The sequence below is a fragment of the Micromonospora sp. NPDC005710 genome (genome assembly GCF_040630995.1).
Taxonomy (GTDB): domain Bacteria; phylum Actinomycetota; class Actinomycetes; order Mycobacteriales; family Micromonosporaceae; genus Micromonospora.
The window spans coordinates 185410-243080 of record NZ_JBEXYP010000009.1 but is presented as its reverse complement, the minus strand read 5'-3'; the positions used below and the strand labels follow the sequence as shown (position 1 = coordinate 243080).

Annotated in this window: 41 protein-coding genes and 1 pseudogene (1 of these 42 running past the window's edge); 26 read left to right on the top strand and 16 right to left on the bottom strand. The window is 70.8% G+C overall.

Features of this window, described 5'->3' with window-relative positions:
* Positions 1 to 34: 34 nt before the first annotated feature.
* The 3 genes from ABZ406_RS15460 to ABZ406_RS15450 are packed head-to-tail and all read left to right on the top strand — an operon-like array spanning position 35 to position 4537.
* Positions 35 to 2857 carry an AAA family ATPase gene (locus tag ABZ406_RS15460; protein WP_357761111.1) on the top strand — a complete coding sequence of 941 codons (2823 nt, stop codon included), beginning with the start codon at positions 35 to 37 and terminating at the stop codon, positions 2855 to 2857.
* A 46-nt stretch (positions 2858 to 2903) separates the two neighbouring features.
* Positions 2904 to 4052, top strand: coding sequence for an acyl-CoA dehydrogenase family protein (locus tag ABZ406_RS15455; RefSeq protein WP_357761107.1), 1149 nt, complete (start codon positions 2904 to 2906; stop codon positions 4050 to 4052).
* A gap of 20 nt (positions 4053 to 4072) precedes the next feature.
* Positions 4073 to 4537, top strand: coding sequence for a MaoC family dehydratase (locus ABZ406_RS15450; RefSeq protein ID WP_357761105.1), 465 nt, complete (start codon positions 4073 to 4075; stop codon positions 4535 to 4537).
* Between the two features lie 260 nt (positions 4538 to 4797).
* Here ABZ406_RS15450 and ABZ406_RS15445 read toward each other — a convergent pair whose 3' ends face one another.
* The 3 genes from ABZ406_RS15445 to ABZ406_RS15435 form a co-directional block, all read right to left on the bottom strand.
* A complete protein-coding gene (locus ABZ406_RS15445; RefSeq protein WP_357761198.1) occupies positions 4798 to 5838 on the bottom strand; it encodes a cellulose binding domain-containing protein in 1041 nt (346 codons plus the stop codon).
* 397 nt (positions 5839 to 6235) lie between these two features.
* Positions 6236 to 7234: an acetylxylan esterase gene (locus ABZ406_RS15440; protein ID WP_357761102.1), complete on the bottom strand. Its 999-nt coding sequence runs from the start codon at positions 7232 to 7234 to the stop codon at positions 6236 to 6238.
* A gap of 19 nt (positions 7235 to 7253) precedes the next feature.
* Positions 7254 to 8291 carry a LacI family DNA-binding transcriptional regulator gene (locus ABZ406_RS15435; protein ID WP_357761099.1) on the bottom strand — a complete coding sequence of 346 codons (1038 nt, stop codon included), beginning with the start codon at positions 8289 to 8291 and terminating at the stop codon, positions 7254 to 7256.
* A 319-nt stretch (positions 8292 to 8610) separates the two neighbouring features.
* Here ABZ406_RS15435 and ABZ406_RS15430 point away from each other — a divergent pair, with 319 nt between their 5' ends.
* The 12 genes from ABZ406_RS15430 to ABZ406_RS15375 all read left to right on the top strand — a co-directional run bounded on the left by ABZ406_RS15430 (position 8611) and on the right by ABZ406_RS15375 (position 26273).
* On the top strand, positions 8611 to 10974 hold the full coding sequence (locus tag ABZ406_RS15430) for a glycoside hydrolase family 3 N-terminal domain-containing protein (protein WP_357761097.1): 2364 nt from the start codon (positions 8611 to 8613) through the stop codon (positions 10972 to 10974).
* Positions 10975 to 10984: 10 nt separating this feature from the next.
* On the top strand, positions 10985 to 11974 hold the full coding sequence (locus ABZ406_RS15425) for an ABC transporter permease subunit (RefSeq protein ID WP_357761094.1): 990 nt from the start codon (positions 10985 to 10987) through the stop codon (positions 11972 to 11974).
* Positions 11971 to 12879, top strand: coding sequence for a carbohydrate ABC transporter permease (locus ABZ406_RS15420; protein ID WP_357761091.1), 909 nt, complete (start codon positions 11971 to 11973; stop codon positions 12877 to 12879). The genes ABZ406_RS15425 and ABZ406_RS15420 overlap by 4 nt, the downstream gene beginning before the upstream one ends.
* A 45-nt stretch (positions 12880 to 12924) precedes the next feature.
* A complete protein-coding gene (locus tag ABZ406_RS15415) occupies positions 12925 to 14562 on the top strand; it encodes an extracellular solute-binding protein (protein WP_357761088.1) in 1638 nt (545 codons plus the stop codon).
* 69 nt (positions 14563 to 14631) lie between these two features.
* Positions 14632 to 15321 carry a DUF624 domain-containing protein gene (locus ABZ406_RS15410; protein WP_357761085.1) on the top strand — a complete coding sequence of 230 codons (690 nt, stop codon included), beginning with the start codon at positions 14632 to 14634 and terminating at the stop codon, positions 15319 to 15321.
* A complete protein-coding gene (locus ABZ406_RS15405; RefSeq protein WP_357761082.1) occupies positions 15318 to 17354 on the top strand; it encodes a beta-galactosidase in 2037 nt (678 codons plus the stop codon). The genes ABZ406_RS15410 and ABZ406_RS15405 overlap by 4 nt, the downstream gene beginning before the upstream one ends.
* Entirely contained in the window at positions 17351 to 19489 is a 2139-nt protein-coding gene (locus ABZ406_RS15400; RefSeq protein ID WP_357761079.1) for an alpha-glucuronidase, read from the top strand. The genes ABZ406_RS15405 and ABZ406_RS15400 overlap by 4 nt, the downstream gene beginning before the upstream one ends.
* A 297-nt stretch (positions 19490 to 19786) precedes the next feature.
* Positions 19787 to 21112: a PHB depolymerase family esterase gene (locus tag ABZ406_RS15395; protein ID WP_357761076.1), complete on the top strand. Its 1326-nt coding sequence runs from the start codon at positions 19787 to 19789 to the stop codon at positions 21110 to 21112.
* Between the two features lie 108 nt (positions 21113 to 21220).
* Positions 21221 to 22528: an endo-1,4-beta-xylanase gene (locus ABZ406_RS15390; RefSeq protein WP_357761196.1), complete on the top strand. Its 1308-nt coding sequence runs from the start codon at positions 21221 to 21223 to the stop codon at positions 22526 to 22528.
* Between the two features lie 420 nt (positions 22529 to 22948).
* The gene (locus ABZ406_RS15385) at positions 22949 to 24058 is read left to right on the top strand and encodes a fatty acid desaturase (protein ID WP_357761193.1); all 1110 of its coding nucleotides are present in this window, start codon (positions 22949 to 22951) and stop codon (positions 24056 to 24058) included.
* Entirely contained in the window at positions 24039 to 25292 is a 1254-nt protein-coding gene (locus tag ABZ406_RS15380; protein ID WP_357761074.1) for a hypothetical protein, read from the top strand. The genes ABZ406_RS15385 and ABZ406_RS15380 overlap by 20 nt, the downstream gene beginning before the upstream one ends.
* Positions 25293 to 25322: 30 nt before the next feature.
* Complete coding sequence (locus tag ABZ406_RS15375) at positions 25323 to 26273, top strand: patatin-like phospholipase family protein (RefSeq protein WP_357761071.1); 951 nt, start codon at positions 25323 to 25325, stop codon at positions 26271 to 26273.
* 11 nt (positions 26274 to 26284) lie between these two features.
* Here the strand turns inward: ABZ406_RS15375 and sthA are convergent, their stop codons facing one another.
* From sthA to ABZ406_RS15355, 4 genes are all read right to left on the bottom strand, one after another.
* Complete coding sequence (sthA, locus tag ABZ406_RS15370; protein WP_357761068.1) at positions 26285 to 27688, bottom strand: Si-specific NAD(P)(+) transhydrogenase; 1404 nt, start codon at positions 27686 to 27688, stop codon at positions 26285 to 26287.
* A gap of 53 nt (positions 27689 to 27741) precedes the next feature.
* Entirely contained in the window at positions 27742 to 28767 is a 1026-nt protein-coding gene (locus ABZ406_RS15365; RefSeq protein WP_357761065.1) for a fibronectin type III domain-containing protein, read from the bottom strand.
* Between the two features lie 88 nt (positions 28768 to 28855).
* Positions 28856 to 29494: a response regulator transcription factor gene (locus ABZ406_RS15360; RefSeq protein WP_357761062.1), complete on the bottom strand. Its 639-nt coding sequence runs from the start codon at positions 29492 to 29494 to the stop codon at positions 28856 to 28858.
* Entirely contained in the window at positions 29491 to 30684 is a 1194-nt protein-coding gene (locus ABZ406_RS15355) for a histidine kinase (protein ID WP_357761059.1), read from the bottom strand. Before ABZ406_RS15355 ends, ABZ406_RS15360 begins: the two co-directional genes overlap by 4 nt.
* 146 nt (positions 30685 to 30830) lie before the next feature.
* Here ABZ406_RS15355 and ABZ406_RS15350 point away from each other — a divergent pair, with 146 nt between their 5' ends.
* Together ABZ406_RS15350 and ABZ406_RS15345 are read left to right on the top strand one after the other, a co-directional pair.
* On the top strand, positions 30831 to 31589 hold the full coding sequence (locus ABZ406_RS15350) for an ABC transporter ATP-binding protein (RefSeq protein ID WP_357761056.1): 759 nt from the start codon (positions 30831 to 30833) through the stop codon (positions 31587 to 31589).
* Entirely contained in the window at positions 31586 to 34117 is a 2532-nt protein-coding gene (locus ABZ406_RS15345) for an ABC transporter permease (protein WP_357761053.1), read from the top strand. The genes ABZ406_RS15350 and ABZ406_RS15345 overlap by 4 nt, the downstream gene beginning before the upstream one ends.
* 51 nt (positions 34118 to 34168) lie before the next feature.
* Here the strand turns inward: ABZ406_RS15345 and ABZ406_RS15340 are convergent, their stop codons facing one another.
* The 4 genes and pseudogenes from ABZ406_RS15340 to ABZ406_RS15325 form a co-directional block, all read right to left on the bottom strand.
* The gene (locus tag ABZ406_RS15340; protein WP_357761051.1) at positions 34169 to 35779 is read right to left on the bottom strand and encodes a ricin-type beta-trefoil lectin domain protein; all 1611 of its coding nucleotides are present in this window, start codon (positions 35777 to 35779) and stop codon (positions 34169 to 34171) included.
* Between the two features lie 96 nt (positions 35780 to 35875).
* A pseudogene (locus ABZ406_RS15335) lies at positions 35876 to 35998 on the bottom strand (DUF2000 family protein); the annotation flags it as partial.
* 111 nt (positions 35999 to 36109) lie between these two features.
* A complete protein-coding gene (locus tag ABZ406_RS15330; protein ID WP_357761048.1) occupies positions 36110 to 36943 on the bottom strand; it encodes a helix-turn-helix transcriptional regulator in 834 nt (277 codons plus the stop codon).
* A 249-nt stretch (positions 36944 to 37192) separates the two neighbouring features.
* Entirely contained in the window at positions 37193 to 38617 is a 1425-nt protein-coding gene (locus ABZ406_RS15325; RefSeq protein WP_357761045.1) for an aldehyde dehydrogenase family protein, read from the bottom strand.
* A gap of 298 nt (positions 38618 to 38915) precedes the next feature.
* On the opposite strand from ABZ406_RS15325, the gene ABZ406_RS15320 reads away from it, so the two are divergent.
* Positions 38916 to 40496 (top strand): DHA2 family efflux MFS transporter permease subunit, encoded by a 1581-nt coding sequence (locus tag ABZ406_RS15320; RefSeq protein WP_357761042.1) that lies wholly within the window; start codon positions 38916 to 38918, stop codon positions 40494 to 40496.
* 54 nt (positions 40497 to 40550) lie between these two features.
* Here the strand turns inward: ABZ406_RS15320 and ABZ406_RS15315 are convergent, their stop codons facing one another.
* The 3 genes from ABZ406_RS15315 to ABZ406_RS15305 all read right to left on the bottom strand — a co-directional run bounded on the left by ABZ406_RS15315 (position 40551) and on the right by ABZ406_RS15305 (position 43037).
* Positions 40551 to 41012 carry a DUF5709 domain-containing protein gene (locus tag ABZ406_RS15315; protein WP_357761039.1) on the bottom strand — a complete coding sequence of 154 codons (462 nt, stop codon included), beginning with the start codon at positions 41010 to 41012 and terminating at the stop codon, positions 40551 to 40553.
* 104 nt (positions 41013 to 41116) lie between these two features.
* Positions 41117 to 42001 carry an alpha/beta hydrolase gene (locus tag ABZ406_RS15310; RefSeq protein ID WP_357761037.1) on the bottom strand — a complete coding sequence of 295 codons (885 nt, stop codon included), beginning with the start codon at positions 41999 to 42001 and terminating at the stop codon, positions 41117 to 41119.
* 112 nt (positions 42002 to 42113) lie between these two features.
* On the bottom strand, positions 42114 to 43037 hold the full coding sequence (locus ABZ406_RS15305) for a sigma-70 family RNA polymerase sigma factor (RefSeq protein WP_357761034.1): 924 nt from the start codon (positions 43035 to 43037) through the stop codon (positions 42114 to 42116).
* Between the two features lie 192 nt (positions 43038 to 43229).
* Between ABZ406_RS15305 and ABZ406_RS15300 the strand changes: the two genes are divergently transcribed.
* The gene (locus ABZ406_RS15300) at positions 43230 to 43991 is read left to right on the top strand and encodes a DUF2071 domain-containing protein (protein ID WP_357761031.1); all 762 of its coding nucleotides are present in this window, start codon (positions 43230 to 43232) and stop codon (positions 43989 to 43991) included.
* On the opposite strand, the gene ABZ406_RS15295 is transcribed toward ABZ406_RS15300, so the two are convergent.
* Positions 43988 to 44965: an aldo/keto reductase gene (locus ABZ406_RS15295; protein ID WP_357761028.1), complete on the bottom strand. Its 978-nt coding sequence runs from the start codon at positions 44963 to 44965 to the stop codon at positions 43988 to 43990. The two genes, ABZ406_RS15300 and ABZ406_RS15295, sit on opposite strands and share 4 nt — an antisense overlap.
* A gap of 169 nt (positions 44966 to 45134) precedes the next feature.
* Here ABZ406_RS15295 and ABZ406_RS15290 point away from each other — a divergent pair, with 169 nt between their 5' ends.
* The 5 genes from ABZ406_RS15290 (at position 45135) to ABZ406_RS15270 (ending at position 52729) form a co-directional block, all read left to right on the top strand.
* The gene (locus ABZ406_RS15290; protein WP_357761026.1) at positions 45135 to 47804 is read left to right on the top strand and encodes a carboxylate--amine ligase/circularly permuted type 2 ATP-grasp protein; all 2670 of its coding nucleotides are present in this window, start codon (positions 45135 to 45137) and stop codon (positions 47802 to 47804) included.
* A gap of 89 nt (positions 47805 to 47893) precedes the next feature.
* Positions 47894 to 49672, top strand: a complete 1779-nt coding sequence (locus tag ABZ406_RS15285; protein WP_357761023.1) for an N-acetylglutaminylglutamine amidotransferase — start codon at positions 47894 to 47896, stop codon at positions 49670 to 49672.
* Positions 49673 to 51520 carry a prolyl oligopeptidase family serine peptidase gene (locus ABZ406_RS15280; protein ID WP_357761020.1) on the top strand — a complete coding sequence of 616 codons (1848 nt, stop codon included), beginning with the start codon at positions 49673 to 49675 and terminating at the stop codon, positions 51518 to 51520. It begins immediately after the preceding gene.
* Between the two features lie 17 nt (positions 51521 to 51537).
* Entirely contained in the window at positions 51538 to 52101 is a 564-nt protein-coding gene (locus tag ABZ406_RS15275) for a hypothetical protein (protein WP_357761017.1), read from the top strand.
* Positions 52102 to 52174: 73 nt separating this feature from the next.
* On the top strand, positions 52175 to 52729 hold the full coding sequence (locus ABZ406_RS15270; RefSeq protein ID WP_357761014.1) for a dihydrofolate reductase family protein: 555 nt from the start codon (positions 52175 to 52177) through the stop codon (positions 52727 to 52729).
* A 7-nt stretch (positions 52730 to 52736) separates the two neighbouring features.
* Here the strand turns inward: ABZ406_RS15270 and ABZ406_RS15265 are convergent, their stop codons facing one another.
* Positions 52737 to 55778 carry a BTAD domain-containing putative transcriptional regulator gene (locus tag ABZ406_RS15265; protein WP_357761011.1) on the bottom strand — a complete coding sequence of 1014 codons (3042 nt, stop codon included), beginning with the start codon at positions 55776 to 55778 and terminating at the stop codon, positions 52737 to 52739.
* Positions 55779 to 56014: 236 nt separating this feature from the next.
* Between ABZ406_RS15265 and ABZ406_RS15260 the strand changes: the two genes are divergently transcribed.
* Both ABZ406_RS15260 and ABZ406_RS15255 read left to right on the top strand, forming a co-directional pair.
* On the top strand, positions 56015 to 56287 hold the full coding sequence (locus ABZ406_RS15260; RefSeq protein ID WP_357761008.1) for a GlsB/YeaQ/YmgE family stress response membrane protein: 273 nt from the start codon (positions 56015 to 56017) through the stop codon (positions 56285 to 56287).
* A 322-nt stretch (positions 56288 to 56609) separates the two neighbouring features.
* Positions 56610 to 57671 carry the 5' portion of an adenylyl cyclase gene (locus ABZ406_RS15255; protein ID WP_357761005.1) on the top strand. Its footprint extends 813 nt past the window's final position, so only the first 1062 of its 1875 coding nucleotides appear in the window; its start codon is at positions 56610 to 56612; its stop codon lies beyond the right edge, outside the window.

The window sequence follows — 57671 nt, the reverse complement described above, 5'->3', positions numbered from 1 at the left end:
TCCATTTGGTTTCCGATGGGTAACACTGGCAGGCATGGTTACTGCATCAAGAGTGCAACTAACCGTGCTGCGTGGCCGGGACGACGAGTGCCGGGCTGTCCGGAGCCTGCTCGACGGCATGACCAACGCCGGCGGTGCCCTGCTGTTGCGCGGAGAGCCCGGATCGGGCCGGACGGCGCTCGTCGCACACGCTCACCGGCACGCCGAGGGTTGCACAGTGCTCACCGGCAGCGGGCTCGCCGCGGAAGCCGCCCTGCCGTACGCCGGCCTGCAACGTCTGGTCGACCCGGTGCTCGACCGGGCCGCCGCCCTGCCCGCCGAGCAGCGCCACCTGCTGCGGCGCGCGCTGGCCGGGGAGAGCTGCCCGGCCGACCGGCAGCTGACCCTGTCGATGGCGGTGCTCGGGCTGCTCGCCGCCGCCGCCCGGGACCGGCCGTTGCTCGCCACCATGGACGACATCGACAGAGGTGATCCGCAGACCGCGCAGGTGCTGGCGTTCGTGGCCCGCCGACTGCGGCACCTGCCCCTCGCCGTCCTGCTCACCGCGGACGTCACCGCCGACCTCGACGGGATACCGGCACACCGCCTGCGCGCGTTGACCGAGCGCGACAGCACAGCCCTGCTCATTGACCGGCTCGGTCAGCTCGTCGAGCGCGAGGGGGCCGAGCGGCTTCCGGACCGGCCCGCCGCGTCGGCGCTGACCGCGCTGGCCAGGATCGGTGGCGGCAACCCGCAGGCGCTGGTCGACCTCTCCGAGGTGCTGACCGCCGGGCAGTGGCGGGGGGAGGAGTCGCTGCCCGCCGCGCCACCGGCGGACGGGGCGCTGGGTCGCGCGTACCGCGCCCGGTTGGACCGGCTGCCGCCGGAGACCCGCCGGGTGCTGCTGCTCGCCGCCCTCGACGAGGACGGCGAGCCGGGCACCCTGATCCGGGCCGCGGCGGCCGCCGGCGCCGAGGTCGACACCCTCGCCCCGGCGGAGGTCGCCGGCCTGGTCCGGGTCGAGCAACACGGCGTCACCTTCCCGCAGCCACTGGTCCGCACGATGATCGCGGCGAGTGCGCCGCTCGCGGAGCGCCGCGCCGCGCATCGACTGCTCGCCGCGGTACTTGTCGCCGACGGCCAGCGGCTCCGCCGGGCGATGCACCTCGCCGCCGCCACGGCGGGTGCCGATCCGGCCCTCGCCGCCGAGCTGGAACAGGCGGCGGTCGGCGGATCCGACGGCTGGGCCGCCGCCTCGGTGGCACTACGGTGGGCCGCCGAGTTGAGCGACCAACCGAGGCTGACCGCCGCCCGCCTGCTGACCGCCGCCCGGTACGCCTGGGCCGGCGGGCAACCCGACGCGGCGCGGCTGCTGCTCGACCGCCTCCGCGCGGTCTGCGCCGACCCGGTCGTCCGAGGGCGCGCCGACCTGCTCCGCGGTGAGGTGGAGCTGCGCTGCGGCGCCGCGTCCAGCGCGCCGGGCACGCTGTTGGCATCCGCCGGGGCGGTGCAGGGCACGGACCGCGCCCTGGCGTTGGCCGGGCTGGTGCGGGCCGGCGAGGCGGTCTGCTTCACCGGCGACCAGCACCGGTACGCCGAGGTAGGCCGCCGGGCCCTGACGTTGCGGCGCCCGGACGACCCGCCGGCCCTGGAGGTCATGGGCTGTCTGGTCGCCGGGGTGGCGGCGACCCTGCGGGGTGACCACGAACGAGCCGGGCCGGAGCTGCGCCGCGCCGTGGTGCTCGCCGGTCGGCTCACCGGTTGGGCGTTGACTCCCACCGCGCTCAGCTGCGGCGCGGCGGCCGGGCTGCTGGTGGCCGTGGACGGCGCGGCCCACCGGCTCGCCGAGCGTGCCGTCGAGCTGGCCCGGGAACGCGGCGAGTTGTCCATGCTCTCGCGGGCGTTGGAGCTGCGGGCGGTCGCCGAGTACTGGCTGGGTCGACACGAGGCGGCGGCGGAGACCTCCCGCGACGGGCTGCGCGTCGCCCGGGCCACCGGCCAGGTCAACTGCGCCAACGTCCATCTGGGCATGCTCGCCGTCCTCGCCGCGATCCGGGCGGACCGGGACACCAGCCTGCGGTGGATCCGCGAGATCGGCGAGTCGCCGACGCCGGGCAGCCGCCCGCACGCGTTCGCCGCGTGGGCACTGGCGGTGCTCGACCTGGTCGACGGCCGGCACGCCGAGGCCGCGGACCGGCTGGCGTCGCTGGCCCGGATCGGCACGGGTCGAGGTCAGGTCCTCGTGCAGGTGATGGCGACCCCGTACCTGGTGGAGGCGGCGGCGCACCTGGCACACCGACCGGCGGCGACGACAGCGCTCGCCGCGTTCGACAGGTGGGCCAGCAGCACGGCCAGCCCGCTGCGTCGGGCCCTCTCCGCGCGGTGCCACGCGCTGCTCGCCACCCGTGGTGGTGCCGAGGCGGAACAGGCTTTCCAGGCGGCGCTGCGCCTGCACCCGACCGAGGCCGGCACGTTCGAGCGGGCCCGCACCGAACTGCTCTTCGGTCAGGAGTTGCGCCGCAGTCGGCGTCCTCGCGACGCGCGCACGCACCTGCACCAGGCCCGCGAGATGTTCAGCCTGCTCGGGGTGGAGCGCTGGGCCGAGCAGGCCACCACGGAGCTGCGGGCGGCCGGGGAGTCGATAGGTCCGCCGGACCTGCCGGCGGCGCGGCTGCTGACCGGGCAGCAACTGCGGATCGCGGAGCTGGTCGCCGAGGGCGCCACCAACCGGGAGGTCGCCGCCCGGTTGTTCCTCTCCACCCGTACGGTCGACCACCACCTGCGCAACGTGTTCCACCGGCTGGGCATCCGGTCACGGACCGAGTTGGCCCGCGCCTTCACCGCAGAACGGCATGCCGGCCTGGCGTCCGACAGGTGACCGTCCGGTCTGGACGCGTTAAACTATCACCGCTAGTTTGATCGGCATGGACCTCACCCTCTCCGCCGAGCAGGCGGCGGTCCGCCAGCTGGCCGCCGAGTTCGCCGACCGTGAGCTGCTGCCCCACGCGGCCGCCTGGGATCGTCGCGAATCGGTCGACCCCGCCATCGTCGGCATGCTTGGTGACCTCGGCTTCCTGGGGCTGACCATCGCCGAGACCGACGGCGGTTCCGGCGGCGACCACCTCGCGTACTGCCTGGTCCTCGAAGAGCTGGGCCGGGGCGACTCGGCGGTGCGCGGCATCGTCTCGGTCTCCCTCGGCCTGGTCGCCAAGTCGATCGCCGCGTACGGCAGTCCGGAACAGCGGGCCGAGTGGCTGCCGAGGCTCTGCGCCGGCAGCGCGCTCGGCTGCTTCGCGCTGACCGAACCGGACAGCGGCTCGGACGCGGCCGCGCTGCGGACCCGTGCGGTCCGTGACGGTGCCGACTGGCTGCTCACCGGTACGAAGATGTTCATCACCAACGGCACCACCGCCGACGTCGCGCTGGTCTTCGCCCGCACCGGGGGCCCGGGGCACCGAGGGATCAGCGCGTTCCTGGTGCCCACCGACAGCCCGGGGCTGACCCGGCGGGAGATCCACGGCAAGCTCGGCCTGCGTGGCCAGGCTACCGGCGAGCTGGGCTTCGACGAGGTACGCGTGCCCGACACGGCACGCCTCGGCGCCGAGGGTGCCGGGTTCCGGCTGGCCCTGGCCACCCTCGCCAAGGGGCGGATGTCGGTGGCGGCCGGTTGCGTCGGCATCGCCCAGGGCTGCCTCGACGCGGCGGTCGGATACGCCGGACAGCGCACGCAGTTCGGAAAGCCGATCGCCGGGCATCAGCTCGTCCAACAACTGCTCGCCGCCATCGCCGTGGACACCGCCGCCGCCCGGCTGCTGGTGTGGCAGGTGGCCGACCTGATCGACAGCGACCAGCCGTTCGCCACCGAGGCGTCGATGGCCAAGCTCTTCGCCAGCGAGGCCGCCGTCCGCGCGGCCAACAACGCGGTCCAGGTGTTCGGTGGGTACGGCTACATCGACGAGTACCCGGTCGGCAAGTATCTACGTGACGCGCGGGTGGCCACCCTCTACGAGGGCACCAGTCAGATTCAGCAACTTCTCATCGGGCGCGCGCTCACCGGCGTCAACGCCTTCTAGCAGCTGTAGGGAGACCTGGCATGAGAGTGTTCACCTCGTTCGAGGAGTTGGCCGCCGCCACCGGTGAGAGCCTCGGGCCCGGTCCGTGGCAGCGCGTCGAGCAGAGCCGCGTCGACCTCTTCGCCGACGCCACCGACGACCACCAGTGGATCCACCTCGACCCGGTCCGCGCGGCGGCGGGGCCGTTCGGCGGGACGATCGCGCACGGGTACCTCACCCTGTCGCTGTTGCCCGCGTTGGCGGGCGGGCTCTACCGGGTCGAGGGAGTGGCGATGGGGGTCAACTACGGGCTGAACCGGGTGCGGTTCCCCGCACCGCTGCGGGTCGGCACGGCCGTCCGCGCCACCGCCATCATCGCCGACGTGTCGCCGGTGACCGGCGGTGTGCAACTGGTGGTGACGGCCACCGTGGAGAGCGACAGCGGCGACAAGCCGGTCTGCGTGGCCGAGACCGTGAGCCGGCTCTACCGCGCCGCGGAGCAGTGACCGCCCCGCTCGTCGAGGACCGGTCGAGGTCTCGTGCGACATCAGGGAATTCTTGCCCGTCGATCGCCACCGCTGACATACTCCACATCCACCGAAGCCGATGATCGACGGACGGCGCCTCGTGTTCCCACGGGGTGCCGCGACGTGCACAACGGTGCCGGCCTGCGGATGGTGAGCGCCCGCCAAGGGTCGGCGATGGCGGGCGCTGACCATCCGGTTCCGCCCCGGCCGCCGATCGTCCCGCACCGGGACCGGTGGCGTCAGGCGACGGTGCAGGCGGTGCCGTTGAGGGTGAACGCGGACGGTCGGCCGGTGCCACCCGTGTGGGTGGCCTGGAAGCCGATGTCGACAGAGGTGTTCGGCGCGATCGTCGCGTTGTAGGAGACGTTGCGGGCGGTCACCGCCCCGCTCGACGGGGAGTAGGTGGCGTTCCACCCGCTGGTGATGCTCTGCCCTGCCGGCAGCGTGAACGCCAGGGCCCACCCGTTGACCGGCGCGCTGCTCGTGTTGGTCACCGAGACCGACGCGGTCAGACCGCTGTTCCAGGCGTTCACGGTGTACGTGACACGGCAGTCACCGGACGGCGGGGGCGTGGTCGGCGGGGGAGTCGTGGGCGGGGGAGTGGTCGGAGGGGGAGTGGTCGGAGGCGTGTCGCCCCCGATGCTGCCGGGCACCGTGCGCAGTGCCGCGAACCAGGCGTCGGCCATCTTGCGGTAACCCGTGGCGTTCGGGTGCACCCCGTCGGCCAGGTCGCTGAGCGTCAGGGCGCGGTACATGTCGACCAGGTGTACGCGTTTGCCGGCGGCGGCCCTGCTCTGCACGATCTGCGGGATCGCGTTGTTGTAGCCGCGAACCTGGTTGTCCGCACCGGACTTCGGGATGATCGTCGCGACGAACACGTCCGCGTTCGGGGCGGTGTTGGTGATCCGGTCGACGAGCGTGGCCAGCCGGGACGGGGCCCCGGACGTGTCGCCGTACATGTCGTTGGTGCCGATGTGCAGCAGCACGGTCCGCGGGTTCGTGGCCCGCAACCAGTTGACCACGTTGGCGTCGATCTGGGCGATCGTCCATCCGGAGTGTCCCTGGTGGTCGTGGTCCCCGAGGCTGGCGGGGCCGTTGAACTGGGAACCGACGAAGTCGATCCGATAACCACCGGACGTGAACCGCTGCCACAACTCGATCCGGTAGCCGCCGGGAACGTTGAATCCGTCGGTGATCGAGTCGCCGAGCGGCATGACGCGTACCCCGCCGTTGGACTCGGCGCTCGCGGGAGTGGTCGCGATCGGTACGGCGGCGACCATGGCGGCGACGGCGGCCAGCGCCGTCCACCACCGGCGGGCCCGGCGGGGCCGCGACGTCGTCACGCCGGCGGCAGGTGGGTGGGGGACGGGACGTTCGAGTGTTGAACCGCTCATGGGAATCCTCTGGTGGTGGGTGCACGACGACAGCGAGCATCGAAAGGACACGGTTGTCGCCATCGCGCGGTACGCGGAGGTGGGCTGCGCGCAACGACCAGAAACCCGGACGTCTTCACTGGTGGTCGTGGCGCTGCGGGTGGCACTTGTCATCGAGGGTCGGCCGCGGCGGGCCGATGAGCCGTGGCGAAGGTGTGCCCTGCACCTCGCCGAACGCACCATAGCGTGTTATCGCTAACACCAGCAACGCATCAGCCGACGCCAATGCCTGCGGGTGCAGCGCTCAGCCCCGGGTTGCCGCGAGCACCGCGCGCAGCCACCGCAGTTGACGTCGGACGTGGACGGCCTCGCCGCCCTCGTGACCGTTGAACGGGTACACGTGCATCTCCCGCTCGGGTGGGACCGGCCTCCCGTTCGCGGCACCGTAGTGGTTGTAGGCGGCGAAGGCGGTTCGCGGCGGGCAGACCGTGTCGCGCCGGCCGACCCCGAACTGCGCGGGTGCCGTCGCCCGCCGCGCGAAGCTGACCCCGTCGACATAGGACAGGGTTCGCCACACCGCCTCCTCGGCCTCCCGGTTCACGGCCAGGTACCGGGCGATCTCGCCGTACGGCGCGAGGTCGGTGAGCGCGACTGCCCGGCGCATGTCGCAGAGGAATGGTGCGGTGGTCAGCACCGCGCTGAGATCGCCGACGAGACCCGCCACCGCCAGGGCGAGGCCGCCGCCCTGGCTGTTGCCGACCACGCTGACCCGGTCGGCCGCGACACCCGGCAGTGCGCGGAGCGCCTCCACCGCCCGCACCGCGTCGGTGATGAGGCGGCGGTAGTGGTAGTTCCGCGGATCGAGGATCCCCCAGGTGGCGGGCCAGGGCCCTCCGGGCGCGCCGTACGGGTCGGGGGTGTCGCCGACGCCGTGCTGCCCCGCCTGACCACGGTTGTCCATCAGCAGGTGCGCGTACCCGGCCGTCGGCCAGGTCAGCCGTTCGTGGGGCAGGCCGCGCCCGCGCCCGTAGCCGGCGTACTCGACCACCGCCGGCAGCGGCTCCCGCACGCCGGCCGGGCGGGTGTACCAGGCGCGCACCGGGTCACCGCCGAAGCCGGCGAACGTGACGTCCCAGGAGTCGAGCAGCAGCAGGTCGGTGGGCTCGGGCCGGACGTCGACGAGCACCGGCGCGGCGGCCGACCCGGCGAGTGTGTCCCGCCAGAACTCGTCGAAGTCGTCGGGCTCGACGACCTCTGGCGCGTACCGCTGGAGGTCGTCGACGCTGGGGGCGGAGTGGGGCACGGGTCCTCGCAGGGCCGGGTCAGTGCGGATGGGCGGGTGGTGCGGTGCTCTCCCTGACGACCAGCTCGGTCACCAGGTCGATCCGGCTGGTCGCCGGCGGGTTTCCCCTGGTCAGGTCGAGCAACATCTGGGTGGCGATGCCGGCCATGTCGCGTAACGGCTGGTTGATAGTGGTGAGTGCCGGGTCGGTCCAGGCGGAGACCGGCAGGTTGTCGTAACCGATCACGGAGAGGTCCTCGGGCACGCGCAGGCCGCACTGACGGGCGGCCCGGAGCACCCCCATGGCCTGGATGTCCGACCCGGCGAAGATCGCCGTCGGGCGCTCCGGCCGCTGGAGCAGTTGGAGCCCGTGGGCGTGCCCGGCGCTGGCGGAGAAGCTGCCGTAGCGGATCAGCTCACGGTCGACAGCTATCCCGGCCTCGTCGTGGGCCGACTGGAAGCCGGCCGCGCGGGCGCGGCTGCACAGCACGTCGGGTGGCCCGGAGACGATGGCGATCCGTCGGTGCCCCAGCTCCAGCAGATGCCGGGCGGCGAGCAGGCCGCCGTTCCAGTTGTTTGACCCGACGGTGGGCACGGAGGCCGAGGTCGCGCTGTCGGTGTCGACGACGACGAACGGTATGCCCTGCCGCCGCAGGTGCTGCTGTTGGGCCTCGGCCAGGTGGGAGAGGACGAACACCACCCCCAGGGGGCGGTCGGCGAGCAACGCCTCCAGCCACCGAGCCGGCGGGCGGTGCGCGCCGTCGAGCTGAGCGATCGACAGCCCGATGCCGGCCGCTGAGGTCACCGCCTCGACCCCCCGCAGGATCTCCATCGCCCAGCCCGTGTCGAACTCGTGGAACACGAGGTCCACCCGGCCGCCGCTGGTCGCCTGTCGCCGGGCGCGGCGCTGGTACTGGTGGCGGTCGAGGCTCGCCTCCACCCGGGCCCTGGTGTCCGGGGCGACATCACCGCGTCCGTTGAGGACCTTGGACACCGTCGCGACCGATACGCCGACATCGTTGGCGATGGTCGCGATGGTGGTGGAGGCGGGTGGGTCGAGCGGGCGGTGCTCTGTCATCGCAGCCTCATACAACATCCGAAAGTTTCGGGCGACCTTAACACGATGAGACATTCACGCCAGTCGGTCTGACTGCCGGGCGCGCTATTGGCGGGTGATCGCGCGCCTCGGCGGCGACTGAGCGCCGATCGAGGAGTCACCGAATGCAGTAAACACCCCCTGGTAGTCCGATTGAGACTCTTGACAGCCATCGATGGGGCACTTAGGTTGCCGAAAAGGTTACGCAGGTTTCCGGAAAGTTTCGGATCGTGAGAAACGACCGCCATGGAACGGGTCCCACCAGGGCGCCGAGACGTGGCCGGAGCTGAGGGGTCGGGGGATGACGGATCAGTCGCTCGAGGACGGCGGCGTCGCGCCGTGGCGTGATCAGCGGCTGTCGCCGACCGATCGGGCCGAGGCGCTCCTGCCGAAGATGTCCATCGAGGAGAAGATCGCCCAACTCGTCGGGGTCTGGGTCGGCGCCGAGGCCAGCGGCGAGGGCGTCGCCCCGCACCAGTCGGACATGATCAGCGAATTGCCGGAGTGGAGCACCGTCATCCGGTACGGGTTGGGTCAGCTGACCCGCCCGTTCGGCACCGCCCCGGTCGACCCGGTGTCCGGCGCCCGGTCCCTGGCGGCCTCACAGGCGCAGATCGTGGCCGCCAGTCGGTTCGGCATTCCCGCGCAGGTGCACGAGGAGTGCCTCACCGGGTTCGCGGCGTGGCGGGCCACCGTCTATCCGACCCCGCTCAGCTGGGGCGCGTCCTTCGACCCGGAACTCGTCGAGGCGATGGCCGACCGGATCGGGCGGTCGATGCGCGCCGCAGGTGTGCACCAGGGCCTCGCCCCGGTGCTGGACGTCACGAGGGACTACCGCTGGGGCCGCACCGAGGAAACGATCGGCGAGGATCCCTACCTGGTCGGGACGACAGGTGCCGCGTACGTGCGGGGCCTGGAACGGGCCGGGGTGGTGGCCACCCTCAAGCACTTCGCCGGCTACTCGGCCTCCCGCGGCGGACGTAACCTCGCGCCGGTGCCGATGGGCCGCCGCGAACTGGCCGACGTCATCCTGCCGCCGTTCGAGATGGCGCTGCGACTCGGCGGCGCCCGCTCGGTGATGAACTCCTACGCCGAGATCGACGGCCTGCCCGTCGCTGCCGACAGAGGGCTGCTGACCGGGCTGTTGCGCGACGAGTGGGGCTTCACCGGCACCGTGGTCGCCGACTACTTCGCCGTACGGTTCCTCCAGACCCTGCACGGGGTCGCCGGGGACGCCGTCGACGCGGCCCGGCTCGCCCTGCGGGCCGGAATCGACGTCGAGCTGCCCACAGTGGACGCCTTCGGCGCACCGCTGGTCGAGGCGGCTCGCCGAGGCGAGGTCGACGAGGCGCTGATCGACCGCGCGGTGCGTCGGGTGCTCATCCAGAAGATCGAGCTCGGTCTGCTCGACGAGGGCTGGCAGGAGTTGCCCGCCGACGTGGCGTCCCTGCACTTCGACGACGAGGCCAGCCAGGACATCGCCGTACGCCTGGCCCGGGAGTCCGTCGTCCTGCTCCGCAACACGGGCGTGCTCCCGCTGCCCGGGGGAAGCCGGGTCGCCCTTGTCGGTCCGCTCGGCGACGACCCGATGGCAATGCTCGGCTGCTATTCGTTCCCGAACCACGTGGGCGTCAACCACAGCGACTTCGGGCTCGGCCTGGACATCCCCACACTGCGCGACGAGTTGGCCCGACGCGTCCCACTGCTCAGCCACGAGCCAGGGTGCACCGTGACCGGCGAGGACACCTCCGGTATCCCGGCCGCTGTCGCCGCGGCCGCCGCCGCCGACGTGTGTGTGCTGGCCGTCGGCGACCGGGCGGGAATGTTCGGCCGGGGCACCTCCGGTGAGGGCTGCGACGCCGTCGACCTGCGGCTGCCCGGCGTGCAGGCCGACCTCGTCCGCGCCGTCCTCGCCACCGGCACCCCGGTGGTCCTGGTATTGATGACCGGTCGCCCCTACGCGCTCGGCCCGGAGTTCGACGAAGCGGCGGCCGTGGTGCAGGCGTTCTTCCTCGGTCAGCTCGGTGGGCAGGCACTCGCCGAGGTGCTCACCGGCGCGGTGAACCCCTCGGGGCGGTTGCCGGTGAGCGTTCCCCGGGATGCCGGAGGGTTGCCGAGCACCTACCTCGCGCCGCCACTCGGTCGGCGCAACAAGGTCTCCTCGGTCGACCCGACCCCGACGTACCCGTTCGGCCACGGGCTGAGCTACACCACCTTCGAGTGGTCCGACGCGACGGTGGTCGAGCCGCGCGACGATCCGGCCGCCTGGCCGGTCGACGGCGAGGTGCGGGTACGGATCACCGTCGCCAACACCGGTGCACGGGCCGGCGTCGAGGTCGTGCAGCTCTACCTGCACGACCCGGTCGCGCAGACCACCCGTCCGGTGGTGCGGCTGATCGGCTACACCCGGCTGCCGATGGGGCCCGGCGAGGTGGCGCAGGTGACGTTCGGCGTACCGGCCGACGTGGCCTCGTTCACCGGGCTGACCGGCCGGCGGATCGTCGAGCCCGGCGACGTCGAGTTGCGCTTCGGCCGATCGAGCGGCGACGTGGCGGCCGTCCTACCGCTGCGGCTCGTCGGCACCGAGCGCCAGGTCGGCGACGAGCGGGAGTTGGTCACGTCGGTGCGGGTCGAGCCCCTCGTGGCCGTTTCACAGTCGGCATAGGAGGCCACGGATGACATCCACCCTGCGGCCACCACCGCCGGCGTTGCCGGGTTCTCCGCAGCAGGCGCAGAGCCCCGTCCCGCGCGCGCCTCGACGCCGCCGCGGTTGGCGGCAGGCACTGCGCCGGGACTGGCAGCTCTATTCCCTCGCCGTCCTGCCGCTGCTGTTCTTCCTGGTCTTCCGGTACCTGCCGATGATCGGCAACATCATCGCCTTCCGCCGGTTCAAGCCGGGCGGCAGCATCTTCGGTGAGTACTGGGTCGGGCTGCGCTACTTCCGGATGTTCCTCAGCGACCCGACGTTCTGGGAGGTGTTCACCAACACCCTGGTGCTCGGAACGCTGACCCTGCTGTTCTGTTTCCCGCTGCCGATCGTGCTGGCACTGCTGCTCAACGAGGTTCGGGCCCGCCGCTTCAAGCGATTCGTCCAGTCCGTGTCCTACCTGCCGCACTTCCTGTCGATCGTGATCGTGGCGGCGATGGTCATGCAGTTGACCTCGATCGAGGGCACTGCCAACCAACTCGTCAGCCTGTTCGGTGGCGAACCGGTGGCGTTCCTGCAGAAACCGGAGTGGTTCCGCACCATCTACGTCTCCTCGGAGGTCTGGCAGACCGTCGGGTGGGGCACGATCCTCTACCTGGCCGCACTCACCACTATCGACGAGGACCTGTACGAGGCCGCCCGGATCGACGGCGCCGGCCGGTTGCGGCAGACCTGGCACGTGACGTTGCCCGGCATCCGCCCGACGATGGTGACCCTGCTGATCCTCAACATCGGCAGCTTCCTGGCGGTCGGGTTCGAGAAGATCCTGCTGCTCTACAACCCGTTGACGTACCCGACCGCCGACGTGGTGTCCACCTATCTGTTCCGGATGGGCTTCCAGTCGAGCAACTTCAGCTACGCGGCAGCCATCGGTCTCTTCGAGGCGGTGATCGGGCTGATCCTCGTCCTGTCGGCGAACGTCATCTCCCGTCGCACTGTGGGGACGAGCCTGTGGTGACCCTCGGTACGAAGATCGACGCCCCGAAGACGCGCGGGCCGGACGACAGCCGCGGTTACCGGATCTTCCGGGTGGTCAACACGATCGTCCTGCTCGGCGTGGTGGTCGTGACGCTGTACCCGTTCCTCACCATCGTGGCCCGCTCGCTCAGCGAAGAGGCGTACATCATCGCCGGCGAGGTGACGGTAGTGCCGCGCGGGTTCGACCTGACCGCCTACAAGCTGCTGATGTCGGACGCGATGTTCTGGACGAACTACCGCAACACAGTGGTGTACACGGTGGTCGCCACGCTCATCTCCATCGTGCTGACCACCTGCTACGCCTACGTGCTGTCGAAGCCGCAGCTCAAGGGGCGCGGCGTGCTCATCGGGGTCGCACTGTTCACCATGTTCTTCTCCGGTGGCCTGATCCCCAACTACGTGCTGGTCACCAGCCTGGGCATGAAGAACACCATCTGGGCCGTGGTGATCCCCAACGCCATCAGCGTGTTCAACCTGCTGGTGATGAAGGCGTTCTTCGAGAGCCTGCCGAGCGACCTGGAGGAGGCCGCGGCGGTCGACGGGCTGAACACGTACGGCATCCTGCGCCGGATCGTGCTCCCGCTGTCGAAGGCGATCATCGCGACGATGGTGCTCTTCTACGCCGTCTCCTTCTGGAACTCGTGGTTCACCGCGTTCCTCTACCTGGACCGGCAGGATCTGCTGCCGGTCACCGTCTACCTCCGCAACCTCATCGCCGGCGCTACGAGCGCCGAGTCGGCCGCGGCCGACGCCGACAAGGTCCAGGCCGCAGCCACCCTCCAGGCCGTGACGATCGTGCTCACCACCCTGCCGATCCTGGCGATCTACCCCTTCGTCCAGCGGTACTTCGTCCGCGGCGTGATGCTCGGCGCGGTCAAGGGGTGATGGCACCGAATCCCCTTCGAATCCCCACCACCGAAAGGACGAGCCATGCTCCACAGGACGTGGCGCCGCGTGGCCCTTGCCACAGCGGGTCTGCTTGCGCTCTCCCTTGCCACCGCCTGTTCCGAGGACCCCGGCGAGTCGACCGACCTGTCCGAGAACCGGGTCGGCGCGATGGCCACCTACGGCGTCGGCGACCAGTTCAAGGCCACCGAGGCGCTCTCCTTCTCCACCCTCTACAACAACCACACGTTCTATCCGCTCAAGGAGGACTGGCTGTTCTGGTCCGAGCTCACCAAGCGGACCAACGTCACGATCGAGCCGATCGCCGTACCGCTGAGCGACTACGAGCAGAAGCGCAGCCTGCTGATCGGCGCCGGCGACGCGCCGCTGATCATCCCGAAGACGTACCACCCGCAGGAGAACGCGTTCGTGTCCTCCGGGGCGATCCTCCCGGTGAGCGACTACCTGGACCTGATGCCCAACCTCAAGGACAAGATCGCCAAGTGGAACCTCAAGCCGGAGATCGACAACCTGCGGCAGTCCGACGGTAAGTTCTACCTGCTGCCGGGCCTGCACGAGAAGCCCACGCAGGACTACACGGTGCTGGTGCGCACCGACATCATGCAGGAACTCAACCTGCCGACCCCGAAGACCTGGGACGACCTGTACGCCGTGCTCAAGGCGATGAAGGCGAAGTACCCGAACGTCTACCCGTACTCCGACCTGTTCAGCAAGCCGAACCCGACCGGCGCCCTGTTGAACATCCTCGGCTCCGCCCACGGCACCCAGGCCGGCTGGGACTACCAGCACGCCACCTGGGACCCGACGGCGAAGAAGTTCAGTTACACCGGCTCGTCCGAGCAGTACAAGCAGATGGTCACGTACCTGCACAAGCTCGTCGCCGAGGGCCTGCTCGACCCGGAGAGCTTCACCCAGACCGACGACCAGGCCCGCCAGAAGCTCGCCAACGGCAAGTCCTTCGTGGTCACCGGCAACGCGCAAACGCTCGTCAACAACCACCGCCCCGACCTGGCCAAGACCCTGCCGAACGCGAAGATGGCCAAGATCCCGCTGCCGATCGGCCCGGCCGGTGAGATCAACCCGTTCCCCCGGCTGGAGAACGGCATCATGATCTCCACGAAGGCCCGGGAGAGCAAGAACTTCGTCGCCATGATGCAGTTCATCGACTGGTTGTGGTATTCGGACACCGGCCTGGAGTTCGCCCGCTGGGGCGTCGAGGGCACCACCTTCACCAAGGACGCCGCCGGCAAGCGCGCTCTCGACCCCGGCATCGACTTCCTCGGCCTCCACCCGAAGGCGCCCAAGCACCTGCAGAAGGACTACGGCTTCCACAACGGCGTCTTCGCCTACGGCGGCACCCCCGACCTGGTCCGTGGGTTCTTCTCGCCGGAGGAACTGGAGTTCCAGAAGGTGATGGACGCGCGTACCCCGAGGGTGGTGCCTCCACCGGCCCCGTTGACCGACGAGGAACGCGAGCAGGTGTCGCTCTGGGAAACCCCGCTGAAGGACTTCGTCACCCAGAACACCCTGAAGTTCGCCCTGGGGCAGCGTCCGCTCAGCGAGTGGGACGCGTACGTGGCCGAGCTGAAGGCCAAGAACTCCGACCAGTACATCGACCTGGTCAACAAGGCGTACGAGCGGTTCCAGAAGAACAACGGCTGATCAGCGGAGGTCCGGTCGGGTGGCCTGTCGCCGCCCGACCGGACCCGTCCCCGAGCACAGGGAGCGACAGTGAGTGGCGCGGCCCAGACCTGGCGACAGTTCGGCGACGGACCACTGTCGCGGATCACCTCTCGCGTCTACATCCTGCTCGTGGTCGAGATGCTCCTGCTGCTCACCACAGTGCCAGCCCTGCTCCCGCTGCTGGTGCTGGGACGCGACCCCAGCAATCTTCCGCTGGCCGCGCTCCTCCTGGTACCGGTGGGCCCGGCCCTCTCCGCCGCCCTGTACGCCCTGCGCCACCAGCGGACCGACCTGACCGACCTGCACCCGGCGGCCCTGTTCTGGCGTGGCTACCGGGCCAATGCGACCGGGGTGCTGCGCATCTGGGTGCCGACTCTGCTGTGGCTGACAGTGCTCGCCGTGAACCTCGCGTACCGGGGTGCGGTCGGCCTACCCGGCTGGTGGGCGGTGCCACTGGTGCTGATCGCCGTGTTCGTGACGCTCGGCGCGGCGAACGCCCTGGTGATCACCTCGCTGTTCGACTTCCGCACCCGCGACGTCCTCCGGCTGGCCGCGCACTTCCTTGTGCGTACCCCGGGCGTCTCCGTCGGCAACGCCCTGCTGCTGGCCGCGGCGGCCGGGATCACCGCGGTCTTCTCCGAGGCGGTGCTGATGCTGCTCGCGTCGATCGCGGTGCTGGCGTACCTGCGCATCGGCGACCCGATGATCCACCTGATCCGGAAGGAGTTCACCAGATGAGCCTGCCCGTCAGCGCCAAGGTGCCCTTCGGGGGCGACTACAACCCGGAACAGTGGCCCGAGGACGTGTGGAAGCAGGACTACCGCCTCTTCGACAGCGCACGCATCGATCTGGTCACCCTCGGCGTGTTCGACTGGGCGCTCACCCAGCCCGCCGAGCACACCTACGACTTCGCGCTGCTCGACAGGATCGTCGAGCGGGCCAGCGCCGAGGGACGCGGGATCTGCCTGGCCACCGGCACCGGAGCACACCCGCCGTGGTTGGCGAAGGCGTACCCCGAGGTGACCCGCACCGACTTCGAGGGCCGCAAGCACCGGTTCGGGCAGCGACACAACTCCTGCCCCAGCTCGCCGGTCTTCCGCCGGCTCTCCACGGAGCTGGCCCGCCGGGTCGCCCGCCGCTACGCCGACACCCCGGCGGTGCTCGCCTGGCACGTCGGCAACGAGTACGGCGGCGCCTGCTACTGCGCGCTCTGCGCGGCCGGCTTCCGGGACTGGCTGCGCCACCGCTACGGCACCCTCGACGAGCTGAACCAGGCCTGGTACACCACCTGCTGGTCGCACACCTTCACGAACTGGGACGAGATCGAGCCACCGTCGGCGCTGACCGAGCACTGGCGCGGACCGGACCACACCGCGTTCCCCGGCATCACACTGGACTACCTGCGGTTCACCTCCGACGCGATGCTCACCAACTTCCGCGACGAGAAGGCCGCCATCCGGGAATCCAGCCCGACGCTGCCGGTGACCACGAACTTGATGGGCATGTACCGGCCGATCGACTACCACCGCTGGGCCCCTCACCTGGACTTCGTCTCCTGGGACAACTACCCGCCCGACGACGGGTCGGCGGCCCGGATGGCGTTCACCCACGACCTGATGCGCGGGCTCAAGGACGGCCAGCCGTTCTGGCTGATGGAACAGACCCCCAGCTTCACCGCGTGCCGCGACGTGAACCCGTTGAAGCGCCCCGGTCTGATGCGGCTGTGGAGCTGGCAGGCAGTGGCACACGGGGCCGACGCGGTGCTCTTCTTCCAGCTTCGCGCCTCCCGTGGGGCCAGCGAGAAATACCACGGAGCGGTCATCGGCCATGCCGGTCGCTCGGACACCCGGGTGTTCCGGGAGGTCGCCGAGCTGGGCGCCGAACTGGAACGGCTCGGCCCGGCGTCGCTCGGCGCGCGGACGCCGGCCCGGGTGGCGCTGCTGTTCGACTGGGACAGCTGGTGGGCGTTGGAGCTGTCCGACGGCCCGTCCCGGCTGGTCCGCTACCAGCAGGTCGTGCTCGCCTACCACCGGGCGCTCTGGGACGCCGGTGTTGATGTGGACGTCGTCGCGGTGACCGCCGACCTGTCCCGCTACGACGTGGTCGTGGCCCCGGCCCTGCACCTGCTCAAGGGCGACCTGCCGCAGCGGCTGGAGGCGGTGGCGGCGCGCGGCGGATCGGTGTTGACCACCTACCTGTCCGGGCGGGTGGACGAGAACAACCAGGCATTCCTGATGGACGTGCCCGGCCCGCTCGGGCAGCTGACGGGTGTCCGGGTCGACGAGTGGGACGCCCGCGGCCCGGAGGTGGTCAACCCGGTCCGCCTCGGCCACGGGCCGGATCAGGTCGACGTCGACGCCCAACTGCTGTTCGAGCTGGTGATCCCGCAGGGCGCCCAGGTCGTCGGCACCTACCAGGCCGACTTCTACGCGGGCACCCCGGCGGTGACACGCAACCCCTTGGGCGACGGCGACGGCTGGTACGTGGCAGCGGGCCTGGACCAGGCCGGCGTGTCCTGGGTGGTGCGGCAGGTCCTCGCCCGGCACGACCTGCTCGGGCCGTACCCGGACGTACCTGACCTGGAATCCGCCGTCCGGGTCGCGGCGGACGGATCACGGCTGCTGTTTCTGCTCAACCACCGCGCCGAGCCGGTCGAGGTGACCGCCCGGATCGGCGGCGTCGACCTGCTCACCGGCGACCGTACGGCGGCCGGCGCCGCCCTGCGGCTGCCGGCGTACGGGGTTGTCGTGCTGGAGGAGGAGGACAGATGAACGCCGAAGAGTCGGTGGAGTTGGAGCAGTTGATGTTCGTCGAGGAGCCGATGCGTGGTGACGGGCCACGCGTCCACCCGGCCTGGCTGCCCCCGGAGGCGTTCCGCTCACTTGGCGCGCGCCGCATCCTCCTGCACGGCGAAGGGCTTCTCGTCGACACGGTCCTCGACGAGGTCTCGCGCGCCTGCGCGCGCTACGGCGGGCGGATGTGGCACTCCCCGTCCTGGGACGTCGACGTCGACCTGGTGCTCGCCCTGCGCGACGCCGCCGAACTGCCGAACCCGTCGGTGGAGGCGGCGCGCGCCGCCGGCGAGGCGGCCCTCGCCGAGCTGGGCGACGGCGGGTCACTCGGTGACGAGGGTTTCGTGTTGGCGCGGGCCGGTGACGTGACAGCGGTGCTGGCCGACGCACCCGCCGGCCTGCTGTATGGGCTCTTCCACGTGGTCCGGCTCTGCGCGGCGGCCTTCGATCCGGCCCGCCCGCCGGAGCGGCACCGCCCGGCGCTGCGCCGACGCATGCTGAACCACTGGGACAACGTGGCAGTGCACCCGGTGATGGGCCAGGTCGAACGGGGGTACGCGGGCGGCTCGATCTTCTGGCGCGACGGCCGTCCGCGCGGCGACCTGGCCCGGGTACGGGAGTACGGGCGGCTGCTCGCCTCCTGCGGGGTCAACGCGATCTCGGTGAACAACGTCAACGTGGCCCGGACGGAGGCACTGCTGCTCACCGAACGGCTCGGCGACGTGGCCGAGATCGCTGACGCGCTGCGTCCGTACGGCATCCGGGTGCACCTGGCGGTCAGCTTCGCGGCGCCGGTGGTCCTCGGTGGCCTGCCGACCGCCGACCCCCGCGACGAGACCGTGCGGGCCTGGTGGGCCGCGACCACCCGGCGGGTGTACGACCGCATCCCGGACTTCGGCGGCTACCTGGTGAAGGCCGACTCGGAGGGCCAACCCGGCCCGTTCACGTACGGCCGCGACCACGCCGACGGGGCGAACCTGCTGGCCGAGGCGCTCGCCCCGCACGGGGGAGTGGTGCACTGGCGGGCGTTCGTCTACAACCATCAGCAGGACTGGCGCGACCGGTCCACCGACCGGGCTCGGGCCGCGTACGACCACTTCGTCCCGCTCGACGGGCGGTTCCGCACCAACGTCGTCGTCCAGGTGAAGTTCGGCCCGGTGGACTTCCAGACGCGCGAGCCGGTCTCACCGGTGCTCGCCGCGATGCCGGCGACCCGGCTGGCTGTCGAGTTGCAGGTCACCCAGGAGTACACGGGCCAACAGCGGCACGTCTGCCACCTGGGCCCGTGGTGGAGTGAGGTGCTGCGCTTCGCCCCGTGGGGGCCGGGTGGCCGGACGATCGCCGACGTGGTCACGGGGGAGGCGGCAGCCGGCGGCGGGTTGGTCGCCGTCGCCAACGTCGGCGACGACGTCTTCTGGACCGGGCATCCGTTGGCGCAGGCCAACCTGTACACGTTCGGCCGGCTGGCCTGGGACCCTCGGCGCGACCCGACGGCGATCCTCGACGAGTGGATCACGCTGACCTTCCCGCCGTCGGCGACCGCGGACGCCGAGCTGGTGCGGCGGACCCTGCACGAGATCATGGACGACTCGTGGCGTACCTATGAGCGCTACACCGCCCCGCTGGGCGTCGGTTTCATGGTCAACCCCGGCGACCACTACGGCCCCAACGTCGACGGGTACGAGTACACCAGGTGGGGCACCTACCACTTCGCCGACCGCGACGGCGTGGGCGTGGACCGCAGCCGCGCGTCGGGCACCGGCTTCGCCGGGCAGTATCCGCCGTACTGGGCGCAGGTGTACGAGTCACCCGAGAGCTGCCCCGACGAGCTGCTGCTGTTCTTCCACCACGTGCCCTACGGGCATGTGCTGCGCAGCGGTTCGACGGTCATCCAGCACATCTACGACACCCACTTCGCGGGGGTCGAGGAGGTGACCGCGATGCGTCGGAGGTGGCAGGCGTTGACCGGCATGATCGACCCGAGCGTGTACGAGCGCGTCGCCGAACGTCTCGACGAGCAGGTGCGCTGCGCCACCGAGTGGCGCGACCAGATCAACACGTACTTCTTCCGCGCCTCCGGGGTGCCGGACGAGCGAGGACGGGACATCCACTGAACCGGGGCGAGAGCGACCCGGCCGTCCGGTCGGGTCGCCCCTCGCACCGCGCTGGCGGGGTCCGAAAACCTCCCGATAATTTCTCACGGCCCATCGCCGCTGATGACGTTCGCCGATACCAATCGCGCCGCAGGTGACCACCGAAATCGTTGCGCCGGAAGGTTTCCGGAAACCTTGACAATCGAGTGCGATCGATCGAAGCTGGCATGGTCACGCGAGCCGCGGTCAAGGTCGGGCGAAGGGCAGTCCTCGACTTGAGTCCCCTTCCACGCGCCTTCTTCGTAAGGGATCGCGACGATGACACTGAAGACCAGAATGCTTGGCGTCGTCATGGCTGCCGTGACGCTTGCCGCCGCCGCGCTGACGTTCGCCACCCCCGCGTCGGCGGCGACGCTCACGCAGGTGACCAACTTCGGCACCAACCCCACCAACCTGCAGATGCACCTGTACGTCCCGGACCGGGTGGCGGCCCGACCGGCGATCCTCCTGGCCATGCACTACTGCACCGGGACGGGCCCCGCGTTCCACTCGGGCACCCAGTACGCCTCCCTCGCGGACCGGTACGGGTTCATCGTGATCTACCCGTCGGCCACCCGCAGCAGCAAGTGCTGGGACGTCTACTCGCCGCAGGCGTTACGCCGTGGCGGCGGCAGCGACCCGGTCGGGCTCATGTCGATGGTCGACTACGTGCGGCAGCGCTACTCCGCCGACCCCGCGCGGATCTTCGCCACCGGCACCTCGTCCGGCGCGATGATGACGAACGTCATGCTGGGCGTCTACCCGGACGTGTTCGCGGCCGGAGCGTCGTTCGCCGGGGTGCCGTTCGCCTGCTTCGCCACCGGCGGTACCTCGGAGTGGAACAGCCAGTGCGCCAACGGGCAACTCATCCGGACCGCGCAACAGTGGGGTGACCTGGTCCGGGAGGCGTACCCCGGTTACACCGGCCAGCGACCCCGGATGCAGATCTGGCACGGCACCAACGACGACACGCTTCGCTACCCGAACTTCGGCGAGCAGGTCAAGCAGTGGACGAACGTGCACGGGCTGAGCCAGACGCCGACGTACACCGACTCCCCGCAGTCCGGCTACACCCGCACCCGGTACGGCAGCAGCGGCCCGATGGCGCCGGTCGAGGCGATCAGCATGCAGGGTGTCACGCACAACGTGCCCGTCGACGCCGCGCAGGTGATCCGCTTCTTCGGGCTGGACGGCACCGCGCCGCCGACGACCCCACCGCCGACCACTCCGCCGCCGACGACGCCACCCCCGACCACCCCACCCCCGACCACCCCACCGCCGACCGAGGGCGCCTGCCGGGTCGGTTACACGGTCAACGCCTGGAACAGCGGTCTCACCGCGAGCGTGGCCATCACCAACACCGGTGCCACCGCCGTGAACGGCTGGGCGCTGACCTTCACGCTGCCCACCGGGCAGCGCATCACCAGCGGCTGGAACGCCCAGTACGCCCCGGCGAGCGGCGCGGTGACCGCCCGCAACGTCTCCTACAACACCACGATCGCCCCGAACGCGACGGTCGAGATCGGCTTCCAGGCCACGCACGAGGGAGGCACCGGCAAGCCCACGTCGTTCGCCCTCAACGGTGCCGCCTGTTCGGTGTCCTGATCCACCCCCCATCACCTGAGAAGGAGTCACCCGATGAGAAACACGAGATGGAAGGCGGCATCGAGAGCCGCCATCGCGCTGACCGGCGCGGGCGCCCTCGTCGCCGGCATGGCGCTGTTCCTGACGGCGCCGGCCGCCGCCGGGACGACGCTCGGCGCGTCCGCCGCCGAGAAGGGCCGCTACTTCGGTACGGCGGTGGCCGGGTTCAAGCTCTCCGACAGCGCGTACACCACGATCTTGAACCGTGAGTTCAACATGGTGACGGCCGAGAACGAAATGAAGATGAACGCCACCGAGCCGCAGCAGGGTCAGTTCAGCTACGGCGCGGCGGACCAGATCGTCAACCACGCACGCAGCCGCGGGATGAGCGTGCGGGGTCACACGCTGGCCTGGCACTCGCAGCAGCCGGGCTGGATGGAGAGCATGAGCGGCAGCGCGCTGCGGCAGGCGATGCTCAACCACGTGACGCAGGTGGCCACCCACTTCCGCGGTCAGGTGGTGGCCTGGGACGTGGTGAACGAGGCGTTCGCCGACGGCAGCTCCGGAGGTCGTCGCGACTCCAACCTCCAGCGCACCGGCAACGACTGGATCGAGGCGGCGTTCCGGGCGGCGCGGGCAGCGGATCCGGGCGCGAAGCTCTGCTACAACGACTACAACACCGACAACTGGACGCACGCCAAGACCCAGGGCGTCTACAACATGGTGCGCGACTTCAAGGCTCGGGGCGTGCCGATCGACTGCGTCGGCTTCCAGTCGCACTTCAACAACGACTCCCCGTACGTGAGCAACTACCGCACCACCCTGTCGAGCTTCGCGGCGCTCGGCGTGGACGTCCAGATCACCGAACTGGACATCCAGGGCGCGTCGGCCAACACCTACCGCAGCGTCGTCGAGGACTGCCTGGCAGTGGCCCGCTGCAACGGCATCACCGTCTGGGGCATCCGGGACAGCGACTCGTGGCGGTCCTCGCAGACCCCGTTGCTGTTCAACAGCAACGGCTCGAAGAAGCCCGCGTACGACGCGGTGCTCGCCGCGTTGAACAACGGCACCACGCCCACCGACCCGCCGACCGACCCGCCGACCGACCCGCCGACCGACCCGCCCACGACTCCGCCTCCGGGTGCTGGCGGCTGCACGGCGACGGTGTCACTCAACCAGTGGACGGGTGGCTTCGTGGCCACGGTGAAGGTGACGGCCGGCTCGTCCGCCATCAGCGGTTGGACCGTCACGATCGGTCTGCCGTCCGGCGCGACGGTCACCAACGCGTGGAACGCCAACCGCAGCGGTAACACGGGCACGACGAACTGGACGAACGTGGCGTACAACGGCCAGGTCGGTGCCGGACAGTCCACCGAGTACGGCTTCCAGGCCAACGGCACCGCCGGCAGCCTCAGCCCCACCTGCTCGGCCCGCTGAGCCCTGACCGGCCGGTGTGGAGGCGTGCTCGAGAGCCTCTGCACCGGCCGGTTCGGCACCGGCCGACGGTGTTGGTCAGTCGGCGGCATCCCCGGCGGAAAGGCCCGCAGCATTGGATACCACCTGACGGTGTCTTTCCTGCGACACGTGGTAAGAGTCGGATCAACGACACTCGCGGTATTCGCCTTAAGGAACGCTGTTCGGGTGCAGCCGCATCCGGTGTAGTCCCGGTACGATGCCGAATCGACCGGGAGCAACCCCTCCCCGATCATGGCTGTCTTTAGTGACGGTTGGGGCAAGAAACTCCGCGATCCAAATCACCCCGCAGCCGTCAACATCAATACTAGGGGCACTCGGACTCCAGCGCTCAGGCGGCCGGAGTCGCAGTGGGGGGCGGCGCAGACTGTGGTGGTGGAGTCGATGCGCGTCGGCGGGACGCAGCACACGGGAACACTGGACTTCCTTGAGGCGCGTCTGAGAAAGTTTCGGGCCGGCGAATTGGCTCGCCGGCAACGCCCGGCACGCCGACGCATGCTCCTTGACGCTTGTTCGCGCGTGTTGCCGCAGATCGTCGGATACGCGGGATGCTTGGTCCTGCCATTCCCGTACAACCTGCTCGCGGTGACATTGTTCGCGCTTGCCACGGTTTCGCTGCTCGGGTCCTGGTTCCATGACTCGGTCCACCGCAGCACGTGCACCCCGCGCCTCGTCGCGGTCGTACTGCAGCGCCTGGGATCGAGCCCGGTCGGATTCAGTCCCACCTGGTGGGTCTACAAGCACGTACGCCTTCATCACCGGTATCCGGGAGATCCCGAGCTTGACCCGGACATCCAATTCGGGTCCTTCGGTCGGGTGACGCCCGAGCAGAAGTGGCGAGTGCTGCACTCGAGTCAACACATTCACATGTGGTTCTTGCTGCCTTTCGCCACGCTCAACATGTTGAAGCCGACGGAACCCTGGCTCAACCGGCGATACGCACAGCGCTACGGATCGCGGGCGACGACAGCGGGCTGGCAGTTCCTGGTGGACAAGTACTGTCCGACGATCGTCGTCTGGGCGCCGGTGTTCCTTGTGCGGTCGTTCGGGTCCGCGATCAGCCTGTTCGTGACCTTCCACCTGGTGGCGGGCACGCTGGTGTCCCTGATCACGCAGGTGCAGCACAACACCAGGCTGTCGGTGGTCGACGACAACTCCTGGTCGGGGCGATGGCCGCTGTGTAACCAGCTTGTCCGGACCAGCGACGTGGGCACCCGCAGAGGTCTCTGGTGGTGGCTCTGCGGGGGAGTCAACTTCCACGTCGTCCATCACCTCGCACCCAGCCTGAGTTTCCTGGAACTGCCATCCGCGACCCGGCGATTACGCGCCGAGTTGAACGATGTGGGGCTTGAGGTCCCAACCCACAAGGGCATGCTGGCCGCAATCCGTTCGCACGCGTCGCTCATCCATGCCCTTTCGCGGCCGGAACGCCCTTCGGTCTCGACGCCGCTGGCCACTCTCGGGAGTGAGGAATATGTCCCACGATTCGACTAAGCGCGGGATGAACAAGATAATTTCACCGCGGACGCCCGCCGAAGGCGAACACGCTGTCGAGGAAGCAACGCCAGAACGAATTCCCGATCTGGAGCCGTTCGCGGTGGATCCGCTCTTCCTGGGGCGCCTGCACGCCGGGAAGGTCAGTCAGGGTTGGGCAGCGGCAATCGTCGGAGTCGTCGCCGCGCTGACCGTGATCTGGGCGGCCGGGGCCTCGGGCCTCTTCCTGCAGGCGAAGACCGCCGACCCGTTCTGGGTGGATGTCTGGAACTTCGTGATCAGGGCAGAGTCCGACAATCCGTACAACGGGATGCCCTACCTACGCGACTATCCATCGATCGTCCTCACGTTCACGATCGTGGCTTCGGTGTTGCTCGTCTACGCGCTCTATCAGGGCGCATCTCGTCTGCACTCGGACATGGAAGCAAGCGGCTGCATCAAGTACAACGAGGCCGGCAGGCGCGCTCTCACGGGCGCGGTCAATGCCGTGAACCAACGGCTGCAGCGCTGGGGCAAGTTGTCGCCGATCGCGCTCATACTGGCATTGGGTTTCACCACCCTGACGAACCTGGGCCTGCAGTCCGAGCTTTTCTCGTTTCTTGTCCCAGGTCTCTACGAAAACTGGTGGGCCAGCCTGAGCCCGTTGCGGGCTGGTGGAATTCTGTGGGTCGTCTTCGGGGCCATCGGCATCTACATGGTGTATATCGAGGCGGTGGTGGGCCTCACGTATGTCGCCTTCCTGAAACGGCTCAAGAACGACTACCAGTTTCGCGCCAACATGGTGAATCCCGACGGGTTCTTCGGTTGGCTGCGACTGCGCCAACTGATCACCAACATGCAGGCTGGCGCACTATGTACGATGCTCAGCGCGTGGGCGCTGTCGTTCTTTCTCGAGCCCGCCATGGGAACCATCGCCACTGCCGCCATCCTGGCGATCTTCATCGGGATCGTTCTCTATGTCTTTTCGGCTGTCAACGGCAATTTCCGGCGACAGGTTCGACGCGACAAGCAGGCACAGACCGAGAGTGTCGCCGAGGATATCGCCGCGTTGAGCACGAGGAGCGACACGGAGGGACTGCTGGCGCTGCTCGTTTCCTATCAGAAGCTGGAACATATCTCGAAGATACCTGCCACGCCCATACGGCAACGGTGGCTGGTTGCCGCGGCGCTCTCGATCCTGGGTCCGCTGTCCGCAATTGTGATCCAAGTCGTCAAATACTTCACATCATCGTGATCCTGCGATGTCAGGCCAAAGGAGTGCAGGGTGATCTCAGTCGCGATCCAGGGCGGAGCCATGCGATCCATCTACTGTCTCGGCGCGGTTCGCGCTCTGGTCGACAAGGGCCTGGCGCCTGAGGTGCGCTCGATCCATGCCACGAGCGCCGGTTGTGTCGCCGGAGCCGTTCTGGCTGCCAAAATCGCCACGCCCGAGGGGTTGTCGGTGGCCGAGATGGGGGACCTGCTCCTGCGGGAGTTACAGGGTAACCGATTCATCAATCTGTGGCGGCTTCGGCGCATCGTCGACGTCAATCATCTCGTGGACGTCATAGTGAAGGTGACCCACGTCGCGCCGGAAACCTTCGGTGATGGAGGGTTCACCTTCGAAGTGGCACTGACGGATGCCAAAAGCGGGACCGCGTTCTATCTCGACCTTTCCTCCGCGCGAACAGCTGACGAGGTGTACCAGGCCCTCGTCGGGACCATGGCCGTTCCAATCCTCTACCCACCCAGGGTCCGCATCGGCGGACGCCGTTACCTCGATGGCGGGATCACCGATCCACTGCCTGCGCTCCGAGCTCTTCGGAAGAATCCCCAGACGCTGATCGCCATATCGAGCGTTGCCAAGTCCAATCTCGGGCGCGAGTTGGAGGGTCGGGAGTCCCTTGTGGTGCAGCTCCTACCGGTGCTTCCTCCGCAGATCCGACACCTTCTCCTTACGCGAAATCCGCTGGGGGCGGCGGTGGAGGACCTCATGGACGCGACCCAGGTCGGGGGTGTTCGGCTCGTCAGAATCGCGCCGCTCGACCAGAGTCGGCTCGGGCACCGGTTGGAGACCGACAGGTCGAAACTGGCAGTGCTCGAGGAGATGGGCTACGCGGATGCGATGAGCGCGCTCGCCGGCCTCGGGAGTGAGGCGCAGGGTGAAGACGCGACGCACCCCACTGATCCCGACCAGGCGGCCACCACAGCGCAGGCGGTCAGCTCCGGGAGCTGAGCGCCTGCCCGCTAGCCGTCGATGCGGGTGATGTTGCGGATCTTGTTTGACGCGTCCAGGGCGGCGACCTTGTACGCCTCGGCGAGCGTCGGGTAGTTGAACACCGCGTCGATCAGGTAGTCGATGGTGCCGCCGCAGCCCATCACCGCCTGCCCGATGTGGACGATCTCGGTGGCGGCCGTGCCGAACACGTGCACCCCGAGCAGTCGGCCGTCATCGGGGGAGACGAGCAGCTTGAGCATGCCGTACGAATCACCGACGATCTGGCCCCGGGCCAGCTCCCGGTACCTGGCGACGCCCACCTCGAACGGTGTCGAGCTCTCGGTCAGCTGAGCCTCGGTCTGCCCGACGAAGCTGATCTCCGGAATCGTGTAGATGCCGATCGGTTGCAGGCCGGGCATCTCGCGGATCGGCTCACCGCAGGCGTGTTGCGCGGCCAGCCGACCCTGCTCCATCGAGGTGGACGCGAGCGCGGGAAAGCCGATCACGTCGCCGACGGCGTAGATGTTCTCCACTGTGGTGCGGTAGTTGGTGTCCACGGTGATCCGGCCACGTCGGTCCGCCTCCAGCCCGGCCGCCTCCAACGCCAGGTCGTCGGTCTGCCCCTGCCGCCCGGCCGAGTACATCACCGTGTCCGCGACGATCTTCTTGCCGCTCTTGAGGATGCACAGCGCCGCCGTCTGGTGCTTCTCCACGGCGGCGACCTCCTCACCGAAGCGGAACGCCACGGACAGGTCGCGCAGGTGGTACTTGAGTGACTCGACGACCTCGTCGTCGCAGAAATCCAACATCCGCTCGCGGCGTTCCACCACCGTCACCTTGGTGCCGAGTGCGGCGAACATCGACGCGTACTCCATGCCGATCACGCCGGCGCCGACCACGACCATGCTGCGGGGGACGGCCTGAAGGTTGATGACGCCGTCGGAGTCCACGATCGTCCGGTCGTCGAAGTCGACGCTGTCCGGGCGGGCCGGGCGGGTGCCCGCGGCAATGATGGCCTTGTCGAAGGTCACCTTCGACTCGTGGCCGGAGCCGTTGTCGACCCAGATCGAGTGCGCGTCCCCGAAACGGCCGGTGCCGGTGATCATCGAGACCCGGTTACGAGCCAGTTGGTTGCGGATGACGTCGGTCTGCCGGGTGATCACGTGCTGGGTGCGGGCCGTCAGGTCACTGACCGTGATCTCGTCCTTGACCCGGTAGCTGCTGCCGTAGAGGTCCCGCTGGCTCAGCCCGGTCAGATAGAGAACGGCCTCGCGCAGCGTCTTGGAGGGGACGGTGCCGGTGTTGATGCACACCCCACCGATCATGTCGCGGCGGTCCACGATGCCGACCCGCCTGCCGAGCTTGGCGGCAGCGATCGCGGCCTTCTGACCGCTGGGTCCGGAGCCCAGCACCAACAGGTCGTAGTCATACACAACCGATAGCGTCGCAAGATGTCGCGACTGGCGCCAGACCCCGGAGCCGAGCGTTATTCGTCCGCCACCACGCAGAGGCCACCGTTCAGCGTGACCTCCTCCGGCAGTTGCGTGCCGGAGGCGACGAGCCCCAGCGAGACGCTGCCGCCGGCCGGGATCATCGCGTTGCGAGCGGTGTCGCCCACCCGCAGGTAGCTGTTGTTGAGACGGTCGACGACCTTCGCGCCCCAGATGCCGTGGACCTGCTGGCTGGCCCAGAACCGCCACGTCATCGTCCACCCGTTGACCGCTGTGGTGCCGGTGTTCGTGATGGTCAGGCCCGCCACGAAGCCGTCCGACCACTGCCCCACGACGGACCGGACCGTGCAGCTCGGCGGTGGTGGCAGGGTGGTGACGGTGGTCGGCGCGGACAGTGGGGACAGGAGCCCGACCTCGTCGCGGGCGCGCACCACGAAGGTGTACGTGGTGTTCGGCGTCAACCCGCTGATCTGGGCACTGTTGTTGGGCGGGTACTGGGAAACGTCGCGGACCAGGGTGAGAGCGCCGCCGGCATCCACCCGGAACACCTCGTACCGTTCGACCGCCCCGTTCTCCACCGAGGGCGCCCAGCGCAGCCGGACCCCCGTGGCGGTGACGTCGCTCGCCACCGGCTGACCGGGCGCGCCCGGCGGTTGGTCGTCCCCCGGGGGCATGGTCAACCGCAGGGGTGCGGTCGACGGTGAGGTGTTGCCGGCCGCGTCCACCGCCGTCACGTAGAAGGTGTAGGTGCGCGACGGCCGCAGGCCGGTGACCCGAATGCTGTTGGTGTCGGTCGACCAGGTCAGGCCGTTGTCCTCGAACCGCGCGGAGACCGGGTAACGGACCACGCCCACGTTGTCGGTCGAGGCGGCCCAGGTCAACTCGACCCAGGTGGTGTCGACGGCGACGACAGTGATCGGGCCGGGGGCGGTGGGGCGCTCGGTGTCGTCGGCAGCGGCGTACGCCGGGGTCGTGCCCATCGCCACCAGGAGTGTGGTGAGCGTGCAGGCGGCCAGTGCGGCGGCCCTGGACCGGACGCCGCGCCTCGGATGATCGCGCATTGTTGATCGCCTCGCCTTCGGTGACCGCAGCGGACCAGTCATCGACTGATGACGATGATATGTCGGCGGTGGTCGCGGCGTTGTCCCGTCAGCCGACGAGACGGCGTTCCCAGGCCCAGGCGGCGATCTCCACCCGGTTGCGGGCGGCGAGTTTCATCTGCACGCTCGCCAGGTGCGTCTTGACAGTGCCCACGGCGATGAAGAGTCGGGTAGCGATCTCGGCGTTGGTCAGACCCCGGGCGACGAGCTTCACCACGTCGAGTTCCCGTGGCGACAGGCCTCCGTCGTCGCGCGCCGGAGCGGGCGAACTGAGGTGCGCCAACAGCCGTACCGTGATCGATGGACTGATCAGCGCGTCGCCGGACACGGCCGCGCGGACCGCCTCCACCAGCAGTGCCGGGCCGGAATCCTTGAGCAGGAAGCCGCAGGCGCCGTTGGAGAGCGCGGTGTGCACGTACTCGTCGAGGTCGAAGGTCGTCACGACGACCACCCGGATCGGGTCGGCGACGCCCGGCCCCGCGAGCAGCCGCAGTGCCTCGAGACCGTCGAGGCGGGGCATCCGGATGTCCAGCAGCACCACGTCCGGACGCAGTCGTCGCGCCAGTTCGACGGCCTGGACGCCGTCGGCGGCCTCGCCGACCACCTCCAGGTCCGACTGGGCGCCGATGATCATGCCGAAACCGGTCCGGACCATGGCCTGGTCATCGGCGATCAGCACCCGGATCACCGCGTCACCGCCACCTGGAGTGGGAACGCCGCGTCGAGCACCCAGCCACCGGCGACGCCCGGCCCGGCGGTGATCGTGCCACCGAGGGCGCGTACCCGCTCGGTGAGGCCGATCAGACCGAAACCGTGCCCGCGGGCCGACGCCGTACGCGGCGACGTGCCGTCGTCGGCGACCCGGATCAGCAACCAGTCCGGGGTACGCCGCACGGCGACGTCGACGGATCGGGCGTCCGGCGCGTGCTGGCGGGTGTTGGTGAGCCCTTCCATGACCACCCGGTACGCCGACGTGGAGACCTCCACCGGCAGTCCGTCCAGGTCGCCGTCGACGTGCAGCAGCGCCGGCGCGTTCGCCGCGCCGTTGAATCCGTTCAGCAGCGGCTCCAACTCGGTCACCCCGGCCAGTGGCGCCAGCGGGGCGTCCGGCGGGGCGTCCGGGTTGCGCAGGATCCCGACCATCCGCCGCATCGAGGCCATCGTCTCCGCGCCGGCCCGCTCGATCTGCGCCAGGGCGACGATCACCCGTTGCGGGTCCTGTTCGGCGACGAACCGGGCACCCTGTGCCTGCACCACGATGCCGGTGACATGGTGGGCGATGAAGTCGTGCAGATCCCGGGCGAACTCGGCCCGCTGCTCGGCCCGCACCAGTGCGATGGCCCGCTCCCGGCCGGCCGCCATGATGCGCAGGTAGATCCCCACTCCGGCGGCGCCGGCAGCGGCGAGCACCTGGAGCAGACCGAAGATCACCAACAGGCTCTCGGCGCCGACGCGCAGCGGCAACGCGGCCACGGCGAGCCCGGCGGCCGCCGCCGCCCACGGGGCGAGCCGCGGCGCGCCCCAGCGGGCCACCACGAAGACCACCCCGATCAGCCCGGCCGACTCGGCGAGCCCCCAACTGCCGCTGATCAGATAACTGCCGTCGAAGACGACCACGACAGCCGCCGTCACGGCCAGTGACGCGCAGGCGAGCACCAGCGCGGCCAGCGGCAGCAGCCGCGAACCCAACCGGTGCACCGGCAGCCAGAGCGGCACCGTTGCCACCGCCAGCCCCATCCGCACCAGCAGGAGCACGAGAGCGGCCAGGCTCTGCGGTGTGCCGAACCGTAGATCGAAGAGGACGAGCAGCCCCATGGCCACCAACCCGGCGGCCTGGGCCAGGCGTACCCACCAGCGTCGAAGATCCGGCGTGCTCATGGTGACCCAGCGTAGCCAGCCGGAGGGACGTGGCGGATCGGCCAAAAGGCAGACCCGGCACCGGCGACACCCGGCCCCGGGCCGATGTGCCCACCGGCCGGCGGCGGCGACGCTTCCCGGGTCACCACGCAGCCACTGGAGGAACGATGACAACCCATGCCCCGCCGCAGACCAGCCACGCCGCGGTCGCCGCGGTCGACCTGGTGAAGGTGTACGGCAGCGGCGACACCGCCGTCCGTGCCCTGGACGGGGTCTCGGTCGGCTTCGGCCGGGCCGAGTTCACCGCGATCATGGGCGCGTCCGGGTCCGGCAAGTCGACCCTGATGCACTGCCTCGCCGGCCTCGACACGGCCACCTCCGGTCGCGTCCTGCTCAGCGGCACGGACCTGACCGGCCAGTCGGACCGGACGCTGACCCGGGTTCGCCGAGAGCGGATCGGGTTCGTCTTCCAGTCGTTCAACCTGCTGCCGCAGCTCACCGCCGCGCAGAACATCACCCTGCCACTCGACCTCGCCGGTCGGCAGCCCGACGCTGAACTCCTCGCGCACCTCGTGCGGGTGCTGGGCCTCGGCGACCGCCTCAACCACCGCCCCAGCGAGCTGTCCGGCGGTCAGCAGCAGCGGGTGGCGATGGCAAGGGCGCTCGTGGCACGGCCCGAGGTCGTCTTCGCCGACGAGCCGACCGGTAACCTCGACTCCCGCTCCGGCGCGGAGGTGCTCACCATCCTGCGCGACTCGGTACGCGACCTCGGTCAGACCGTCGTGATGGTCACGCACGACCCGATCGCCGCCGCGTACGCCGACCGGGTGGTGCTGCTCGCCGACGGGCGGTTGGCCGGCGAGATCGACAAGCCGGACCAGGTGTCGGTCACCGACGCCCTGCGTGACCTGGCGGCCCGCGCATGAGAGCGACAGTGCTGCGTACCCAGACGACCGCCGCCGCCCGGCGGCCCGGCCGGCTGATCCTGACCGGCCTGGCGATCCTGGTCGCGTCGTTCGTCGTCTTCGGCACCGTGCTGGTGCTGCAGATCACCGAACGCACAGTGCGGGACAACCTCAGCGGCACCCCGGCCGTCACCGACCTGGTGATCGGGAAAGTCGACGTGCCGCCACCCACGGTGACGGACGTGCGGCAGATCCGGGCCGTGCCCGGTGTGGCCGAGGCGGTGGCCCGGGTGTCGACCGGGGTCTCCATCGGTGAGGGGTACCTCAACCTCCACGCCGATCCGGGCACCGGCCCGCTGAGCACGGTCCGGGTGATCGAGGGCAGTTACCCCGAAAGGCCCGGCGAGATCGCGATCACGCCGCGCACTGCCGAACGGCTCGGGCTGTCGGTCGGCACCACCACGACCGGCGCCGGCGGTGAACTCACCACGCCCGCGCCGCTCACCGTGACCGGCCTGGTGGAGACCGACGCCGACGCCGGCTACGACGCGTACGCCCCGGAGAGCGCCGTGATCGCCTGGGCGCGCCTGACGACAGTGGAGCGCGTCGACCTGCGGGTGACCCCCGGCGCTTCGGCCGACGCGGTACGCCAACGGGTGTCCGCGGTGGTCGCCGGCCAGCCGATCCGCTCCGGCGCCGAGGTGCGCGAGGCCGAGGCCGAGGCGGTGGCCCAGCAGGTCGGGAAACTCTTCGTCCTGGTCGGCATGTTCGTCTCCATCGCGGTCGTCGCGGCGGCGCTGGTGGTCACCTCGACCTTCCGCATCGTCTTCGCCCAGCGGATGCGGCAACTCGCGCTGCTGCGGGCGGTCGGCGCCGGTCGGGGCACACTGGTGGCGGCGATGACCGCCGAGGGAGCCCTCACCGGGCTCGTCGCCGGCGTCGTCGGGGTCGCCGGCGCTCTCACCCTCGGATACGCGCTGCCGGCGATCCTGCGCGCCACCGGCCACGAGGTCTCCTCGCCGGGCCTGCCACTGGCCACGGCGGTCACTGTGGTGATCGGCGCCGTCGTGATCACCGTGCTGGCCGTTTTGGCACCGGCGCTCTCCGCCGCCCGGGTCGCCCCGCTGGAGGCACTGCGGGCGGCGAGTGTCACCGCCGGCCGGCGCGGCATCGGGGTGTCGCGTCTGGTCATCGGGCTGCTCCTGGCCGTCGGTGCGATCCTGGCGGCCGTCGGGACTATCAGCCGGTTGCCGAAGCCGGACCACGGGAACTACGACCCGTCGATGCCGGTGCTCCTGCTGGTCGGGTCCGGCGCGCTGGCGTTCCTCGCGCTGGTGGCCCTCGGGCCGCTGCTGGTGCGTCCGGTGCTGGCGGTGGTGGGTTGGCCGCTGCGTCAGCTCGGGCCGCTCGGGCGCATGTCAGTGGGCGGAGTCGGCGGGACGCCGCGCCGGGCCGCCGCGGTCTCCGTCGTGGTCGCGCTCGGCGTGACCCTGATCTCCGGGGTGGTCATCGGCGGCGCGTCGTTGCAGATCCTCGCCGACCGCGAGATGGCGCTCTCGGCCCCGACCGACTTCGAGGTCACCACGAACGGTGGAACACTGCCGCCGGCAGTGGTGACCCGGGCCGAGGCGGCACGCGGCGCGCTCGCGAGGGTGGTGCCGTACCGGAGGGTCGACGACGCCACGCTGCTGCACGGCGCCGACAAGCTCGGTGACGTCGAGTCCGGGTACCCGACGAGCGACCTGGACCTGGCGTCGTTGCCGAGCACCGGTGACCTGGACGTGGCCCAGGGCAGCCTGACCGATCGTGGCCCCGGCCGGATCGTGCTGAACAGTTGGGTCGCGTGGGACGCGGGTCTGCGGGCCGGCGACACTGTGACACTCGCCGTCGCCACCCGCACTGTCGACGTGCGGGTCGCCGCGGTCCTGCCCGGTGACGGGCCGCTGCACGCGGGCATCCTCGCCGATCCGGCCGACCTGGACCGGCTCGGCGTGCCGGCCGCGTACACCGGTCTGCTCGCCGACGCGGCCGGGGCCGGCGAGGACGGTCGCACCGCCGGTGTGCGGGCGCTGCGGCAGGCGATCGGGGGCAGCGACGGGGTGGGTCTCGCGGTGCTCGCTGACGAACGGGACCGCAACGACGCGCTGGTGCGCGACCTGGTCCGGATCGCTGTCGGTCTGGTCGGCCTGACCGTGCTGATCGCAGTCGTCGGCGTGGGCTCCACGACCGCGCTGTCGGTGGTGGAGCGGGTCCGCGAGTCCGGGTTGCTCCGGGCGATCGGGCTGTCCCGGACGGGCCTGCGCACCATGCTGACCGTCGAGTCCGGCCTGTACGGGGTGATCGGCGCGACCATCGGCCTGGTGCTCGGCATCCCGTACGCCTGGTTGGCGGTCCAGACCCTCGGGATCGAGGCACCGCTGACCGCGCCGCTGCTGCCGCTCGCCGGGCTGTTCGTGGTGCTTGTCGGGTTGACCGCGCTGGCCGGGGTGCTTCCGGCCCGTCGGGCGTCGCGGGTCAGCCCGGTGGTGGCGCTGGGGTCCGACAACTGAGCACCGTCGTGGGGTGGCGCCGCACGTTCGCGCCGCCCCACGACGGCCTGCTCAGTTGGGGTTGCTGGCGTGGGTGAGCGTCTCCCAGGCGATGAAGAGGTTGTTGGTGCCGGCGGGGCGTTGTTGCAGCGTGAGGGTCTGCGTGTTGGTCATGATGTTGCCCAACCTGGTGCTCATCGCGTTGAACCCGACCTCGGTGATCGGGCCGAGGCCCCGGGTGAGGCTGCCGCCGCAGAGCCAGGAGGGCGGCGCCTCCCCGAGCTGGTAGCGCGAGTGGAAGCCGAGCGCCTGCCGCAGTCGCTCACCGACCTGTGGGTACAGGTCCCGCCCCTGGATTCGGGAGGTCTCCGCGACGTGCGAGATGGCGGAGATCCCGTACCCGGTGTGGACGAAGTCGCGGCAGGTCTCCTGGGCGAGGCCGGCGACGAAGGTGGACTGGCCCTGCCAGTAGCCGATGATCTCCGCGCTGGTGTCCAGACCGCTGCCGGGCATCGTGTACGGCAACGCGCCGTCGCTGGGCAGGTAGACGAAGGCCCGGGCGCGGTTGAGGAACCGGGTGGTCGCCGCGTCGTACACGGCCCGGTCCTCCAGGAAGACCGCGATGCCGACGGTGGCCTCCATCATGGTCAGTTCCCAGTTGCCGTTGCTGTTCGACCCGTTGCGCACCATCGGCAGGTAGACGTTGCGCAGCATGGTGGCGAAGCGGTTCGCGTTGGGCCAGCTCGTGTACGTGTACTTGATGATCTCTGCGGCCCGGGGCCAGACCGAGGCCGCCCAGCCGGTCTGCAACGGGGCGTTGCTGCCGGTGTGGGCGGTGATGGTGGCCGACCAGGCGTCCATGATCTGGATCGACTTCTGCGCGTACCGGGCGTCGCCGGTGAAGTACCAGGCGAGCGCGTCGGTGTACGCCGCGATGGCGTCCTCCCGCTCCTCGGTGCAGCCGTTGTTCGGGTTGGAGTAGGAACCGCACTCGACCACCGAACGGGGTGCCGGGGTACGCGACAGCGAGGCGTACCGGCTGCTCATCATCTGGCTGTAGGAGGCCGCCCAGGGCTGCGCGCCGGCCTGCACCCGACCGCGGACGAAGTCGAGCTGGCCCCGGCTGACCAGCACGCCGGGGTGGGTGAAACCTCCCGAGGGCGGCGGGGTGGTGCCGCCGGTGGGCAGCACCCAGGCCTGGTTGGCAGTGCCGGTGCAGGTCCAGATCTGCAGCGGGGTGCCGTCGGCCGAGCTGGTCCCTGTCGCGTCGACACACTTGCCCGAGGTCGGGTTGACGAGTTGCCCGGCGCTCGACGACCACTGCTGCGCCCCGGTGCCGTTGCAGTCGTAGATCTGCACCCGGGCGCCGTTGGCGGTGCTGGCGGCGGCGATGTCCAGGCACTTGCCCAGCGCCCGGATCGTGCCGTCGTCGGCCACCGTCCACTGTTGCGCGGTGGAGCCGTTGCAGGTGAAGAGTTGGACGGGGGTGTTGTTGGCCGAGCTCGCGGTGGCCACGTCGACGCACTTGCCGCCGTACCCGGTGATGGCGCCTGTTGCGGCGGCCATCACGGGCGTGGCCCCGACGACCAGGCCGGTCGGCACGGCGAGCAGGGCCGCAGCGAGCGCGGAGGTCAGTCTGATGCGGGGGAGGCGGGGCATGGGCCCGGCCGATCGTCGCGCCATGTGCGGGTCCTTCCGGGGCGGCGAAACAACTGTAAACTCTGTTAATCATTACAGTCATACACACCGATATCAATGCCTTCGTCGCCACGGATGCCGTTACGGGTGCATGCACGCGCCCTTGAGCACCTTGTCCACCACGTTGCGCGGCGCGTGCAGCGCCAGGCCGACCACGTCGAGCTTCTCCCGTTCGACAGCCCGGACGGCGGCGCGGTTGTCCCTGCGCCGGTCTGGTCGCCGCCGCCGTCGACGCCGCAGGCGCACCTGAGCCGCCACTTTCGGCGTTACCTGGGTGTCAGCCCGGCCCGCTATCCCGCCCGGAGCTGACCGCGCTCAGACGAGCTGGCCGCCGATGACGGCGAGCAGGCGCAGCTTCTCGTCGCTCGGCGACCCGGGCACTGCGGTGAAGACCAACAGCGTCTGGGACTGGTCGGGGTCGACAAGCGTCTGGCAGTGCAGCTCCAACGCGCCGACCTCCGGGTGGACGAAGTGCTTGGGCGGGCAGTAGCCGGCCGGCACCGGGTGCTCCCGCCACAGTCGGGCGAACTCCGGGCTCCTGGCCAGGAGGTCGCCGACGAGCGCGGCGGCCCGCGAGCCGCGCCCGTCACTGGTGTACGCCGCGTGCAGGTGCGCCACGAGCAGGCGACTCTGCGTCTGGTGGTCCTCCGCCGGGTGCAACTGCCGTGCCGCCGGGTCGGTGAACCAGCGGTGGTGCGCGCTGCGCGCCAACCCGGTGTACCGGGTCTCGTCCCCGAGCAGGGCGACAGCGGGGGCGGTCTGCGCCAGGGTCTCGCCGAGGTGGTTCACCACCTGGGCCGGGGTGTCGTGCATCCGGTCGAGGATGCGCATCATGCCTGGGTTCACATGGTCGGCCCGCACCGCCCGGCGCGGAACGGCGTGACCGGCGAGCTGGAAGAGGTGATCCCGCTCAGCGAGGGAGAGCCGCAGGCCACGAGCGAGGGCGGCGAGCATCTGCTCCGACGGGTGCGGCCCGCGCTGCTGCTCCAACCGGCTGTAGTAGTCGGTGGACATCCCGCTCATCGTGGCGACTTCCTCGCGCCGCAGCCCACCGGTCCGCCGGCGCGGACCCCGGGGCAGCCCGACGTCCTCGGGCTGGAGCGCCGCACGGCGGGTGCGCAGGAAGCTGGCGAGTTGAGCCCGGTCCACGGTGTCTCCGATCGGTGGGCGCCAGCGGTGAACCGGCACATCGAGTCCAACACAGCAGCCCAGGCCCGCTGTTCCACCCCCACCCCCCGCCCCCGGTCCCACCCCCCGCCCGGGGTCTCGCGATCTTGCACTTTCTGTCGGGACATAAGGGGTGTATCAGCCCATGTCGGCGACCGAAAGTGCAAGATCGGCGCGGGTCTACGGCGGGGCGGGGCGGGGGCGGGGCGGGGGCGGGGCGTGGGCGGGGGGTCAGCGCTGAATGGACTTGGTTTCCAGGAACTCTTCCAGGCCCAGCCGGCCGAACTCGCGGCCGTTGCCGGAGTGCTTGTAACCGCCGAACGGGGCGAGCGGGTTCCAGTGGCCGGCGTTCACGTCGACCTGGCCCACGCGCAGCCGCCGGGCGACCGCCATGGCGTGCTCCGGCTCACCGAAGACGCCGCTGGTCAGGCCGTACAGCGTGCCGTTGGCGATGGCCACGGCCTCCTCCTCGTCGGCGTACGGGATGATCGTCAGCACCGGGCCGAAGATCTCGTCCTGGGCGATCGCGGAGGCCGGATCGACGTCGGCGAAGATCGTCGGCTGGAGGTAGGCCCCGACGGTCAACCCCTCGGGTCGCTCTGGGCCGCCGAACACGAGCCGGGCACCGTCGGCGATGCCCCGCTCGATGTAACCGACGACCTTCTGCCGGTGGGCCTCGGACGCCATCGGGCCGATCCGGGTGGCCTCGTCGCCCGGGTCGCCGACCGTGTACTGCTTCGCGGCCTCGACGGCCAACGCCACGACCTCGTCCTGACGCGCGGTCGGCGCCAGCATCCGCGGCCACGCGCCGCAGACCTGGCCACCGTTGGCGAACGCCATCATCACGCCCTGCTGCACGGCGGTGGGCAGGTCCGCGTCGTCGAGGATGATGTTCGCGCCCTTGCCTCCCAGTTCCAGCGCGACGCGCTTGACTGTCGCCGCGGCCACCGCGGAGATCCGCTGCCCGGCTCGGGTGGACCCGGTGAACGAGATCATGTCGATGTCCGGGTGGGCGGAGATCGCCTCACCGACTGTCGCGCCCGTGCCGTAGACGACGTTGAAGACACCCGCCGGTACGCCGGCCTCGGCGGCGGCCTCGGCGAGGATGCGTGCGGTCAGCGGGGCGTTCTCGGACGGCTTGAAGACCATCGTGTTGCCGGCGAGCAGGGCCGGCGCCAGCTTGGAGACGATCTGCTGGAGCGGAAAGTTCCACGGTGTGATCGCGCCGACCACGCCGATGGGCTCGCGGACGATGAGCGAGTTGCCGACGTCTTCGGTCCAGGCGAAGTCGTCGGCCAGGCCGGCGATGGATTCGACCACCGCGGCCGGGAAGGCGACCTGGGCGGTCCGGGACATGCCGATAGGGGAGCCCATCTCGGCGGTGATCGCCTGGGCGATCTCCTCCGCACGGGCGGCCAGGCCGGCGCCGAGGCGGCGCAGCACGTCCGCCCGGTGCTGCGGCGTGGTCGCCGACCAGGCCGCGAACGCCGCCCGGGCGGCGGTGACGGCCCTGTCGACGTCGGCGGCGGTGCCGGCCGGGGTCTCGGCCACGATCTCGCCGGTGGCCGGGTTCACGACGGGAAGGGTGCCGGCGGAGCCGGTGATGGTCTCGCCACCGATCCAGTGGCCGGCGACGGTGTAGGTGGAAGGTGTCATGGACCGACCGTCACACCGTACCGGGACCCCAACCAGGTGCGGTTTATCCAGGGTTTCCTGATCCCTGGCTACTGATCGATCGGCGCGGGCGGATCGCCACCCCGACGAGCGGCTGCACCTGGACGGCCGTTCGGATACGTGGCCGGCCGGTCACGAAAACCGGCGGCGAATCGTCACAACTGGCGGTTAGTCTGCCTCGGCGCGTCGCTGCCATGGCACGTCGCGCCCCGCGCCCGGTAGGCGCGGCATCGCCGCCACCGCCCACCATCGGCCGGCTCAATCGACTTCAGGAGAGTTTGTGACACAGCAATCCATCGCGACATCGGACAAACTCGACGCTGCGGTGCTCAAGGTGGCGGGCGTCGTCGTCCTTGGCGCGATCATGTCGATCCTCGACGTAACTGTGGTCAGCGTGGCGCTGCCCAAGTTCCAGGACGAGTTCGACGCCTCCTACGCCCGCGTCGCCTGGACCATGACCGCCTACACTCTCGCTCTCGCCACAGTGATCCCGCTCAGCGGGTGGGCGGCGGACCGGTTCGGCACCAAACGGCTCTACATGGTGGCGTTGGCCCTGTTCACCATCGGGTCGGGGCTCTGCGCCATGGCCGACACGATCGGCGAGCTGATCGGCTACCGGGTCCTGCAGGGCCTCGGTGGCGGCATGCTCATGCCGCTGGGCATGACCATCATGACCCGGGCGGCCGGCCCGCAACGGATCGGCCGGTTGATGGCGGTGCTCGGCATCCCGATGCTGCTGGGGCCGATCGGCGGCCCGATCCTCGGCGGCTGGCTCATCGACACGGCGAGCTGGCACTGGATCTTCCTGATCAACCTGCCGATCGGCGTGATCGCCCTGATCTACGCGCAGTTCGCGCTGCCGAAGGACGCACCCGAGCCGTCGGAGTCGTTCGACTTCGTCGGCATGCTCATGCTCTCGCCCGGTCTTGCCCTGTTCCTCTACGGCGTGTCGTCCCTGCCGGAGGCGGGCTCCTTCGGCGAGGCCAAGGTCTGGGCACCGATGCTTGTCGGCGGCGCGCTCGTGGTGGCGTTCGTGCTCTACTCGTTCAAGCCCCGGCACCCGCTGCTCGACCTGCGGCTGTTCCGCAACCGCAGCCTGACCATCGCGTCGGTGACGATGTTCGTGTTCATCATCGCGTTCATGGGCGCCGGCCTGCTGTTCCCGAGCTACTTCCTCCAGGTGCGCGGCGAGTCGACGCTGACCGCCGGCCTGTTGATGGCCCCGCAGGGCATCGGCGCGATGATCACCATGCCGATCGCCGGGACACTCGCCGACCGGGTGCCGATCGGGCGTACCGTGCCGTTCGCGCTGGGGCTCATCGTCGTCGGGTTCTTCGGCTTCACCCAGGTCGACCCGCAGACGTCGTACTGGCTGCTCGGTGGGTCGCTGTTCGTGATGGGTCTGGGCATGGGCGGCACGATGATGCCGATCATGACGTCGGCGCTACGGACGTTGCAGGCGCAGGAGGTGGCGCGCGGCTCGACGCTCGTCAACATCCTCCAGCAGATCGGCGGATCGGTCGGCGCCGCCGTGATGTCGGTGATCCTCACCAACGAGTTGAACGGCTCCCGGCCGATCCCCGGCCTGGTCGACCAGAGTGGCAAGCCGATCACCGAGGCCGGGCTGGCCATCGCCTCCCAGCAGCGGCCGGAGCTGCTGCAGCAGATGCCGGTGGACCCGTCGCTCATCGAGCGCGGGCTCGACTTCGCCGCCAAGTCGTTCGCCACCACGTTCTGGGTCGCGTTCGCGCTCGTCGTGCTCACGTTCGTCCCGGCCGCACTGCTGCCGCGCCGACGTCAGCCGGCGCAGCTCGACGATCCGCAGGGCGAGCAGGTCAAGACGCCCGTCGTCATCCACTGACCGACCCCGCTGCGTCCGGCACCCGACGAGGTGCCGGACGCAGCGGGTACGGCGTCAGCGCAACGGGCCGTCGCCGGTCCCGTCCGGGTCCTCGACCACGTGGATGGCCGCTTCCTCGGCGCTCGCGGCACCAGCGTCGATGCCGGCGTCCCACGCCACCGACTCGGCCTCGTCGTCCTCGCGGACGCCCTCGTCGTAGGCGACGAGACGGCCGGCGCGCGCCTCCGCCTCGTACCCCCGGCGGGTCAGCTCGTCCTCGTCGTCGCCATCCTCGGCGTACGGGTCGACGTCCGGCACCTCCTGGGCGAGGTACTGGTCCAGGGACTCGCCCGCCCGCTCCTCGGCGGGCGTGGTGCCGAACCGGTTTGCCGCCGTCCAGTGGTCCTCGGCGACGATGCCGGTGTCGAGGGGGTCGCCGACCCGGTCGTCGTCGAGGGTGTCGGAGGCGTCCAGCACCCCGTCGTCCTCGGCCACGTTCCACTCGTCGACGGAATCCATCCGCTCGGTCTGGCTCACGGCGGTCTCCCTTTCGTCACGGTGCACCAAAGTGCCCCAGCCTAAGACGGTGCAACGCGACAGCACCCCGGGGTGTGCCCGCTGTGACGAACTGGCCCGGCGGATCAACGCTTCAGCAGCTCCGCGACGGCGTCGGTGAACTCCGCCGGCTGCTCGATGTGCGCGAAGTGCCCGCTTCGTTCCAAGGTCACCAGCCGGGAGTCCGGAAGCCCTCCGTGCAGCTGCTCGGCCCAGCGGGGGCCGCAGATGAAGTCGTACGCACCGACGATCACCACGACGGGCACGGTGATTTCAGTGAGGTTTCCTCGTACGTCGAAGGGTGTGGGGTCCTGGGCGCCGGCCGGCGTCGCCCAGATCCGGACGGCCGCCTGGAACGGGGCGAACTCGGACTCTCGGCCCCAGAAGTCTGCGAAGTACACCGGCAGGGCGGCGCGCAGGGCGGCCCCCAGCGACTCGTCGTCCGTCGCGCCGCCGATCTGCGCGAAGGCCGCCGGAACCGCCGCCGCCTCCGGCCGGTCCGGGTGCCGCTGTGGGTAGGCGGCGAGGCCGGCCATGGCCTCGGCCCAGAATTCGGCGCCGGTGACGGGTGAGGTGTCGTACAGGGCGAGGCCTGCGAGCCGGTCCGGATGCGCGAGCGCGTACCGCTGGACGACGAAACCTCCGTGCGAGTGCCCGAGGAGGTACACCCGGGGTTCGCCGAGTTGCTCGACGACGGCGTGCAGGAACCGGACATACGTGTCGAGACGGTAGCCGTCGGAGTTGTCGAGCTGACCCGATGCGCCCGTACCCACCGGCTCGACGTAGACCATTGTGAAATGCGCCTCAAGGCTGGGCGTCCGCAGGTACGTCCATTCGATGCCCGGGCCGCCGGAGTGCGCCACGCAGACCGGGCCGGTGCCGGCGACGTGGTAGACCTGCCGAACGCCGTCCACAGTGAACGTGTGGGCGCCCGATGCGAGGGCGCTGCCGTCGTTGCTGGTGAAACCCATGAACTATCTCCCGATCCGAGACCCGCGCGGCGTCCGCCGAAACGGCGACTGGTGCATGACGTGGACCAGATGCACGGGCCGGGGGAGAAGTTCGCTCGGACGGGGAGTTTCTTCAGACCCGCGCCGGGACGGGGTGGAAGAGGGTGAGTTGGCGCACCCGGCCCCCACGCAGAACCTGCAACCACAGCGCTGCGGGCGGGCAGTGGTCCGGGTCGTCGGGTGGGCTGATCAGGTCGGTCTCCCAGATCAGCACGTTGCCACTGGCCACCGCGTTGCGCAGCCGCTGACGTACCCCGGCGGTCAGGTCGCGGTTCATGCCGGTCACCGCCAGGTCGCGGCCGCCGCGCGGCCCACCCGCCACGATCATCTCGGCGTGCGGCCACCAGCTCTCGCGGACCACCCGGTCGAAGTCGCCGTCCATCGCGGTGGCGATCGTGTCGTGGCCCTCACGCCAGCGCGCGTCGTTCGTCGCGGTGGCGTCCGGGTGCGCCGCGTCCGTCGTCGTTCGCAGGTCGGCGGTGAGCGCGCGCCGGGCGTGGCTGAGGCGGCTGCGGACGGTGCCGACCGGCACGCCGCACACCGCCGCGATCTGCTCGTACGACGACGCGTCGCTGAAGTACCGGAGCAGGGTGACGAGTCGGTCGGTCTCGGACAGATGCCCGATGCCGTGCCACACCCAGTCGCGCATCGCGCTCTGCTCCAGCGCCTGCTCGGGTGTGGGGGCGTCGGACGGGCTGGCCAGCCACTCCGGTTCGGCGACCGGGACCGCTCGTGGCGCCCGGAGCATCGTCCGGCTGTTGTTACGCACGATGGCCCGCAACCACGGCCCGACGGCTGCCGGGTCGCGCACCTCGCCGATCCGACGCAGGGCCACCAGCATCGCGTCCTGCACCGCGTCCTCGGCGTCCGGCCCGTAGCCGAGGACGCTCAGCGCCACCGCCCGCATCGCCGCCTCGTGCCGGGCCAGCAGTGCACCGAGCGCAGCGGGGTCGCCCGCCTGGGCGAGCACGACCAGCTCTACGTCGCTCTGCGTCACGCCCAGTTCCTCCCCGAAAAGCCCGTCCTGAACGCTATTGCTCCATCAAGCGTACGGCGGACCGACGGGTCGATGCGCCCAGCCCAGCCCGGCCTTCCTACGCCGAATGCGCCGTTGAGCAACGGAATCCTCAGTTTCGGTCCGTACGCGCCCGCGACCACCCCGGTCCGTCACGTGGGCCAAAATGAGCACGTGCACCCGGAACCGGTCGACCACGCGCCCCGGCAGGCGTTCCCCTGGGCGCTCCTGCGTCAGCGCTGGGAGGATCTCACCTTCCTGCACTGGGCCGTCGCTCCGGAGGTGGTCGCGCCGTTGCTGCCCGCGGGCACCCGTCCGGACACCGTGGACGGGGTCAGCTACGTGGGTCTGATCGGTTTCCGGATGGTCGGGCTGGGCTTCGGCCGCGGCCCGGGGGTGCCCTACTTCGGCACCTTCTGGGAAACCAACGTCCGGCTCTACTCGGTCGACGAGGCCGGTCGACGAGCGGTGGTGTTCCGGTCGCTCGACGCATCCCGTCTGCTGCCGGTGCTGGTGGCGCGGGTGACGCTGCGCCTGCCGTACCTCTGGTCGTCGATGAGGTTGGATCGCGACGGCGACCGTCGCACCTACCGTTGCCGGCGGCGCTGGCCGGGGCCGGCGGGTACGACGAGCCGGATGGTGGTGCGGGTGGGGGAGCGGATCGCCGAGCCGACACCACTCGAACATTTCGTCACTGCCCGCTGGGGGCTGCACACCAGGGCGTACGGGCGCACCGTGCACCTGCCGAACTGGCATCCGAGCTGGCCGCTGCACCGGGCCGAGGTGCTGCACCTGGATGACGAGTTGGTGGCCGCCGCCGGGCTGCCGGCACCGGTCGGGCCACCGGTCAGCGTCCTCTACTCGCCCGGTGTGGGAGTCAGGTTCGGCCCGCCGGTGGCGGCCCGGCCACGTGGGGCCGGGCCGCCGGCAAACTAGTAGCGACCACCCTCCGGGGCGGGCAACGCGTCCAGGTCGGCCAGCTCCTCGGTGCCGAGCCGCACGTCAGCGGCAGCGCAGTTGTCCACCAGGTACTTCGGGGTCTTGGTGCCGGGAATCGGGATGACCTGGTCACCCTGGGCGACCACCCAGGCGAGGGCGACCTGCGCGGGGCTGAAGCCCACCCGGTCGGCGATCTCCCGGACCCGGGCGACGATGGCGAGGTTGGCGCGCAGCGCGTCCTGCTGGAAGCGGGGCAGGCCCCGCCGGAAGTCGTCTGCGGGCAGGTCGTCGAACGACGTGAACCGGCCGGCGAGGAACCCTCGGCCCAGCGGGGAGAACGGCAGGAAGGCGATGCCCTGCTCAGCGCAGTACGGCAGCACCTCGGCCAACGGGTCGCGGGTCCACAGCGACAGCTCGGACTGCACCGACGCCACCGGGTGCACCGCCTGGGCCCGGGCGATCTGGGCCACCGTCACCTCGGACAGCCCGATCTGCAGGGCCTTGCCCGCCGCCACGACCTCGGCCATCGCACCCCAGGACTCCTCGATGGGCACCTCCGGGTCGACCCGGTGCAACTGGTACAGGTCGACGTGGTCGGTGCCGAGCCGGCGCAGGCTCTCGTCGATAGCGGCGCGGATGTGCTCCGGGCGGCCGTTGTTGCCGGTCTTCGGTGAGTTGCCGGGACCACCGGTGGGGGAGGTGGCCACCAGGCCGACCTTGGTGGCCAGCACCGCCCGTTGCCGGTGACCGCCGGCCAGCGCCCGCCCGACCAGTTCCTCGTTGGTGTACGGCCCGTACACGTCGGACGTGTCGATGAGCGTCGCGCCCAGGTCCAGTGCCTGTCGGATGACGGAGATCGACGTGTCGTCGTCGCGAGGGCCGGTGATGTCGTAGCCGTGGCTCATGCCCATGCAGCCGAGGCCGATGACGCCGACCTCGGGTCCGGTGCTGCCCAGCGTGGTGGTTCGCATGCTCCCACGCTACGACCGGCACCGACCCGCCGCACCCGGCGGGCCCGCACCGTTGACCAGCCCGGACAGAACGGGCGCGTCACCTTAACGTGCCGGAAACACCCCCGGTACCAACCGTGGGAACGCTCGTCGGACAGTCGAGACCACCGACACGCGAACCGGGGTGACCATGGCCGACAACACCACGAACGCGCCGACGTACGACGAGCCGGTGGGCAGGTCCGGCAACGGCCGGATGCTGCCCACCCAGCGTACGAACCCGCTTCTGTCCCTGGACGACGGTGACCCGGCGGACCTGGCCACGCTCGGGGTGGAGGAGGAGTTCCACGTCGTCGACCTGCACACCAGGGAGTTGGTGCCCCGCGCCGGGGAGTTGCTGGACCGGTTGCCGGCGGCCTCGTTCACCGCCGAGCTGCACCGTAGCGTGGTGGAGACCAACACCGCGGTCTGCCGCACCCTGGACGAGATCCGTGCCGAGCTGACCGGGTTGCGTCAGGCGGCCGTCCAGGTCGCCGACCGGGCCGGGCTGGGCATCGTGGCGGCGGGTACGGTGCCGCTGCGCGCCGACGGCGACCCCAGCGTCACCCCCACCTCCCGCTACCGGCGGATGCTCGACGAGTACCAGATGCTCGCCCGGGAGCAGCTGATCTGCGGTGCGCAGGTGCACGTCGGTGTCACCGACCGGGACCTGGCAGTGGCGGTCACCCGTCGGGTCCAGCCGTGGCTGCCGGTGCTGCTGGCCCTCTCCACCAGCTCGCCGTACTGGATGGGTCAGGACAGCGGCTACGCCAGCGTCCGATCGCTGGTGTGGCAGCGCTGGCCCACGGCGGGTGACCCGGGCGAGGTGACGAGCGCCGCTGACCACGAGGCGCTCGTCGCCGAGCTGATCGCCTCCGAGACCATCACCGATCCCGCCATGATCTACTTCGACGTCCGGCCGTCGGCGCACGTGCCGACGGTGGAACTGCGGATCACCGACGCCAACGCCGACGTGGAGACCATCGTCCTGCTCACCGGCCTGTTCCGGGCGCTCGTCCGGCGGGAGGTCGCCGCCCTGCGCGCCGGGGTGGAGCGCACTGCCGTACGGCCACCGGTGCTGCGCGCCGCCGTGTGGCGGGCGGCCCGCTCCGGGTTGGAAGGTGACCTGCTCGACCTGCCCCGGTCGGCCCGACCGGTGCCGGCCGCCCAGGCGGTCAGTCGCCTGGTGACCGACCTGCGCCCCCAGTTGGAGGCGACCGGGGACTGGGAGCAGGTGAGCGAGCTGACCCGGTACGCGCTGGGACGCGGCAGTTCCGCCGCCCGGCAGCGGCGGGCGTACGAGCGGCGGGGCCGGTTGGCCGACGTGGTCGACCTGCTGCTCGACGAGACCCGGGGCCGGGTGCGGGGGCCGCTGCCGGGTGCGCCGACGCCGCCCGAGCTGCCCACCTACGCCGACGCCGGCGACGAGGTCTTCGGGCCGGCCGGACCGCAGCCGGCGTACGCCCCGATGCTCGCCGCCCTGCGTCAACTCGGTGCCGGCGCCCTGCGGCAACGCGAGCACGACCGGGACGAGGAGCAGCGGGCCCGCGGGGTGACCTTCAGCGTGGCCGGCGAGGCGAGCACCCGGCTCTTCCCGGTGGACCTGGTGCCCCGGGTGGTGCCCGCCGACGACTGGCGAACCCTGCGCACGGGCCTGGTGCAGCGCGCCCGCGCCCTCGACGCGTTCCTACGCGACGTGTACGCCGACCGGGCGGTGGTGGCCGACGGCGTGGTGCCGGCGTGGGTGGTGGAGTCCTCACCCGGGCTGCGCCCGACCGGGGCGCTGATGGGCCGTCGGGGCACCCGCGCCCAGGTGTCCGGCACGGACCTCGTCCGGGACCCGGACGGCGGCTGGTACGTGTTGGAGGACAACCTGCGGGTGCCCTCCGGGATCGGTTACGCGGTGCAGAACCGTCGGCTGACCCAGGCGGTGCTACCGGAGCTGCCGGTGCCGGAGGATCTGCTGCCCGCCGACGAGACGCCGGCGATGCTGTACCGGGCGTTGGTCGCCGCCGCCCCCGCCGCGGCCGACGACCCCGCAGTGGTGGTGCTCAGCAGCGGCCCCGGTGACCCGGCGTGGTTCGAGCATCGGCTGCTCGCCGACGAGATGGGGGTGCCACTGACCGAGACCAGTGACCTGCTGGTGGAGGAGGGCCGGGTCCGGCTGGTCCGGGAGGGTTGCCGCCGCGAGGTCGACGTGATCTACCTGCGGATGGACGAGGAGGCGCTGCTGCACGCGCCGGGCGCGGACGGGGTGCCGCTGGGGTGGCCGCTGCTCGCCGCGGTGCACGCCGGGCGACTCACGCTCGCCAACGCGCTGGGCAACGGTGTCGGCGACGACAAGGCGCTGTACGCGTACGTGCCCCGGTTGATCGAGTACTACCTGGGCGAGAAGGCGTTGCTGGGGGACGTGCCGACGTACCTGTGTGGGCTGCCCGAGCAGCGGGCCGAGGTGTTGGGTCGGCTCGACGAGTTGGTGCTCAAGCCGGTCGACGGGTACGGCGGTGACCGGGTGGTGATCGGCCCTCGGGCCGAGGCGGAGGAGCTGGACGCCGTCCGGGAGCAGATCCTCGCCGCCCCGCACCGGTGGATCGCCCAGGAGATGATCGCGCTGACCACCCACCCGGTCTTCGACGGCACGGCGCTGTCTCCCCGCCACGTCGACCTGCGGGCCTTCGTGTTCCTCGGTGACACCGCGGAGGTCGCTCCGGTGGCGCTGACCCGGGTGGCCCCGGCCGGCAGCATGATCGTCAACTCGTCGCGGGGCGGTGGGTCGAAGGACACCTGGCTGCTCGGTGGAGCCGACGAACCATTGGTGTAACCCACGCTTGACCCAGACGTCATCGGGACGCAACCCGGTCCGCCAAGCCTGGACCGGTCAGCGGCCCCAGCCGATGAGAGGTGCGTGCCATGTGCGGTATCGGAGGCGAGTTCCGCCTCGACGGGGCGCCACCGGACATGTCCGCCGTCGAGCGGATGCTCCCCGCCCTGGCCTCCCGGGGCCCGGACGGCGAGGGCCGGTGGCAGCAGGGGCCGGTGGCGATGGTGCACCGCCGGCTGCGCATCATCGACCTGTCCGACGCGGGTGCCCAGCCGATGGTCGACAGCGAGCTGGGCCTGGCCATGGTGTTCAACGGCTGCATCTACAACTACCGGGAGCTGCGCGACGAGCTGACCGCCGCCGGTTACTCGTTCCGGTCCACCTCGGACACCGAGGTGATCCTCAAGGCGTACCACAGGTGGGGTTCGGCCTGCGTCGAGCGGTTCTACGGGATGTTCGCGTTCGCCCTTGTCGAGTTGGCCACGCATACCCTGGTGCTGGCCCGGGACCGGCTCGGCATCAAGCCGCTCTACCTGGCCGAGGGGCCGGGTCGGGTGCGGTTCGCCTCGACCCTGCCGGCGTTGCTCGCCGCCGGTGACGTCAACACCGACCTCGACCCGGTGGCGCTGCACCACTACATGAGTTTTCACTCGGTGGTGCCGCCGCCGCGCACGATCCTCGCCGGGGTCCGCAAGCTGCCGCCGGCCACCGTACGGGTGATCACCGCGGACGGCCGGAGCACCGACACGACCTACTGGCGGCCGGAGTTCAACCGGGCCGCCGCCCCCGCCATGTCCGCCGAGGAGTGGCAGGAACGGCTGATGGCGGCGTTGCGGACCGCGGTACGACGGCGGATGGTCGCCGACGTGCCGGTCGGTGTGCTGCTGTCCGGCGGTCTCGACTCCAGCCTGATCGTCGCCCTGCTGGCCGAGCAGGGCCAGACCGGGCTGGCCACGTTCAGCATCGGCTTCGAGGCGGCGGCGGGGGAGAGCGGCGACGAGTTCCACTACTCCGACCTGATGGCCCGCCACTTCGGCACCGACCACCAGCAGATCCGCATCGGCGCGCAGCGGTTCGTCCCCGCCGTGCACCGGGCCATCGAGGCGATGAGCGAGCCGATGGTCAGCCACGACTGCGTCGCGTTCCACCTGCTCTCCGAGGAGGTCTCGCAGCGGATCACAGTGGTGCAGTCCGGGCAGGGCGCCGACGAGATCCTCGCCGGCTACGACTGGTACCCGCCGATGGCGAACGTGGCCCGCGCGGACGCCGTCGAGGCGTACGCCAGGGTGTTCTTCGATCGTCGCCACGACGCGCTCGGCGGGCACCTGGCGCCCGAGTGGATGCTCGACCACGACGCCAGCCTGGAGTTCGTCGCCGCGCACTTCGGCGCACCCGGCGCGGACACCGCGCTGGACGCGGCGCTGCGCCTGGACAGCCTGGTGATGCTCGTCGACGACCCGGTCAAGCGGGTCGACAACATGACGATGGCCTGGGGGTTGGAGGCCAGGGTGCCGTTCCTCGACCACGAGGTGGTCGAGTTGGCCGCCGCCTGCCCACCGGGCATGAAACTGGCGCAGGGCGGGAAGGGCGTGCTGAAGGCGGCGAGCCGGGGCATCGTCCCGGACGAGGTGATCGACCGGCCGAAGGGGTACTTCCCGGTGCCCGCGATCCGGCACCTCTCCGGCCCGCTGCTCGACGACGTGCGGGACGCGCTCACCGCCCGACCGGCGCGTGAGCGGGGCCTGTTCCGCAAGGACTACGTGGAGGAGTTGCTGGAAGCACCGAACGCCCAGCGGACCACGCTGGGCTCCAACGCGCTCTGGCAGCTCGGGCTGCTGGAGCTCTGGTTGCAGCGGATCGGGGTTTAGATGAGCGTACGGATTGAGGCGCCGCGCACCAGCCGGCGGACCCGACCCGCGATCCACCGGCCGATGTCCACGCCGATGCCCGCCAGCGAGGACTTCGCCCCGGCGCCGTCCCCCGACGGTCGCCGGGTGGCGTTCCTCTCCGACCGGGCCGGTACGCCGGGCGTCTGGGTCGGTGACGTCGACGGCTGTGCGCCCGTTGCGCTGCCGGTGGGCGAGGAGCCGGTCCTCGCGCTGAGCTGGTCCCCGGACGGCCAGTGGCTGGCCTGTGTCGTCGCCCCGGGTGGCGCACCCCGCACCGAGCTGTGGGTGCTGCGCCCGGACGGTACGCGACGCCGCCAGGTCGCCGGGTTCGGCCGCCGTAGCGCCTCGCTGGCCGGCTGGTTGCCCGGTGGCGCGCTGATGGCGGTCACCGAGACCGACGAGCACGGGCAGGCCCTTCTGGTCGACGTGGCCAGCGGGGACCGGCGGGTCCTCGCCCAGGGCGACCTGCTCACCCTCCTGGACGTGACCCCGGACGCCGATCTGGCGCTGCTGCGTCGCGGCCCGCGCAACGCCCGTTGGCTCGAACTGCTCGACGTGCCCACCGGGGAGCGGCGGCGGCTGATCCCGGACACCGGGCGGGGCAGCACCGACCAGGGGTGGTTCAGCCCGGACGGCACGAGCGTGCTGGCCCGCACCGACGCGTACTCCGAACTCGCCGCGCTGGTGCGGGTCGACCTGACCCGACCGGAGCAGCCACCGATCCGGCTCGCCGGGCGACCGGACGCCGAGCTGGAACACGTCACGCCGAGCGCGGACGGGCAGCGCGGCGCGTTGCTGTGGAACACCTACGGCGGGCGCAGCGAGCTGAGCCTGCTCGACTTCGCGAGCGGTGTGCAGCGGGCCGTCACCGCCCCCGGCGAGGTGCTCGGCGACGCCGTCTTCGCCGCCGACGGTGGCCTGCTCTGCGTGACCGCGCAGGGGCCGGTGCAGCCCCGCGAGGTGTGGCTCGTCGACCCGTCGACCGGGGCGCCGCGCCCGCTGCGGCCGGACACCGGTGTGCCGCGTACCGACGACGCGGGTGTCGCGCCGCAGCTTCTCGACCTGCGTGCCCGTGACGGGCTGCCGCTGTCCGGCTGGCTCTACCGCCCGGCCGGGCCCGGTCCCTGGCCGACCGCCATCAGCCTGCACGGTGGCCCGGAGGCGCAGGAGCGTCCCGACTACAACCCGCTGTTCCAGGCCCTCGTGGCGCAGGGCATCGCGGTCTTCGCGCCCAACGTCCGGGGGTCGTCCGGGTTCGGCCGCTCGTTCGTCGCCGCCGACAACCTGGCGGGCCGGTACGGTGCGATCGCCGACGTGGCGGCCTGCGCCGACTTCCTCGTCGACGCCGGCGTCGCCCGGCCCGGTCAACTCGGCTGCCTGGGCCGCTCCTACGGCGGTTACCTGGTCCTCGCGGTGCTGGTGAACTTCCCCGGGCTCTTCGCCGCCGGGGTCGCCGAATGCGGCATCTCCGACTTCCGGACCTTCTTCGCCGGCACCGAGCCGTGGATCGCCGCCGCCGCCGTCAGCAAGTACGGCGACCCGCAGCGGGACGCCGACCTGCTGCGCGACCTCTCTCCGATGACCCACATCGACCAGCTGGACGTTCCAGTGCTGCTGATCCACGGCGCCAACGACACCAACGTGCCGGCTGGCGAGTCGACGCAGGTAGCCGAGGCCCTCGCCGCCCGGGGCGTGCCGCACGGGCACCTGGTGCTCACCGGGGAGGGGCACGACTTCCTGGCACGCTCGAACGCCGAGGCGGCCCGTACGGCCACCACCGCCTGGTTGACAAGGCACCTCGCCGTGACCGCGACCGTCGTCGGCTGAGGCGTTATCCTGCGCCGGTGGAGGTCGCGGCGCAGGGCGAGCGGTTGGCCGCGGACCTGGGTCGCTGGCTGGCCGAGGTGACCTTCGTCGACCTGGACACCGACGAGGTCACCGCGCTGGTGATCGACTCGGTGGTGCGGTGGGCCGAGGCCCAGGGCTGGCGGGTCTACCGGCGCGCACCGAGCGTGATGCCGTTGCCGCCGCCGCTGGAGCAGCGGTTTTCGGTGCTCGACGTGGCGTGTGCCCGTCCGGACGGTCCGCCGGTCGTCGTCGAGGTCGACCACACCGACCGGGCCCGTACGGTGCAGAAGCTGCGCGCCGAGGCGGACGCGGGCCGGATCCCGATCTGGGTGCGGTGGGGTGTCGGGCGCTTCACCGTGCCGCCACCACCGGTGCGGATGGTGACCGTCGAGGTGTCCCGACGGGCCGGTCCGGCCGGGCGCGGGCGCCTGCACAGCCGAGGCGGTGACCGCCCCGCCCCGGCCCACTCGACCGGCGGCGGCACGGTGACCCCGCAGGCGCTGCCGATCCCGCTGACCGGCCCGGCGCCGGGCCCGGCCGGCACTGGTAAGAGCACCTGAAGCGAATCGTAAGCGGGGGTCGGCAGAGTTCTGGGTGTCACCGCAGGGCACTACCGACACCCAGGAGATCCCGATGCGCAAGCTCGTCAACTCGACCTACATCACCCTCGACGGCGTCATCGACAACCCGATGTGGACCATGCCCTACTTCGACGAGGAGGCCGCCAGCCTCGCCGGGGCGCAGACCGAGGAAGCCGACGCGATGCTGATGGGCCGGGCCACCTACGACGGCATGTCCGCCGCCTGGCCGACCCGGGACGAGAGCGACCCGACCACGGGCGCCGCGTACTTCAACAACGTCAGGAAGTACGTCGCCTCGACCACCCTGACCGACCCCACCTGGAACAACACCGAGGTGCTCCAGGGCGATCTGGTCGAGGCGGTCACCGCGCTCAAGGCCCAGGAGGGCAGGAACATCATCCAGTACGGCTTCGGCTCGGTCACCGCGCAGCTGATCCGGGCGGGCCTGGTGGACGAGGTCCGGTTCTGGATCCACCCCGTGTTGGAGGGCGCCACCAGCCTGACGGGGCCGCTCACCGACTTCAAGGCGTCGTTCGACCTCGTCGACACGCGGGTGCACAAGAGTGGCGTGATCGTCGCCTCGTACGCCCCGAAGGTGACCCCCTGAGCACCGGTCAGAGCTGGGCCCGAGCCTCGCTCGGGCTCAGCCGCGCGCCCTCGGCGAACAGCGCGTCGAAGCGTTCCGGCCCGAGTTCGGCCTGCAGACGGTTGGTTGTCCGGTCGGTGTCGTCGCGTTCCGCCGGGGCGGCGGGGGAGTGCGTGGCGAGGCGGGCGGCGGCTGCGGCGCCCAGCAGCCGGGCGGCGACCTCGGGGGAGCGCACGGCCGCCGCCATCCCCTCCAGAGGACCCACCGTGTCGCGCATCGTCGCCATCGCCTCGGCCGCCTCGAACGCCTCGACGTGCAGGGCCAACGCGGCGTCCGGGTCGCCGCCCTGCTCGACGGCGTAGCCCAGCTCGACAAGCACCATGGGCAGGTAGAGCGCGGATTGGCTGTCACACCGACCCAGGTCGGCGAGGCGGCTGAGGTGGGTGACGGCCAGGTCGAGCTTGCCGTCGCGGCGGGCGGCCAGCCCGAGGCTCATCTCCGCGAAGATCAGCGCGCTGGGCGAGCCCTGCTCCACCGCCAGTCCGTACGCGCGTTCGGCAAGTTCCCGACCCTGGGCGTAGTCGCGGGTCTGCACGGCGAGCCAGGCCAGCCAGGACAGCTCGGCGCAGACCTGCGGCCACAGCGCCAACTCCTCGGCCCAGCGCAGCCCTTCGCGGTGCAGCGCGGCGGCGCGCTCGTGCTCGCCGCGCATGTCGGCCAGCCCGCCCACCCACTCGGTCGCGCGGAGCCGACCCCACCGGTCGCCGAGGTCGGCGAAGAGCGCGGAGCTGCGGGTCGCGGTGCGCTCCAGGGTGGGCTGGTCACCGTTGGCGTGGGCGATGTGGGCCAGCGAGGTGAGCACCGCGGCCTCGGTCCACGTGTCGGCGGCGGCGGTGGGCAGCAGCTCCGCCACCAGGGCCAGGTCGCCGTGTTCGATCAGCGCGTCGGCCGCGAACCACGCGGCGTGGCCGTTCGGGTCGACGGCCACCGCGGCGCGCACGTCGTCCGGCGCGATCACCTCGCCCTGCGACAGGGCGAAGCCCACCCGCCAGGGAGCCGCCCGGGCCTCCTGCTCCGGGTCGCCCGGCACCGCCAGGGCTCGCCGTGCCTCGGTGAGCCGGCCACGCAGGAACCAGTACCAGCTCAGCGCGATCGCCAGGCGCAGCCCGCCACCGTGCGTCAGCGCCGAGCGCAGGTTCGCCAGCTCGGCGTCGAGCAGCACCAGCCAGCGTTGCTGCTCGGCCCCGCGCAGCCCGGGGTCGGCGCGCTCGGCCAGTGTTGTGTAGTAGGCGGCGTGCCGCCCGCGTACCCGGTCGGCGTCGGTGAGCCGTGCCAGGCAGAACGCGGCCACCGACTCGAGGAGCCGGTAGCGCGGGGCCGCGCCGGAGTCGTCGAGCACCACAAGCGAGCGGTCCACCAGCCGGGCGAGGCTGTCCAGGTCGGTCCGGCAGACCTGTTCGGCGGCCTCCGGGGTGCAGCCGTCCGGGAACACCGCCAGTTGGGCGAGCACCAGCCGTTCGGTCTCGTCGAGGAGGTCCCAGCTCCAGCCGATCACCGCGGTCAGCGTCCGCTGCCGTGGTGGCACGTCCCGCTGCGCGGTGGTGAGCAGCCGGAACCTGTCGTCGAGCCGGTCCACCACCCCGCGTACGCCCAGGGCACGGACCCGGGTCGCGGCCAGTTCCAACGCCAGCGGCAGGCCATCGAGGCGACGGCACAGCTGGGCCACCGCGGCGGCGGTGTCCGCGTCGAGGCGGAAACCGCGCTGCTGTGCGGCGGCGCGGGCCACGAACAACACTGCCGCCGCCGAGCGCCGGACCGCGTCCAGGTCGGTGTCGTCCGGCACCGGCAGCGGGGGTACCTCCCAGAGCAGTTCACCGGTCAGCCCGAGCGGCTCCCTGCTGGTGGCCAGCACGCTCACCCCGGGCACGTCCCGCAGCAGCCGGGCGACCAGCTCGGCGACCGGTTCGATGACGTGTTCGCAGTTGTCCAACACCAGCAGCAACTGCCGGTGCCGCAGGGCGGTGACCAGCCGCTCGACGGGGGACACCGTCGCACCGGCGGTCTCGTGGGTGCCCAGCGCGCCGAGCAGATGGTCGGCGACCCGTGCGTCACCAGCCGCGAGTGGAGTCAGCTCGATGAGCTGCACCCCGTCCGGACGGGACGCCGCGCGGGCCGCCTCGATGGCCAGCCGGGTCTTGCCGACGCCGCCCGGCCCGACGAGAGTGATCAGCCGTTGCCGGTGCAGCAGCGCGCCCAGCTCGGCAAGCGCCTCGTCGCGCCCGACCAGCTCGTCGAGTGGGGCCGGCAGGGTGTTCCGGATGATCGCCGCCTTCGGCGCGGCGCTCAGGCCGACGTCCTGTTCCAGGATCCGGCGGTGCAGCGCGACCAGCTCCGGGCCGGGGTCGAGGCCCAGCTCGTCGGCGAGCCGGGCCCGCAGGTCGGCGTAGCTCTCCAACGCCTCGGACTGCCGGCCGGCCGCGTACAACGCGCGCAGCTGCACTGCCCGCAGGCCCTCGCGCAGGGGATGCTTTCGGACCAGCTCGGCCAGGTCCGCGGCCACCAGGTCATGCTCACCCCGGGTCAGCCGAGCCTCGGCCAGCCGCTCGTGGACGACGAGGCGCTGCTCGGCGAGGCGAGCCGCCTCGGCGCGAACGAACTCGGCGTCGGCGACGTCGGCGTACGCCTCGCCCCGCCACAACGCGAGGGCGTCGGTCAGTCGCTCGACGTCGGCGCAGCGGGCCAGCTCGTCGAAGCGGCCGACGTCGACCGCGTCGACCCGCAGCAGATAGCCGGGTGGCCGGGATTCGACCAGCTCGCGGGCGCCGGGTTCGGCGTCGTTCAGCGCCTTGCGGAGCTGCGACACCCGGACCTGGAGGGCGCCGGCCGGGTTGGCGGGGGCGTCGTCACCCCACAGGTCGTCGATGAGGCGGTCCGCCGAGACCACCTGGTTGCGGTTGACCAGGAGGTCGGCCAGCAACGCCCGTACCTTCGTGCCGGGCACCACCACCGGCTCGCCGGAGTCCGTGGTCACGGCGAGCGGCCCGAGCACCCCGAACTGCACGGCGGTCATCCTAGCGCCGGTGAGAAGACCCAAAGCAGACCGCAACAGCAGGACCCCGTCCCGCCCTCACCCCCACGCGATCTTGCACTTTCGGTGGCGACATACGTGGCGAAAGCCGCGTGACGGCAACACAAAGTGCACGATCGCGTGGGCGTGCAGTCGGGGAGAGCTGCCTGGATGTTTTGCGGTTAGTTGCTTGGGGCAATCGAGTGTCGACGACATCCCACTCTTCAAGGACGGCTCCCGTGGAAATTTCCGGCTTCTTCGCCGCCATCATCATCGGCCTGATCATCGGTGCGCTGGGCCGGCTGGTCGTACCCGGCAAGCAGAACATCCCGATCTGGCTGACACTGCTCATCGGTGTGGTCGCGGCGATCCTCGGCACGCTCGTCGCCGGCCTCCTCGGCGTCGACGAGACCAGCGGGATCGACTGGATCGAGCTGATCCTGCAGGTCGCCTTCGCCGCAATCGGTGTGGCGATCGTCGCCGGTGCCCACGGCCGCCGCCGGGTGCGCTGACCTCCCGCGCCTTTCGCGCCACCGCGCCGGCCCGCCCTCCACAGGAGGGTGGGCCGGCGCTGCGTCCGCATCCGGGTGGGCCGCTCAGCCGGCCGACGATGGCCGACGACGACTGGGTGCGCCCCGCCGTGTCACCGCTCATTCCTGCCCGTCCGGCGTGAAGTTCGCCCGTCCGTGGTCATGGCGCGCAGCCGGCTCAGGGGGTAGAAACATGTCAACCCTTCGGTGCGACCCCAGGTTCGACCGCAGGGCTCAGAGAGCGCTCTCACCGCCCCCAGCTGTGCCGGGAGTACGTCGCCGGCCAGCGGAGAGGACGAACCGCATGACAGTCCCGTCCCGACGCGTACGCCGGAGATCCGGTCGTACCCTCCTGCTCGCCCTTGTCGTGACCACCGCCGTCACGATGACCAGCACGGCGGCAAGCGCCGGCCGCCCCACGCAGGGCACCCCCGACTTCGGCCCGAACGTGACGATCTTCGACCCGTCCATGCCGGTCGGCACGATCCAGCAGACCCTCGACGCGGCGCACGCCCGGCAGGTCGACAACGAGATGGGCACCGAGCGGCACGCCTACCTGTTCAAGCCGGGCACGTACGGCACGGCCGAGCAGCCGTTGCAGGCCAAGGTCGGTTACTACACCGAGGTTTCCGGCCTGGGCGCGTCGCCCACCGACGTCACTGTCAACGGCAAGCTGGAGGTCTACAACCGCTGCCTGGCCGACGGCGGCACCGGCAACTGCCTCGCGCTTGTCAACTTCTGGCGCACCCTGTCCAACCTGTCGCTCACCATCAACGCGGCCGGTCAGGACGGCTGCCGGTCGTCGGCGAACTTCTGGGCGGTGTCCCAGGCGGTGTCGATGCGCCGACTGAACATCGGCGGCGGGGGTCTGTCGCTGATGGACTACTGCACCGCCGGGCCGCAGTACGCCAGCGGCGGGTTCATCGCCGACTCACGGCTGCCGGCCACGACGAACGGGTCGCAGCAACAGTGGCTGACCCGCAACAGCGAGGTCGGCAGCTGGTCCAACGCGGTGTGGAACCAGGTGTTCTCGGGAGTCGAGGGCGCGCCGGACGACGCCACCTTCCCCGACCCGCCGTACACCACGCTGGAGACCACCCCGGTCAGCCGGGAGAAGCCCTACCTGTTCGTCGACGGCAAGGGCCGCTACCAGGTGCGGGTGCCCGCCGCGCAGCGCGACAGCCGAGGCGTCTCCTGGGCCGACGGCATCACGCCGGGGCGGACCCTCGGCATTGACGACTTCTTCATCGCGAAGCCGTCCGACCCGGTGCGCCTCATCAACAGCCAGTTGGCGCGGGGCAAGCACCTGCTGCTCACCCCCGGCACCTACGACATCGCGCGCAGCATCGAGGTTCGGCGCCCGGAC

Coding starts and splice junctions, on each gene's coding strand:
- ABZ406_RS15460 (WP_357761111.1), top strand. CDS start 35: ATGGTTACTGCATCAAGAGTGCAACTAACCGTGCTGCGTGGCCGGGAC.
- ABZ406_RS15455 (WP_357761107.1), top strand. CDS start 2,904: ATGGACCTCACCCTCTCCGCCGAGCAGGCGGCGGTCCGCCAGCTGGCC.
- ABZ406_RS15450 (WP_357761105.1), top strand. CDS start 4,073: ATGAGAGTGTTCACCTCGTTCGAGGAGTTGGCCGCCGCCACCGGTGAG.
- ABZ406_RS15445 (WP_357761198.1), bottom strand. CDS start 5,838: ATGGTCGCCGCCGTACCGATCGCGACCACTCCCGCGAGCGCCGAGTCC.
- ABZ406_RS15435 (WP_357761099.1), bottom strand. CDS start 8,291: ATGACAGAGCACCGCCCGCTCGACCCACCCGCCTCCACCACCATCGCG.
- ABZ406_RS15430 (WP_357761097.1), top strand. CDS start 8,611: ATGACGGATCAGTCGCTCGAGGACGGCGGCGTCGCGCCGTGGCGTGAT.
- ABZ406_RS15425 (WP_357761094.1), top strand. CDS start 10,985: ATGACATCCACCCTGCGGCCACCACCGCCGGCGTTGCCGGGTTCTCCG.
- ABZ406_RS15415 (WP_357761088.1), top strand. CDS start 12,925: ATGCTCCACAGGACGTGGCGCCGCGTGGCCCTTGCCACAGCGGGTCTG.
- ABZ406_RS15405 (WP_357761082.1), top strand. CDS start 15,318: ATGAGCCTGCCCGTCAGCGCCAAGGTGCCCTTCGGGGGCGACTACAAC.
- ABZ406_RS15400 (WP_357761079.1), top strand. CDS start 17,351: ATGAACGCCGAAGAGTCGGTGGAGTTGGAGCAGTTGATGTTCGTCGAG.
- ABZ406_RS15395 (WP_357761076.1), top strand. CDS start 19,787: ATGACACTGAAGACCAGAATGCTTGGCGTCGTCATGGCTGCCGTGACG.
- ABZ406_RS15390 (WP_357761196.1), top strand. CDS start 21,221: ATGGCGCTGTTCCTGACGGCGCCGGCCGCCGCCGGGACGACGCTCGGC.
- ABZ406_RS15385 (WP_357761193.1), top strand. CDS start 22,949: ATGCGCGTCGGCGGGACGCAGCACACGGGAACACTGGACTTCCTTGAG.
- ABZ406_RS15380 (WP_357761074.1), top strand. CDS start 24,039: ATGTCCCACGATTCGACTAAGCGCGGGATGAACAAGATAATTTCACCG.
- ABZ406_RS15365 (WP_357761065.1), bottom strand. CDS start 28,767: ATGCGCGATCATCCGAGGCGCGGCGTCCGGTCCAGGGCCGCCGCACTG.
- ABZ406_RS15355 (WP_357761059.1), bottom strand. CDS start 30,684: ATGAGCACGCCGGATCTTCGACGCTGGTGGGTACGCCTGGCCCAGGCC.
- ABZ406_RS15350 (WP_357761056.1), top strand. CDS start 30,831: ATGACAACCCATGCCCCGCCGCAGACCAGCCACGCCGCGGTCGCCGCG.
- ABZ406_RS15345 (WP_357761053.1), top strand. CDS start 31,586: ATGAGAGCGACAGTGCTGCGTACCCAGACGACCGCCGCCGCCCGGCGG.
- ABZ406_RS15340 (WP_357761051.1), bottom strand. CDS start 35,779: ATGGCGCGACGATCGGCCGGGCCCATGCCCCGCCTCCCCCGCATCAGA.
- ABZ406_RS15325 (WP_357761045.1), bottom strand. CDS start 38,617: ATGACACCTTCCACCTACACCGTCGCCGGCCACTGGATCGGTGGCGAG.
- ABZ406_RS15310 (WP_357761037.1), bottom strand. CDS start 42,001: ATGGGTTTCACCAGCAACGACGGCAGCGCCCTCGCATCGGGCGCCCAC.
- ABZ406_RS15295 (WP_357761028.1), bottom strand. CDS start 44,965: ATGCGAACCACCACGCTGGGCAGCACCGGACCCGAGGTCGGCGTCATC.
- ABZ406_RS15290 (WP_357761026.1), top strand. CDS start 45,135: ATGGCCGACAACACCACGAACGCGCCGACGTACGACGAGCCGGTGGGC.
- ABZ406_RS15285 (WP_357761023.1), top strand. CDS start 47,894: ATGTGCGGTATCGGAGGCGAGTTCCGCCTCGACGGGGCGCCACCGGAC.
- ABZ406_RS15280 (WP_357761020.1), top strand. CDS start 49,673: ATGAGCGTACGGATTGAGGCGCCGCGCACCAGCCGGCGGACCCGACCC.
- ABZ406_RS15270 (WP_357761014.1), top strand. CDS start 52,175: ATGCGCAAGCTCGTCAACTCGACCTACATCACCCTCGACGGCGTCATC.
- ABZ406_RS15265 (WP_357761011.1), bottom strand. CDS start 55,778: ATGACCGCCGTGCAGTTCGGGGTGCTCGGGCCGCTCGCCGTGACCACG.